Consider the following 57,671-nt stretch of genomic DNA (forward strand, 5'->3'; position numbering starts at 1 on the left):
GGTCAGGGAGTCGGTAGAAATCTACAATACCCGGCGTCCGCATCTGTCGTTAAAATACAAAACGCCCGATGAAGTTCATCAGGCATTTTAAGGCTGAAAAGTGTCAACCTATATCAGGACTAGTCATCTAAACCAGAATATTGCTAGCCGATTAAAGGAAATCAGCCTTGCGGAAGGCTTGCAGCGCATCTTGCTTTTGCTGCTCAGTCATTGGGCGCAGCGGACGACGCGGGTCACCTACATCAATGCCGTGCAGTTTCATCGCAACTTTACCAGCGGCAACGCCACCGTACTGCACCAGCACGCGGATGATAGCGATGACCTTATCCATACAACCAGCAACATCTGCCTGGTCACCACGATTAAAGCTATCAATCAGGCGGTGATACAACGGTGCTGCATAGTTATAGGTGCTGCCTACTGCGCCAACTGCACCACATGCCAGACCCGCAGGTAAAAACTCATCAACACCAAATGGAATATCAAACTGGCCGTTATTCACGCGCACACAGCGTTGATATTCATACATGTCACTGGAGTTAAACTTCATGCCAGTGAGGTTAGGAATACGATCGGCTGCAACCTGTAAAAATTGCTCCATATCGAGATTCACACCCGACATGCCGGAATGGTAATAGTAGAAACCTTTAGATGGTGCGGCGGCCGCATTAATACGGCAGTATTCCACTAGATCTTCAATATTGCCCGGCTTGAAGAAGCAAGGACCAATTACTGAGGTCGCAAAGATATCCAAAGTTTCAGCGTGGCGGCTAAGTTCAACGGAATCCGCGATACTCAGAGCCCCCGTATGCAAAGTAATACTCAGTTTACCCGCACTTGCACTCACCCAACGTTCTGCAATTTTTTTGCGCTCATCGACCGAGCAATGAATGCCCTCACCGGTAGTGCCCAGTACATAGGCACCTTTAACACCTTGCTCAATCAGATGTGTGGCAATTTGGTCAATAACCGGATAATTAACACTTCCATCAGCGGTAAATGGTGTGTGTGGCGCGGCGATTAAGCCAGTTAACTTTTCCATGCAAGCCTCTTTGGAGTTTTACTTCTAATGATTTGTGATTATGAAGTTTAACTCTATATTAAGACGGCAAATGGAGTGATGCAACCATCGTGGCATCGCTAAAATGGCTTAATACGTTGAACTGTGATCAATGCCGCTAATGTGGCATTACTTTGCGATGTTAAGTGCATCCATGGTACGCAACTTACTTTCGCGAGCTTGCTCTGGCGCGGCCTGCACCAGCAAGGTGTAGAGCAAATCCAGCACAAATAGTTGTGCTGTCTTAGTGCCAATCGAATCGCCTTGCAGCATCCCCTGGCGGTTACCGTTGATCAGGCTAAAATCGGCTACTTCAATTAGCGGGGAACCTAAATTATGGGTCAGAGCAACGGTGGTTGCCCCCGCTTGTCTGGCAAGCTTGAGGGCATGGACCGTTTCCGGAGATGTACCGGTGTGGCTGATAGCAATCGCCACATCGCCCGCTTTGAGCAATGTAGCCTGCATATACATAAAGTGATTATTGGTAACGGCATCGACCCGCAAACCAATACGCATCAGCTTATGCTTCATATCTTCCGCAGTAATTCCCGACGAGCCGACACCGAAAATGTACACCGAGTTACTGGTGCGTAATGCGTCGACGACCTGATTGACCTGATTCATATCCAGCAAGTTCAGGGTTTCAGACAACACATTATTAATGGTGCTTTGCAGTTTCAAACCAATGGTGCGCGCATCGTCTGACTCACTAATCTCCCCATCCAACAGCGGGCTGCTGTTATCGGTATCCACTGTAGCCAGTTCAATAGCCAAATCCATTTTAAAGTCTTGAAAACCCTTATAACCCAGGGTGCGACAGAAACGAATGACAGTGGCTTCGCCAGCCTGTGTTTCGCGTGACAACTCAGCGATAGAGAGCTGAGTCACCTGCTGTGGAGAGGTCAAAATATAGTGCGCGATCCGCTGTGAAACACGCGTCAGGCTATTTTGCATCGCACCAAGTGTGTCGAGGATTTTTCCGGGTTTAAGGCGTTGGACTTGAGACTCCATAATTTCCTGCTCTTGAGTGCGTGATGTGGCAAAAAGCCTGCAATTTTGAATGGTTGAGAGCGTAACAAGTCTGTGGCATGAAAAAAAGCGCGATGTAAGCATAGGGGGTATGCGTACATCGCGCCGTCAAAGAAGAACTCATTTACTGCTTAATATTATTATGACGTTAAAACATCTTGTTATAGACAGCGATAATGCACTTTGATGACTACCTTGCTAATAGACTGCGCCGTTTCGCTGATACAACCTGGTTTATGTGGCTCGCCCGGAAGGAATATCGCAAACATTCCGGGTTGCATATGCAAAGTCTGGCAAGGTGCAACCTCATCACAAAGCAGATAATCATCATCTTCGTGATATATATCTGGCTCTATTGCCGCACCAATCGGGCCAAAATCAATGCGCTCCTGACCACTGAGTAACACCTGAATATCAAGATATTCGCGATGCTGCTCGTAACGCTTGCTCTGTGGTTCTGAGGTATCAAAGCTCATAACATTCATAAAGATATCGTCGCCGTCTATTTCATGGCGACCCGCACTTAGTGTTTCCGGATGCTTCGCCAGCGCCTGCTTAAAAATGGCCAGTAACTGAGGGGCAATACCAGTCTGAGCGCTGAGCTCTGAAATTCGTCCTAAAATCATGATGTCACCTTTTACTCACGTGTTTCATCAAGCGTCAGCGCCGGTGCTGAAGCAAATAATGGGGCGAAAATAACGCCGCTGATAACCACACTCAAACAGCCAACCACGCCGTAGAAGAAGAAATTCAAGTCGGTGGCATAGCGGGCAAACAGCACCGCTACAATACTGACCACAATGCCAAGAGTTGCACTACCCGCATTGGCACGTTTGCAGAAAATCCCCAACATAAACAGACCAGTCATAGGGCCACCCATCAGCCCAATTAAGCTGTTAAAGGCATCCCAGATTTCTGATTCATTCGCCATCACCAACCATACCGTCGCAGCGCTACTAAACAGCCCGGCAATAAGGATCACCAGTTTAGCCATACGCATACTGTTTTCTGGGGTTCTTTTTTTGCTGCTCAGTCTTTGATAAATATCGGAGTTAAAGCAACTGGAGATACTGTTCAGGCTACTTGAAATACTGGACTGCGCAGCCGCAAAAATAGCGGCGATAATCAAACCGGCAATACCTGTAGGCATTTCCGTCACCACGAATAGCGGCAAGATCCCCCCGATGTTAAAGCCTGCTGGTAACAGACTTGGGTTTTGTTTGTAGTAAACAAACAGAGCCGAACCGATGGCAAAGAAGAAAATTGGAATAATGGCGATAAGCTTAGCGTTGGTGAGCAGTGTTTTCTTCGTTTCCTCAATGGAGTCCGTCACGATATAGCGCTGGACCACATCCTGACTGGCGGTAAATTGCTGAATATTGGCAAACAGGAAACCAATCATCAGAACTGGCACAGTGCTTTCCGTCCAGCTCCAGCGGAACTGTGACGCCGGGAAGAATTTATCGGCATGTTGTGTCACGGTGAAAATCTCACCGAACCCGCCCTGCACCTTGAAGCAAATCACGATGAAAATAAGCACCGCGCTGCCCGATAACAACAACCCCTGAATAACGTCAGTCCAGATAACCCCTTCAATACCGCCCATCCAGGTATAGATAATGCACATAACACTAATCAGTAGCACCAAAACGATTGGGTCAATGCCAATAAATGGACGCAGAGCCAACACCGTTAAGTAAGTGATAATGGCAATACGGCCTATGTTAAACATCATAAAAGAGAGGCTGGCGAACAAACGGCTACGAACATCGAAACGAGCTTCAAGATATTCGTAGGCAGAAGTTACCTTTAGCTTACGGAAGAATGGAATATAGAAGTAAAAGACCACCGGTAATATGGCAATAACCAGATATTGGCCGAGAATAAACGTCCAGTCAGTGGTGAATGCCTTGGCTGGAATGGACATAAAAGTAATCGAGCTTAGCGTGGTGGCAAATACACTAACACCTGCAGCCCAGCCAGGAATTCGGCCGCCGCCACGGAAATAATCATCAGCCGTTTTCTGCCGCTTTGAAAAATAGACACCGACTAACATCATGGCCAGTAAATAGCCGAAAAGAACAACGTAATTAAAGATGCCGAAAGAATGAGTCATTATGGCACTTTCCTACTTATGGTTTTATTAGGATGAGGTAACTGTCTGAATTTTAAATTTTATAAACGATCAGACTGCGTGATATTCAGACCAGAGGGCAGCCCCCATTAACCCCGCATCATGCTGATAGTGAGCGGAATAAACAGGAACATGGAATGCCGCGGGTAGTGTTGCGAGCTGCTTTTCCACCTGTAGACGGTAACCCGGAGCAAGCCCGACGCTGCCGCCCAGCACGATGCATTCGGTATCCAGCAGAGCTTTAAGATTGGCAATCAGCTGGCAAATCGCCTGTGCTGAACGCGCAAATAGTTGTTGTGCCTGCTCGTTGCCGTCCTGCGCCAAAACAAAGATTTCACGGGCATTTTTGCCCAAAAGATCATGCTGAGCTCCTGCTGCAATACCGCGCCCGGAGGCTATAGCCTCAACACAACCAACGCGCCCGCAACCGCACATTGGGCCATTCGGATCGGCCTGAGTGTGTCCAATATGGCCTGCGAAGGCATGAGGACCCGTTAGCAGTTCGCCATTGATAACGATGCCGCCACCTACTCCAGTGGAAACCGTAATAAACGTAACGTGTTTGAATTGATCTGACAGATGGCAATACTCTGCCCAGGCGGCAGCCTGCGCATCGTTGAGAACCGCGCACGGTAACCCTGTGAGGCGTTCAACGGTTGCCTGCAACGGGAAATGATTCAGGCCACCGAGATTATCTGGATTTAGTGCGGTAAGAATCCCGTTATCAATAATACCTGTAGAGGCAATCGCCACCCGCTGTGCTTTCCCTTCATAGGCTGCTACTAACTGAGCTAAAGCCCGCTCCAGAGCTTGTGGCTCAGCATTTGCCGGAGTGGGAATCTCCGAGCGTAAAGAGATTTCATGCTGCGAGTTGATAAGCGCCGCGGCCAGTTTTGTGCCGCCGATATCAATAGCAAGTGTGTTCATCGTCTTCTCCGGCTTAGCGCTTAACGGCATCGCTGAACCACTGGCAAATATGTTCAATACGAGTGATGGCTGAACCAACAGTAACAGCCCATGCGCCATGATTGATAGCCTGTGATGCCAGCTCAGGAGAGTTATAACGACCTTCAGCAATGACGCGGCAGCCAGCATCGCTTAACTCTGACACCATCCTCAGATCCGGCCCTTCAGGCGTAACTGAAGTAGTGTACCCAGACATCGTTGTGCCAATGAACTCAACGCCTTTGTGTTTGCAGTTGAGGCCTTCTTCTACCGTCGAGCTGTCTGCCATTGCCAGTAATCCATGATGGTGAATACGTGCAATCAGTTCATCAATAGCCACCGGGCGTGGGCGGAATGTTGCGTCGAAGGCAATAATGTCGGCCCCGGCTTTTGCGAGCGCATCAACGTCATGCAAAAACGGAGTGATGCGCACAGCGGAGTCTTCGAGGTCGCGTTTCATAATGCCAATGATTGGAACTGAAATAAGTGGCCGTACCGCTTCCAGATTGGCGATTCCTTCAATACGGATGGCAATAGCTCCCGCAGATACAGCTGCTTGCGCCATTGCTGCCACGATATCTGGCCTGTCCATTGGGCTACCGGGTACGGGCTGGCAGGAGACGATAAGCCCCCCGCAATCACGCACGCTTTGTTCTAATTTTGTTAGTAGTGACATTCTGCTCCGCCTTGCAAATCCAAATGAAGTTTAACTCCAAAAAAGAATAGCGGATGGAGTATTACTATTTCAAGCTGTAAACGGGAAAAATGTGAGGAGGGTCATGTGCAAGGGAAAGGGAGCTATCTGGGATGGAAACCCCAGAGCCATGACTTTTGAACCGGCGAGCTTGATTCTGGAAGTGAAAATCAACTGCCGAGAAAAGCAAAGTGGGTCTCTTTTTTTTCAAAAAGATTAAGGATGTCAGTCGATGTGTAATCAAATCGAAACATTGAATACATAATCCAATTATTTAATAATAACGCATAAATACTTATAAATGTCTCATAAATAATGAATAAAAAGCATCTGTTGTTAGTGGTTTGGGTTGTTTGCGTTGCTGCCATGTTGGGTTCATATTGGGAAAAAGATACTGTAAGCATAAATGAAACAGTTGATTCATATATAAAAAGCATAAGTGAAAAAATAAACGTAAGCATTGTATTATGTGAAATGCTACGAAAACAGATGGAAATTAACTTACAATCCAAAAATAGTAACAATCAAATTTCAATGCCAAAAAATAACAATAGTTCGTCAGAGAATTGGCATTTTAAAATAACACCTCACAATAATATTACTGGAGGGATGATTAGTGGTCTTGGCTCATATGAAAAGTTAGATACGGATACAAAAAATGAAGCGAATGCTGCGGCGTCTCTTAACATTGATGTAGGGGATGGTTATTTTACAAAATTATATTCATGGATTTACTACACCTCAAAAAACTCATTTGTTTATATCGCTCCATATTCATCTAAAAAAGAGGTTAGCACTTATTACTTTAATCCCGGCATGTACACCGATCCATTCTGGAATTTAATTACACCAGAAAACAATCCTGAACGTGAAGTGAAAATCACAACACCCTATATTGATATTGCTGGAAAGGGGCAGATACTAACAGTTACAGCGCCTGTTTATAATAAATATGAATTCAAAGGAGCTATATCACTTGATCTCAACCTAGATTATATAAATAAAATAGTCAAAAGCAATGATAATAATTATCACGTTACGGTATTTGATAAGAATAACAAAATTATAATTTCCAGTGATAATGATATTTCCAATAAATCGATTTCCTCTATCGTTAAAACTAAAGGTGGGATTTATTCTAACTATACGAATAAAGAGATATTAAGCGGCATACTCTATATTGAGCAATATACAACCCTGCAAGAAAAAATCATCAGAGTAATAACTCAAGCTGGATTACCAATAGGTATTATAACATTTATTGTTTTTTTTGTTATGTTCCTCCAATCGTTTTCCCATTACAATTTTCTTTCTAAAAGATATATGCTCCGCGCCATGAAAAAAAATGAGTTCATACCTTTTGCGCAAGCTATAATGGACACAAGAAACAAAAAAATCATTGGTTGTGAAATACTTCTTCGATGGAAACATCCAACAATGGGGCTCATTCCCCCAAATACATTTATTCCGGCGATGGAATCAAGCGGTATCATTGTTAAGGTAACACATCAGTTACTGGAAAATGTGCAAAAAACCTTACAAGACAAAGCACATAAACTGCCAAAAGATTTTCACTTATCAATTAATATCTCTCCTGAACATCTAGAAGATCCGGAGCTAGTTACCAAAAGCAAAACCTTTAAAGAAAGTTGTAATTCAATAACTACCATATTTGAAATAACAGAAAGAAACTTTAATACTGATGCTAAAGTTGCGATAAAGGGCGCTGTGGCGCTTAAGGATCTAAATATTCTTTTTGCACTTGACGATTTTGGAACAGGGTACGCCACTCACCACTACCTTCAAAAATTCCCAGTAAGCTATATTAAAATTGACCGTAGTTTTATTAAAATGATTGGTCTTGATGCTATCTCTCACCATATCGTAGAAAATGTTGTCTCATTATCAAAATCACTGAATTTAAAAGTTATTGCGGAAGGCGTTGAAACTGAGGAGCAGGCAAAATATTTGCATGAGAACAACGTTGATTATCAGCAAGGCTATTTGTATCACCGCCCGGTTCCTTTATCCGATTTTTTGGATACATTGGGGGCATAGGAGGGGTTTTACTTCGATACCGCAAAAGGATCGATTTCCGACAATTCGATATAATTGCCGGAAATCAAAAAATAATTTTCACACAAAATCTTACGAGCTGGTTCTGATATTTTACAGCCTGACCAGAGCTTCCATGCTCAAAGTTCAGCTGATTTATCAATTTATCCTTAGGGGCATTAGACCTCGAGATCCGCCATATCGCCTTTATCCTGCAACCAGTTACGACGATCTTCAGAACGCTTCTTCGCCAGCAACATATCCATGATTGCCATTGTTTTGTCGTTGTCTTCATCGTCAATGGTGAGTTGTACCAGGCGGCGAGTATTTGGATCAAGCGTGGTTTCACGTAACTGCAGTGGGTTCATCTCGCCCAGCCCTTTAAAGCGCTGCACGTTCGGTTTCCCTTTCTTACGCTTAAGTTGCTCAAGCACACCTGCTTTTTCTTCTTCATCCAGCGCGTAGTAAACCTCTTTACCGAGGTCGATACGGTAAAGCGGTGGCATCGCGACATAGACGTGACCACCGCGAACCAGCGAACGGAAGTGGCGCACGAACAATGCGCACAGCAAAGTGGCAATGTGCAAACCGTCGGAGTCCGCATCCGCAAGGATACAAACTTTACCGTAGCGCAATTGGCTCAGGTCTTCGCTGTCTGGGTCGATACCGATCGCGACAGAAATATCATGCACTTCTTGTGATGCCAGCACTTCGTCCGACGAGACTTCCCAGGTGTTTAAGATCTTACCTTTGAGCGGCATGATCGCCTGGTATTCACGGTCACGAGCCTGTTTAGCAGAACCGCCTGCGGAATCCCCTTCCACCAGAAACAATTCAGTACGGCTTAAATCTTGTGCAGAACAGTCAGCCAGTTTGCCAGGCAATGCCGGGCCGCTAGTCAGTTTCTTACGCACCACTTTTTTAGCGGCACGCATACGGCGCTGAGCGCTGGAAATAGCCAGCTCAGCGAGTTGTTCTGCAATCTGAATATTCTGGTTCAGCCACAAGCTGAATGCGTCTTTCACAACACCGGAAACAAATGCCGCACACTGGCGTGATGACAGGCGTTCTTTGGTTTGCCCTGCGAACTGAGGGTCCTGCATTTTAACGGAGAGCACGTAGGCGCAACGTTCCCAAATATCCTCAGCAGATAGCTTTACGCCGCGTGGCAGAATGTTGCGGTATTCGCAAAACTCGCGCATCGCATCAAGCAGCCCCTGGCGCAAACCGTTGACGTGAGTACCGCCCTGCATGGTTGGGATCAGGTTGACGTAGCTTTCCGTCAGCAGTTCGCCACCTTCCGGGAGCCATAACAGCGCCCAGTCTACTTGCTCGACATCACCGGCAAAGTTGCCGACAAATGGCTTTTCCGGAAGCGTCGGCAGGCCGTTTACCGCTTCGCACAGATAGTCTTGCAGACCATCCTGATAACACCAGCGCTGCTCGGTGTTGTTCACTTTATCGGTGAAGGTGATTTCCACGCCCGGACAGAGTACCGCTTTGGCTTTCAGCAAATGGCTTAAACGAGAAACGGAGAAACGTGGGCTGTCGAAGAACGAAGCATCTGGCCAGAAGTGAACGCTGGTGCCGGTATTGCGTTTGCCGCAGGTGCCGACCACCGCCAGTTCCTGGACTTTATCGCCGTTTTCAAACGCGATGCTGTAAACCTGCGCATCACGACGCACAGTGACTTCAACACGTTTTGACAAGGCGTTAACGACAGAAATGCCCACGCCGTGCAGACCGCCAGAGAACTGGTAGTTTTTGTTGGAGAATTTACCGCCCGCATGCAGGCGACAAAGGATAAGCTCGACCGCCGGAACGCCCTCTTCCGGGTGGATATCTACCGGCATGCCGCGCCCGTCATCAATAACTTCTAATGACTGATCGGCATGGAGAATAACATCAACACGCTTCGCATGGCCTGCCAGCGCTTCATCCACGCTGTTATCAATGACTTCCTGGCCCAAATGGTTTGGACGGGTGGTGTCGGTGTACATCCCGGGGCGGCGGCGAACAGGCTCAAGCCCGGTGAGTACCTCAATGGCATCGGCGTTATAACTGGATTGCGTCATGGTTTATTCGTTCAGATAGCGAAACAGGAATCCGACATCAGGCCTTAGTGCAGGCCAAGAAAGTCGACGATCTGTGTGAAATAATCTTCGAAGCCTACAAAGGCGTGATTGCCACCGGATTCTACCGTCTGGCGACAGGGGGTGTAGTACGCAACCGCCTGGCGATAATCAAGCACTTCGTCACCCGTTTGTTGCAACAACCAGATGAGATCTGGCGAATCTAACGGGTCAACTTGCATGACTTTAAGATCGTAAATATGGCGAGACTCTAGCACATATTGCTGCCCAGTGTAGGGGTTCTCGTTGGTGCCGAGATAATCCACCAGCAGCTCAAAAGGCCGGACTGCCGGGTTTACCACTACCGCTGGGAGCGTAAAACATTGCGACAACCAAGTGGCGTAATAGCCGCCCAAAGACGAGCCAACTACACCTAACGGTTCGCCACCATGCTCCAGCACCAACGACTCCAGCAACTCTGCCGCATCGGCAGGATAAGGTGGGAGTTCCGGTACAATCATATTGATATGAGGATGGTTCTGCGCAAGCCACGCTTTCAAACTCGTGGCCTTGGCTGAACGCGGCGAACTGTTGAAGCCGTGTAAGTAAAGTAGCGTTGACATCAATACCCTTCTGACGCGGTATCAGGGTTAAATACCGCACCCTTTAGGCGGCAAACCTCCGTGGTCACCTCACCGTTTGGATGAAGTTCCAGCCAACGCCAACCCGGCTCGATGGTATCGAGTGTGAAGTTGGAGCAATGAGGTTTGAATTGCACGCAAGTCGAAGGTGTTGCCAGCATACGTCGACCATTCCAGTCGAGATCTAACTCCTGATGAATATGCCCACACACCAGAGTTTTCACTTTTGGGAATTTTTGCAGCACGTTATCAAGCTCAGCGGCATTGCGCAGGCTATGTTGGTCCAGCCAGCTACAGCCCGCAGGGACTGGATGATGATGCAACAGCAATAGAGTATGGCGTTCAGGCGCACCAGCGAGCTTACGCTCCAGCCAGTCGAGTTGATAGTCGCTCAATTCACCATGTGGAACACCAAATACCTGGCTGTCCAGCAACAAAATCTGCCAGCTATCGCCTAAGAAAACTTGTTTAGCCGGGGAAATTCCGGCTTCCAGCAACGAGCTGAACATCGCCGGTTGGAAATCGTGATTACCAGGGAGCCAAACGCAGGGCGCAGGAATCCCCGCGATGCCTTCAACAAAGTGTTGGTAGGCTTGCGCACTGTGATCCTGGGCCAAATCCCCAGTTGCAACGATAAGGTCGTAATGACGCTGCTCAGCGAGGATGGCGTCAATAACAGCCTGATAACTCATCCAGGTATTGATACCAAGCAGCGTTTCGTTCTTTCCAGAGAACAGGTGGGTATCTGTAATTTGCAAGATCCTGATCTGGCCCCCACCGGCCACAGGAAGATTTAACAGGCTTTCCAAATGGTGTCCTTAGGTTTCACCCTCACTAACAAACCGGAACCGCCATCGCTCCATGCGCCAAACAATAACGCAGCCAATCGGCTAGAAACTGGTTAATTTGATGCTTTTCGTCGCGTTGATGCAACTTTTTATTAGGATAATCATAACGCGCTTTGAAGCGAAAGATCTGCTGACTTGAACACACTTCCGCGACCATCGCGTCATGATATAGCCTCACCGACATCGATGGTAGGCTCCAATAGCTCACAGCTGGGGCCGTTTGTTCGATTTGCACAAGAGTTGTATAACGTGTCGACTCAATAATAGTGAGCCGATATTGGGCGCTACTGACCTGGTAAGTGACTTTTTCACCTACCTCATCATTACGAGGAAGCAGACGTCGTAGTTGTGCGAAATTGGTTTCGCACAGGCGCATCATTTCCGGGAAGTCAGGTGTGTAGCGCTTCATGTTTAGTTGTTCCACTCGGCTCTTAATTTCTCATGATGCAATTGCAGCCAAAGCAGTGCGATGACTGAAGCTGCGTTATCGATTTTCCCTTCTTCTACTAACTGATAAGCCTGTTCCCGGCTCACGACATGAACACGAATATCTTCGTTTTCATCTGCCAGACCATGTATACCCTGCGCGTTCGAAGCATCCACTTCCCCCACCAGGATAGATAAACGTTCGCTGGTCCCACCCGGGCTTGCAAGGTAGTTGATAACAGGTTTTGTTCGACCCACTACCAGACCCGCTTCTTCGATTGCTTCACGGCGCGCAACGTCTTCGACGCTTTCACCTTCTTCAATCATTCCTGCAACCAGTTCGAGCAGCCATGGGCTCTCACTTGTGTCATAGGCAGCAATCCGAATCTGCTCTATCAATACAACTTCGTCTCGCACAGGGTCATAGGGTAGCAGTACTGCTGCGTGCCCGCGTTCTAAAATTTCACGCCGAACTTCACCACTCATTTCGCCATTAAACAGGCGATGGCGAAAGCGATAAAGATCTAGCGAAAAAAAACCGCTATAAAGCGTTTCCCGTGCAATAATTTCAACATCGTTTTTACCTAACGTGACAAGTTGATCTTTTTGCTTAGTCATATTGGTTTCCTGATATTTTTATGGTCATGAAATGTGCGAATTCAAGTTGGTATGACTGCCGTTTCATTTCCTATGTGGTAGATTGATGAAAATTAAGGGCAGATGGCACATTACGCCAAGCTTCCCAGCTGGCAGACTCTGCTAGAATCGGCGATCATTTTCGGCTCTTGTCAGCGCTAACAAACAATTTCTGCTTCACAACAAGGAATGCAAATGAAGAAACTGCTCCCAATTCTTATCGGTCTGAGCCTAACGGGTTTCAGTGCCATGAGCCAGGCAGAAAACCTGATGCAGGTTTATCAGCAGGCACGTTTAAGCAACCCGGACTTGCGTAAATCCGCTGCTGACCGTGATGCCGCATTCGAAAAAATCAACGAAGCACGTAGTCCATTACTGCCACAGCTAGGCCTTGGTGCTGATTATGAATACAGCAATGGCTTCCGTGATTCGAATGGCATCGACTCCAATACGACCAGTGCCTCTTTGCAATTAACGCAAACTATTTTTGATATGTCGAAATGGCGTGCGCTAACCCTGCAAGAAAAATCTGCTGGTATTCAGGACGTCACTTATCAGACAGATCAGCAAACGCTGATCCTGAATACAGCGACCGCCTATTTCAATGTGTTGAGTGCCATTGACGCCCTCTCCTACACAGAAGCACAGAAACAGGCTATTTATCGCCAGTTAGATCAAACTACTCAGCGCTTTAACGTAGGCCTGGTAGCCATCACAGACGTTCAGAACGCCCGTGCACAATACGATAACGTATTAGCGAACGAAGTGACTGCACGGAATAATCTGGATAACGCGGTAGAAACGCTGCGCCAGGTCACCGGTAACTACTATCCTTCTCTGGCTTCGCTGAATGTTGATGGCTTCAAAACCAACAAGCCTGACGCGGTGAATAACCTGCTGAAAGAAGCAGAAAAGCGTAACCTGGCATTGTTACAGGCACGTCTGTCTCAGGACCTGGCGCGCGAGCAAATTCGTTACGCTGAAACTGGCCATATGCCAACTGTGGGCTTAACCGCTTCGACAGGTGTTTCTGATACTGACTACAGCGGCTCTAAAACCACCAGCCAGGCGTACGATGATAAGGGTGTTGGTCAGAATAAAATCGGTCTGAATTTCTCTTTGCCATTGTATAGCGGCGGTTCTGTAACTTCTCAGGTGAAACAAGCGCAATACAACTTTGTAGGCGCAAGTGAGCAACTGGAAAGTGCACATCGTAGCGTAGTGCAAACAGTTCGTTCTTCCTTTAACAACGTTAACGCCTCTATCAGTACCATCAACGCTTATAAACAAGCGGTTGTCTCTGCCCAAAGCTCTTTAGATGCAATGGAAGCAGGATACTCCGTAGGTACACGTACCATCGTTGATGTGTTGGATGCGACGACTACGCTGTATAACGCAAAACAACAGCTCTCTAGTGCTCGTTATAACTACCTGATCAACCAACTGAATATTAAATCAGCTCTGGGTACGCTTAACGAACAAGATCTGATTGCGTTGAACGGCACATTAGGCAAACCAGTACCAACTACTGCCGAAAGCGTCGCGCCAGAAACGCCAGACCAGAATGCTCGCGCAGATGGTTACTCCGCTGATACAGCCGCAACCACTGAGACGGCAACACCAGCAAAAGCCACTCCGGTCACTGCAACAAACAAAAAATCAGCTAACCCATTCGGTAACTGATCATGTATTTCGGGGGCATGACAACATGCCCCCGTCACAACTTACGCACGTGAACGTAAGGCAAAGTAAAGATCTCCCTCCAAACAGCCGTCATCGCTTTAATTTCAACCATTCATCCCCTATTCTAAACGCAATATTAGCTTCATTCCTTTGGGCTCAGGACAGAACAATGAAACGGACAAAAATCATAAATCACGCATCGTTCCGCAAAAGCTGGAACGCTCGCCATTTAACGCCGGTCGCACTGGCCGTTACCGCTGTGTTTATGCTTGCCGGTTGCGAACAAAATGACGAAACAGTTTCCATGTATCAAAACGCGGATGACTGCTCGCAGGCCAACCCTGGTAAAAGTGCTGAATGTACTACTGCCTTTAACAACGCGCTGAAAGAAGCAGAACGTACCGCACCGAAATACGCTTCGCGCGAAGAATGTATTGCTGAGTTTGGTGAAGGCCAATGTCAGCAAGCCCCTGCACAAGCCAGTATGGCTGGTGAACAAGCTCAGGCTCAGCCACAACAAAGTGGCAGCTTCTGGATGCCGCTGATGGCAGGCTACATGATGGGTCGCCTGATGGGCGGCGGTGCGGGTTTCGCGCAGCAACCGTTGTTTAGCTCTAAAAATCCAGCAAGCCCGGCTTACGGTAAATATGCCGATGCCACCGGCAAAAGCTATGGTGCAGCCACACCTGGCCGTACCGCGACAGTTCCAAAAACTGCCATGGCACCAAAACCTGCAACCACCAGTACAGTGACTCGTGGCGGTTTCGGTGACTCAGTTGCCAAACAATCAACTATGCAGCGCAGTAACAGCGCAACAGGTTCTTCTCGCTCCATGGGTGGCTAAGAAATTATGGAAAGAATTGCGATTACTGAGCGCCCGGATTGGCGCGAGAAAGCCACTGAATACGGTTTTAACTTTCACACCATGTATGGCGAGCCGTACTGGTGTGAAGACGCATATTACAAGCTAACGCTCGCTCAAGTTGAACGCCTGGAAGAAGTCACCGCTGAACTGCACCAGATGTGCCTGAAAGTTGTCGAAAAAGTGGTGAGCAGTGATGAGCTGCTGGCCAAATTCCGCATCCCGAAACACACCTGGGAATTTGTGCGCCAGTCCTGGCGTTCGCAGCAACCGTCTCTCTACTCCCGTCTGGATATCGCGTGGGATGGCGTGGGTGAACCTAAGCTCCTGGAAAATAACGCCGATACCCCAACTTCGTTATACGAAGCGGCATTCTTCCAGTGGATCTGGCTTGAAGACCAAGTTCAGGCAGGGAATCTGCCAGAAGGAAGCGATCAGTTCAACAGCCTGCAAGAGAAGCTGATTGAACGTTTTGCTGAATTAAAACAGCAGCACGGCTTCAATCTGGTGCATTTCGCCTGCTGCCAGGACACCACAGAAGATCGCGGCACGGTTCAGTATTTGCAAGATTGTGCAGCCGAAGCAGAAGTGGCGAGCGAATTCGTCTACATGGAAGATATCGGTCTGGGCGAGAGAGGCCAGTTCACCGATTTGCAGGATCAGGTTATCAGTAACCTGTTCAAGCTCTATCCGTGGGAATTCATGCTGCGTGAAGTGTTCTCCACCAAACTTGAAGATGCTGGCGTTCGCTGGCTGGAGCCTGCCTGGAAGAGCATTATCTCCAATAAAGCATTGCTGCCGATGCTGTGGGAAATGTTCCCGGATCATCCAAACTTGCTGCCTGCTTATTTCGCCGAAGATAACTATCCGGCGATGGATAAATACGTGGTGAAGCCAATCTTCTCCCGGGAAGGTGCAAATGTGAAGATCATCGAAAACGGCGAAGAAATTGCCCGTGTCGATGGTCCTTACGGTGAAGAAGGCATGATCGTGCAGGAATTCTATCAGTTGCCTAAATTTGGCGACAGTTATGTGCTGATCGGTAGCTGGCTCATCAACGATCAACCTGCAGGAATTGGGATTCGTGAAGATCGCGAGCTGATCACTCAGGATCTTTCGCGCTTCTATCCGCATGTGTTTGTAGAGTAAATATTAAAATACTCGAAACTAGCATCATATTCTTACCCTAAATAATTCAGCTTGCAGGTAGACGGCAAGAGAACAAATCCCCAGGAGCTTACATGAGTAAGTGACTGGGGTGAGTGAGCTCAGCCAACACCTCTGCAAGTTGAAGTATGACGGGTAAGTTAGCCAATCTGCACAGAAAGCATACTCAACGATCCCATCTCAATACCGTCTGTCGGCAGTGTAACTGGCTCTTTACCATCCCATGCCCCGAGAACATATAACAGTGGCAGGTAGTGATCCGCTGTTGGGTTAGATAACGATCCACCTTCATGTTCCAGGTAGTTAACCAATGGGTGCTCGGCTACCGGCCCAAGCCAGGTGAGATTGTCTTTAACGTATTGGTTAAATGATTCTGCCCACGGATATGGCGTGTTTTCACCGTGCCAGCGCGCAGTTCTCAGGTTATGAACCACGTTACCACTGGCAATGAGCATGATGCCCTGATCGCGCAATGTCGCCAGCTTGCGGCCTATTTCAAAATGCCAGTCCGCCGGTTTCGTGCTGTCGATACTGAGCTGCACCATTGGAATATCAGCATTCGGGTACATTTTAATAAGTACACCCCAGGAGCCGTGGTCAAACCCCCAGGCTTCTTTGTCTTGCATCACCGGAACGGGGGCCATCAAATCGACCAACTGTTGTGCCAGCTCAGGGGAACCCGGTGCCGGATAATGAGTATCGTACAAGGCCTGCGGGAAACCACCAAAATCATGGATAGTTTTTGGCGCTTCCATTGCAGTCACACCCGTGCCTTTAGTGAACCAGTGCGCAGATATCACCACAATAGCTTTTGGGCGCGGTAACGTCTCTCCCAAATGACGCCAGGCTTGGGTATATTGGTTATCTTCCAGCACGTTCATTGGGCTACCGTGTCCGAGGAAGAGCGCAGGCATTCGTTGAGTTGTCATGGTGGTGTCCTTTAATCGGGTCATTCAGTTTATGAAAACTACAGTACGCGCTTTTACGCTATGAAGAACTCAGATAAGAATGATGAAGATCTTCAGGAAATTTGAATGTAAGCGATGTGTAAAGCTTCTCAACTGGCTCTCGATTTTTATCACATCGCCCATTAATATGAATGAGAATCATTATCAAAAGGAGTGATACATGTCAGTACCCTTGATCCTGACCCTATTAGCAGGGGGAGCCACTTTCATTGGTGCTTTTCTTGGCGTGCTCGGCCAGAAGCCATCAAACCGTGTGCTGGCATTTTCCCTCGGCTTTGCAGCGGGCATTATGCTGCTTATCTCTTTAATGGAGATGCTGCCTGCCGCACTCCATACCGAGGGGATGTCGCCGGTACTGGGTTATGGCATGTTTATGCTGGGTTTGCTGGGCTACTTCGCACTCGATCGCGCCCTACCCCATGCACATCCGCAAGATTTGATGGACAGCAAGCCACAGCCGCGTAATTTACGCCGCACCGCATTGCTGCTGACGCTGGGTATTAGCTTGCACAACTTCCCTGAAGGGGTAGCAACGTTTGTAACTGCCAGTAGTAACCTGGAATTAGGGATGGGGATTGCGCTCGCAGTAGCATTGCACAATATTCCTGAAGGTTTGGCCGTGGCGGGCCCGGTCTACGCGGCTACGGGTTCAAAACGCAAAGCCATCTTCTGGGCAGGGATTTCGGGACTTGCGGAAATTCTCGGTGGTGTACTCGCCTGGCTGATTTTAGGCCCGATGATTTCGCCAGTTTTAATGGCTGCCATTATGGCCGCCGTAGCAGGCATTATGGTGGCATTGTCAGTTGATGAACTAATGCCACTCGCTAAAGAAATCGATCCACATAACAATCCAAGTTACGGTGTGCTTTGCGGTATGGCGGTGATGGGGTTTAGCCTGACACTGCTGCAAAGCAACGGAATCGGCTAAAAAAGAAGCCCGGTGTAATAACCGGGCTTTTTGCTTTTTAGCTCGCTAGTTAGCTTGCTTTGCGTTCGTGAGACTGGCGGTATTCCACCAGGTCTTCAATCGTTACAACAGCCATATTGTGCTGGCGAGCAAAGGTGATGCACTCAGGTGCACGCGCCATGGTGCCATCATCGTTGGTCAGTTCACACAAAACACCAGCCGGTTTAAAACCAGCAAGCGTTACCAAATCAATGGTTGCTTCAGTGTGACCACCACGAGTTAACACGCCACCAGGCTGAGCACGCAGCGGGAACACATGGCCCGGGCGGTTCAGGTCGCTTGGTTTTGCGCCATCAGCAATCGCGGCACGCACAGTCGTAATACGGTCTGCAGCAGAAACACCGGTAGTTACACCACTTGCAGCTTCGATAGTCACAGTAAACCCGGTGCCATAAGCACTGGTGTTGTTCTCAACCATCATTGGCAATTCGAGTTGTTTACGGCGTTCTTCAGTCAGGCACAGGCAAACAATACCGCTGCCGTGGCGAATGGTCAGAGCCATTTGCTCAACGGTCATGGTTTCCGCAGGGAAAATCATGTCACCTTCGTTCTCGCGATCTTCATCGTCAAGAACCATAACCCCGCGGCCTTCACGTAGTGCTTCAAGAGCGTGTTCTACGCGCTGTGTAGGGGTGCCAAATGCAGAAAGGAGCGTCTGATTCATGGTAAAAAAACCTCATTAAAATTATGGTTACCAGAATCAGGGCAGTCTTAGGAGCTATAAAAATAACGTGAGCAGGCTTAAAAGCTTGAGCTTAGTCGTTACTCTCTCCCATCCGGACTATAACCGTCGGCTCCGGAATTACACCGGATCTGCTAACCTCCAGATTGCTCTGGAGCGCTCGCGGGCTTTCAGCGTTCGCTGATTTACCGCCGGTGGGGAGTTACACCCCGCCCTGAGAATAAGCAGACTTACTATAACGCCGATGATTTTCTCTGGCAACGGCAAACCTTATAACATTTCGGGTTTCTAACCTGCCATGCAGGCATTACAATTAAGGCAGACAATCCCGTAAGATTATGGAAGCCGCTATGATTGACCCGAAAAAAATTGAACAGATCGCACGCCAGGTCCACGAGTCAATGCCGAAAGGGATTCGTGAATTCGGGGATGATGTCGAGAAAAAAGTTCGCCAGGTTTTGCAGTCGCAGTTAACTCGTCTGGATTTGGTGAGCCGTGAAGAGTTTGATGTGCAGACTCAGGTGTTGCTGCGTACCCGTGAAAAACTGGCTTTACTGGAACAGCGTTTAACCGAGCTTGAGAATCGTAGCGTTCAGACTGCACCAGAAGTGACGCCGCCAACCGAACCGCAGATGTAAAAAACGCCCCGTCAGGGGCGTCTTTGCAATGTGCGTCTGGCTTATGCCTCGTGGCTTTGAATCTTCTTAATGATATTTGTCGTCGAGCAACCATCTTCAAAATTCAGCACCATCACTTCACCACCGTTGGCCCAGACCTCTTTACTCCCGGCAATATCATCCGGTTTGTAATCGCCACCTTTGACCAGCAGGTCAGGCAAGATCTCGCCAATCAAGCGTTGCGGAGTATCTTCTTCAAACAGTACCACCCAATCTACCGCTTCCAGTGCTGCTAACACGATCATGCGCTGATCCTGCGGGTTTACCGGGCGGGTTTCACCTTTCAGGCGTTTGGTTGAAGCATCACTGTTTGCCGCAACAATCAGGCGGTCGCCAAGTTTGCGTGCATTCGCCAGATACGAAACATGGCCTGCATGGAGAATGTCGAATACGCCATTAGTCATCACGACTTTCTCACCACGCTTACGTGCGTTAGCCACAGCCACTTTCAGCTCTGCTTCGGTCATAACGCCAAAGCCTGAGTCAGCACGCCCACGCACAGCGTTTTCCAGCTCAATTGGCGAAACGGTAGAAGTACCCAGTTTGCCAACAACTACACCTGCTGCCGCATTGGCAAAGTAGCATGCTTCTTCCAGCGAATTACCCGCAGCAAGCGTTGCCGCCAGCACACCAATTACCGTATCACCCGCACCGGTCACATCGTAAACTTCCTGTGCCTGAGTCGGCAAATGGAACGGCTCGATGCCAGGCTGAAGCAGTGTCATACCGTGTTCGGAACGAGTAATCAGCAAAGCGGAAAGATCGTATTCAGCGATTAGCTTCATACCTCGTTCCACCAGCTCTTCGTCGTTCTTACACTTGCCAACAACCGCTTCAAATTCAGAGAGATTTGGCGTCAACAACGTAGCACCGCGATAGCGATTAAAGTCTGTTCCTTTCGGATCAATCAGCACTGGCACATTGGCCGCACGCGCAAGGCTAATCATATGCTCAACGCTTGTCAGCGCGCCTTTTGCGTAGTCAGAAAGCACCAGCGCGCCAATGTGTGGCAAAGCCTGGCTAATACGCTCGTGCAAAGGTTCCGGGTCAACGCCTTCAAAGCCTTCTTCGAAATCGAGGCGAATCAGCTGTTGGTTGCGGGAAAGTACACGCAGTTTGGTGATTGTCGGATGAGTCGGGACCGAAACGAAATCGCACTTAACGTTCACACCGGCCAGCGTCTGGCTGAGTGCCCGCGCGGCATCGTCGATGCCCGTCAAACCCACCAGCCGAGAATTGGCACCCAACGAAGCAATATTCATTGCCACGTTAGCCGCGCCGCCAGGGCGTTCTTCAATATTCTCGACTTTCACCACTGGCACCGGAGCTTCCGGGGAGATGCGGCTCGTAGGGCCATACCAGTAGCGATCCAGCATCACATCACCAACTACCATGACGCCTGCACGGCTGTATTCGGGCAGCGTTACTTTCATTCCTGACTCTCCAGAGAGGGATAAAATTTTGTCGCGGATAATATCACAATTAATCTTATGCGCGTGTTTGCGGCTCACTCAGCCATTTGTGCCAGCTTGTTAATACCTGCTCGCGCTCTTGAGTGAATGTATCCATTGCCACGTTTCCAGGCAGCTCTTGCAATGCCAGGTGATGAAGTTCATCGCGCAACGTGACATAAGCATGCGTCAGCGCTTTCGCTTCGTCATCACTCATGATGTCGTTTTGCGCCATTAATTCCAGAATGCGCACATTGTCAGACCAACGCGTCAATTTTGGAGCCTGCGCCGCATAACGTAAAACCAGATATTGAGTGATAAATTCGATATCGGTAATACCACCTTCATCGGCTTTAATATCAAAGCGTTCACGGGTTTTCCCTCCCAGATGCGCACGCATTTTTTCGCGCATTTCACGCACTTCGTTCTGGAGTTTTTGACCTTCACGCGGCACACATAAAATCTTGCGGCGAATTGCATCGAATTCCTGCTTAAGCAGCGGATCGCCATAGACAATACGTGCGCGCACCAGGGCCTGATGCTCCCAGGTCCAGGCTTCATTTTGCTGATAATCAGCGAAGGCTTCGGCGGTAGTCACCAGCATGCCAGCGGCACCCGACGGGCGCAAACGCGCGTCGACTTCATACAAAATGCCCGATGAGGTTCGTGTGCTAAACAGGTGCATAACGCGTTGCGCGAGGCGTAAATAGAACTGGCGACCGTCAATTTCACGCTCACCATCAGTCATCACATCCGACGGGCAATCGTGCAGGAAAACAAGATCCAAATCGGAACTGTAGCCGAGTTCCCAGCCACCGAGTTTGCCATAACCGACCACCGCAAACCCGCGCCCTTCACGGTTCTGTAAGTGTTTTGGCTGGCCGTATCGCAAGACCATTTGCGCCCAGGCTTGCTGGACGACCGCATCGATCATCGCTTCGGCAAGCCAGGTCAGATGATCACTGACTTTCATCACCGGCAACGTGCCCGTAATGTCAGCCGCCGCCACACGTAACAGTTGCGCCTGTTTAAACTGACGCAACGCTTCCAATTGCTGTTCTTCGTCGTCATCAGGAACGCGCAGCAAATACTGGCGCAGTTCATCACGATAGGCGTCGGTGGCGGTCGGTTGGTAAAGCGTATTCGGGTCTAGCAATTCATCCAGCAGCAGCGGATAACGTGCCAGTTGACTGGCAATCATTGGCGACGCAGCACATAGCGTGATCAGGTGCTTAAGCGCTCCCGGATACTCTGTAAGCAGCTCAAGATAGGTGGTACGAGTGACAATGCCGAGCAACAGCGGGGTTAAGCGCGACAACGGCAACGGCGCATCGCTGCGGGAACAAGCCTCGCACAGCAAGCGTGGCATCAGTTGATCCAGCACCTGACGGCCACGCGGCCCGATAGTGCGCTTGTCAGTATCCTGGCGGAAATCACTTACCAGACGTAGTACTTCGCCACGCGCTTGCGGCGTTAAATGCTCCAACACTGGCGTATTCGCATCAGCGTCCAATGCGTCCTGCCACAGCTCACGCCACGCTTCAGAGAGTTTATCCTCGCCCGGTTCCGGTTCATCATCGCCAATCAGCTCGTTAAATACCTGGCGCACGGCACTCATATGCTGTTGCAGCGTTTCTTGCAGTTCATCCCAGGTTTGCGCGTTCATGCCCCATGCAAGGCGAGCGCGGTTCAGCTCATCCCCAGGCAGCGTCTGAGTTTGTTCGTCATTGATGCTTTGCAGCAGGTTTTCCAGGCGGCGAAGATATAAATAGGCCTCATTCAGTTTGACGGCATCGCCTTCTGGCAGCAGGTGCAAATGTTGAATAGCTTTAAGGGTCGGCAGCAACGAACGTGACTGCAAAGAGGGCTCGCGGCCGCCACGAATCAGCTGGAATACCTGAACGATAAACTCGGTTTCGCGAATGCCGCCCGCGCCAAGTTTAATGTTATCGGTCAACCCACGGCGGCGGACTTCACGGGCGATCATCCCTTTCATATTGCGCAAGGATTGGATCACACTGAAATCGATATAACGGCGAAAGACAAAAGGCCGCAACATGTTGCGCAGCTCCTGACTCCACACATCGTCGTTATCGCCCATGATACGAGCTTTAACCATCGCGTAGCGTTCCCAGTCGCGGCCTTGTTCCTGGTAATAGTCTTCTAATGCGGCATAGCTCACCACCAACGGGCCGCTGTCCCCGAACGGGCGCAGGCGCATATCGACGCGATAAACAAAGCCGTCTTGTGTCGGTTGGTCGAGGATTTTAATCAGGCGCTGGCCGAGGCGTGTGAAGAACTGGGCGTTGTCCAGTTCACGGCGCCCACCCTGGGTAGAACCGTTTTCCGGCCAGGCAAAAATCAGGTCGATATCGGAGGAGAAGTTCAGCTCACCGCCACCAAGTTTGCCCATACCAAGAATCATCAGCGGTTGTGCGACACCCGCCTGGTTACACGGCGTGCCCCACTCACGGCAGCATGCTGCATAAAGCCAGTCACGGGCGGCGATAATCAGCGTTTCTGCCAACGCACTCAGTTGCTGGAGAGAGCTTTCAGTCGGCATCTGCTGCAATGCCTGCGACCAGGCAATTCTCACCATCATACGGCGGCGAAACAGGCGCAGCGCGGTCATTAACGCGGACTCACTATCGACCCCCTGCAACTCTTGCTGCAGCCAGGCCGCATAGTGCTGCCATTCGTCGGCAAGCGGCGCTGAGTGCTGTAATTCCTCAAGCCATGCAGGATGCGCCGCCATGCTGTCACAAACAAAATCACTAAACGCCAGCACAGCCTGAGCCTCAGGGCTTAGCGTCTGGCGGTCAATCTCTTGTGGCAGACGCGCCAGCGCCGCCTGCAAATGCTGCTGTAATAGTGGCGCTTGCGACATCATGGTCGTATCCCTTGTTAACAGTATCCCCTAAATAATTCGAGTTGCAGGTAGGCGGCAAGGGAACGAATCCCCAGGAACTTACAAGAGTAAGTGACTGGGTGAGTTCCTGCGGCCAACAACCCTGCGACTCAAAGTATGACGGGGATTATTTTCCGCTATGCAGCCAGAATGGGGCCTGCGCAATAGCTTCATTACGATAATGTTCGATTTCTACTTGTTGGCGCGTCGCAATGGCATGACGCAGCCCTTGCCAGTTGTCCAACCACGGTTGCGTTTTCGCATCTTCATAAACGCCTGCCAGCAGACGGATAGAGCCAGTTTCACGCGCCAGACGCGGCAGTTGATCAGCATAGCTGTCACCTAACGGGCGCTGGAAAGTTTCTTTAAGTTCTGCGGCGTGGCGCGAAAGATGGGTATCCGCAAAACGCTTAAACGAACCTGCCAGTTTGACGTTAGCTTTTTCGTCGGTGAATTTCTGCCATTGACGCCCTACCAGCCACTCGGTCAGCGCCCGTTTGGCCTGGCTACTTTCGGCGCTGAAAGCCAGCTCCTGCGCTTTTAGGTTAGAGGCCAGCATGGTTTCGTAAGTTGCGACCAGTTCACGAACTTGCGTACTCGCCTTGCGTGGAATAATGCCGCCGAACAGCGCCAGTGCGTAGCGCACAAGGCCAACCGCTTCCAGAACCTGTGCTTTCGCTTTGCCGTTGCCACGCAACCACAGCTCTTCGTGGTATTGCCAGTGGCTAAGCGCCAGTTCCAGTGAACCTTCCAGCCCTTGTTCAACCGTCGCTTTCGGGGGAACGCGTAATACCGTTAATGGCTTAATTTCTCTTTCCATATTTCCCTGCACCAGATGGTATCCGCGCGCGGCTTTGCTCAGGCTACCCTGGCGTAAACCCGGTTGAGCGACCAGTTGCTTTGCAAAAGCTAAAACGTCTGCCGTTTCGCCTTCGAGTAATTCCAGCTCCAGCTCGCACAATGGCTCGGCCAGTTCACCCGCTTTCACTTCACCGAGATCCAGCGCCAGTTCGATACGGCTTTTGCCGTGCGTTACCACCCATTTTTCACGGGCAAAATCAGTGCTAAAAAGTGGGTTTAACTGGGATTGCAAATCGTCCGGGGAAAGGCCTTCAGGCCAGACTTCTTTTGGCAGCAGCGACAGGTCAAGCTCAGCCTTGCTAAGCTCAACATTATATTCCGGGCGCTGGTGCAGCCCACCAGTGACACGGCCTGCGATTTTCATCGTCATTTCATAGCGGCCATTATCGCCACGGATGCGTAAACCCATATCATGACGGCGCAACTGGTTGTCGGCAGTTTCATAATAGATGTTGAGCAGTTGGCGGGGTTCACTATGCTGGCTTTCCAGCGAATTTAATGTGTTACGAAGAGAATCCAGTTCAGTTGGATTAACAATAAATTTGAGTTCGATTTCCTGAGTCATCGTCTTTTTACTTTTAGTTGGGTCACATCGAGCTAAAGCCCGGCGAACTTAGTATCTTAATAGCTGTCAGTAGATAATATTTTTCGCCAAATTACCATGAGTGGCGCGCATTTTGACGTGCCATAAGCTGTGAGCAATTGGTCAAATTCACACCAGGATGATTCTCATTCAGGTTTACGGATTGCGCCGTCAGACTGATGCCACTACTATCGTTCCACTATTTATGACAATAACGACGAAATCATGCACAAATTCCGCCTAATTTGCCTTACTTTGCTCTCCCTTAGCGTTTCCGTAGTGGCTCATGCCGATGAAAAACGTTATGTATCTGACGAATTGAACACCTGGGTGCGTAGTGGTCCTGGGGATAATTACCGCTTGCTTGGCACCGTAAATGCGGGCGAAGAAGTGACCTTGCTGCAAAGCAATGAAGAAACTAAATATGGCCAGGTGCGCGACAGTAATGGCCGTACCTCCTGGATCCCACTGGCGCAACTGAGCACCAATCCAAGCCTGCGTACGCGTGTGCCGGACCTGGAAAACCAGGTTAAGACGCTGACTGACAAGCTCACAAATATCGATACCACCTGGAATCAGCGCACGGCTGAAATGCAGCAGAAAGTCGCGCAGAGCGACAGCGTAATTACCGGTCTTAAAGAAGAAAATCAACAACTTAAAAACCAACTAATCGTCGCAAAGAAGAAAGTCGATGCTGCGAATGTTCAGTTGGATGACAAGCAACGTGCCATCATCATGCAGTGGTTTATGTATGGCGGCGGTGTCGCTGGTTTCGGTCTTCTGCTCGGCCTGTTGCTGCCTCACATGATCCCAAGCCGCAAGAAGAAAGATCGCTGGATGAACTAATCTGCAACCCTGTATCCTACACTTACGTATTATCGTAATTGGATGCAGGGGCATTAAAGCGTGAAGATTTATCTGGTCGGTGGTGCAGTACGTGATGGGTTGTTGAGATTACCGGTCAAAGATAAAGATTGGGTGGTTGTTGGTGCAACACCACAAGAGATGCTTGATGCTGGGTACCAGCAGGTAGGGAAAGATTTCCCGGTATTTCTGCACCCTAAATCACGTGAAGAATATGCACTCGCGCGTACTGAGCGTAAATCAGGCCAGGGATATACAGGTTTTACCTGTTATGCCGCGCCTGATGTCACGCTTGAGCAAGATTTGCTGCGCCGTGATTTAACCATCAACGCGATTGCCCAGGACGAACACGGCGAATTTATCGACCCTTACAACGGGCGTGCCGATATCGAAAAGCGCCTTCTGCGTCATGTGTCGCCAGCTTTCAATGAAGACCCGCTACGCGTTTTACGCGTTGCGCGCTTTGCTGCACGTTATGCTCACCTCAATTTCCAGATTGCCCCGGAAACTCAGGCTCTAATGTCTGCGATGGCGGCGAACGGCGAGCTTGAGCACCTCACACCGGAACGCGTCTGGAAAGAGACTGAAAACGCCCTCACCAGCCGTAACCCACAAGTTTATTTCGATGTGCTGCGCAAATGCGGTGCGCTGAAAGTCCTGTTCCCGGAAATCGACGCGCTGTTCGGTGTGCCTGCTCCTGAAAAGTGGCATCCGGAAATCGACACCGGCATTCACGTACTGATGACGCTGTCGATTGCCGCTCAGCTCAGCCCGGACGTTGACGTACGCTTTGCCACGCTGTGCCACGATCTCGGTAAAGGGCTCACGCCAAAAGAGTTCTGGCCGCGTCACCATGGGCATGGCCCGGCAGGGGTAAAACTTGTCGAACGGCTATGCCAGCGCATGCGTGTGCCGAATGAAATTCGGGACCTCGCCAAACTGGTTGCCGAATATCACGATCTGATTCATACGATTTCAATCCTGCAACCCAAAACCATCATCAAATTATTCGATGCCATCGACGCATGGCGCAAACCACAGCGCGTCGAACAGGTGGCGTTAACCAGTGAAGCCGATGCTCGTGGGCGCACCGGTTTTGAAGCCAGTGATTACCCTCAAGGCAGGTTGCTGCGTGCCGCATGGGTTGCGGCGCAAAGCGTCACCAATAAAGAAGTGATTGATGATGGTTTCAGCGGCCCGGCGATTCGTGATGAATTAACTCGCCGCCGTATTGCCGCCGTGGAAGCATGGAAAAAAGAAGCGGGGTTGGCCACGCCTTTACCATCCGTTAGCTGATAGAAATCTGCCACAAACGAAGACGCCAAACAAAAAGCCACTCAATATGAGTGGCTTTTTTATTAGTGAGTGGAGAAATTTAGAAGAATACGAAATAAACCACTGCTGCGACCGCAAAGCGATAAATTGCGAACGGGATAAAGGAGATGCGTTTAATAACTTGCAGGAAGGTTTTAATCGCAATCAGCGCAACGATGAATGCCGTGATAAAACCAACGGCAAACATTGGCAGGTCAGCCATGGTTAAGAAACCGATGCTCTTATACACATCCAGCACCGTGGCACCCATCATCATTGGCACCGCCAGCAGGAAGGAGAACTCAGATGCTGCATAACGGCTAACGCCCATTAACATCCCACCAGAAATTGTCGCACCAGAGCGTGAAAAACCAGGCCATAACGCTAAGCACTGGAAGCAACCAATTGCAAACGCCTGGCGATAGGTGATGTCATCTACGCCTTCAGCACGCGGCTCTTTAGGTTTGAACACTTCAGCCACAATCAGCAATACGCCGCCGACCACTAATGCGTACATGACGTTTATAGGGTTAAAGAGAGATTTAATGGCATCGTGGAAGACCAGCCCCAGAACCACAGCAGGCACCATACCCAGCAAAATATGGATCAGCGACAAACGCCCTGTTCCAGTGCCTTCATGCGGTTGGCGGCCAAAATGAATGCCAATCAAACCAAACAGGCGGCGCCAGAACATCACCACAACAGCTAAGATCGAACCAAGCTGGATTACCACTTCAAATGTTTTCGCGGTATCACCTTCAAATCCCAGAAGATGACCAACAATAATCATATGGCCGGTGGACGAGACGGGTAAAAACTCCGTTAACCCCTCAACGACACCAAGAATCGCGGCAATAACCAACGAGTGCAGATCGCTCATTAAAAAAATCCTCTAACCCCAAAAACAAACGTTAAAAAAGCGGCATCTGCCGCAAAAGATCACAGTTAAGACCAAGCTACCTACTTTTGGTTTAACTATGATGAACTTATTTACTGAGTTTAAGATTAACGCCACGCTCAATCACCACGCCAACATTAGCGGCCTGTGCAACAGCACCTGGCTTGCTAACTTTTAAACGCACCCACGGTGAGTTAAAGCGGCTTAACAAAAGCTGTGCAACCTCTTCAGCAACACGTTCCACCAATGCAAAACGGCCGCCAGATACGTGGCTGATTACCGCTTCGCTGACATCTGCATAGCTTAAACAATGAGTTACATCATCACTGCTGGCGGCCAGGCTATTATCCCATGCCATCTCGATATCAAATACCAGCTTCTGGGAGATGGTTTGTTCCCAGTCATAAACACCAATAGTGGTGATTACAGTAAGTTGCTCTATAAATACAATATCCATCACGCCCTGCCCGGTTTTTAGTCACGCCAGATACCACTTCCGGCGAAATATGCGTATTATCCACAGATGCAGAGAATACAACGACACTTTCAAAATGGAACAGCGTTATGAGTGCAATCGCGCCTGGCATGATCCTGCTTGCGTATCTTTGCGGCTCAATTTCTAGCGCCATCCTGGTCTGCCGAATCGCCGGTCTCCCTGACCCGCGAGAGAATGGTTCCGGCAACCCAGGTGCGACCAATGTTTTGCGAATTGGCGGTAAAGGTGCAGCCGTAGCGGTACTCATTTTTGATGTTCTCAAAGGAATGTTACCCGTCTGGGCGGCTTACGCGCTGGGTGTGACACCTTTCTGGCTTGGGCTTATCGCAATCGCCGCCTGTCTTGGCCATATCTGGCCGGTTTTCTTTAATTTCCACGGTGGTAAAGGCGTTGCAACAGCTTTTGGTGCCATTGCCCCTATCGGCTGGGACTTAACCGGCGTGATGGCAGGGACCTGGCTGCTGAGCGTTTTACTCAGCGGTTATTCCTCACTAGGTGCCATCATTAGCGCGCTGATTGCCCCGTTCTATGTCTGGTGGTTCAAACCGCAGTTCACCTTCCCGGTCGCCATGCTCTCCTGCCTGATTTTAATGCGCCACCACGACAATATTCAGCGTTTATGGCGCGGGCAAGAAACCAAAATCTGGAAGAAACTGCGCAGAAGTAAAGACAAAAAAAAGGAGTGATTGCTCACTCCTTCTCGACTAATTCTGCAAAGTTTTTACGCCGCTGGTAACTCAGCCAATGGCCAGCGTGGGCGGACTGTCACGCTTAATTCGCCAACCGTTCCTGCTTTCAAACGAATCATACCTGCGTAGGCAATCATCGCACCGTTATCGGTACAAAACTCAGGACGAGCGTAGAAGACTTCGCCACGGCGTTTAGTCATCATTTCTGCCATGCGCGCACGCAGTGTACGGTTGGCACTCACGCCACCAGCCATCACCAGACGTTTAAAGCCTGTTTGATCCAACGCTCGTTTGCACTTGATTGCCAGGGTATCAACAACCGCATCTTCAAAGGCACGAGCGATATCGGCACGCGTTTGCGGATCTGCTTCGTTGCCGCGAATAGTGTTCGCAGCAAAGGTTTTCAGACCAGAGAAACTGAAATCAAGACCAGGGCGATCGGTCATCGGGCGTGGGAAAGTAAACCGCCCTTCAGTACCCTCAGAAGCCATTTTTGACAACATTGGGCCACCAGGATAATCCAGACCCAATAGTTTGGCCGTCTTATCAAAGGCTTCACCTGCGGCGTCGTCAATTGACTCACCCAGAAGTTCGTATTGGCCAATACCCGTCACACTAATCAGCTGCGTATGGCCGCCGGAAACCAGCAGTGCCACAAACGGGAACTCTGGCGGATTATCTTCCAGCATCGGGGCTAATAAATGCCCTTCCATATGATGCACCGGCACAGCGGGTACATCCCAGGCAAACGCCAGAGAACGGCCAATTGTTGCGCCTACAAGCAGTGCTCCTACAAGCCCTGGTCCGGCGGTATAGGCAACACCATCAATATCTTTTGCTGTTAATCCAGCCTCTTTAAGAGCGGCCTGAATCAATGGCACGGTTTTACGTACATGGTCACGGGAAGCAAGCTCCGGCACCACGCCGCCGTAGTCAGCATGCAATTTCACCTGACTATACAATTGATTGGCTAATAAACCCTTTTCATCGTCGTAAATGGCGATGCCGGTTTCATCACAGGATGTTTCTATACCCAGTACACGCATGGCGTTCTCTACCTCAAAGTCTTGCGGCGAAGTTTAAGCCCATGAGCGCTTATTGTAAAACTTTGCTCACATACTGGGCGTAGGTGGTGTATAATCCGCACCCCTGGAAGATTCCGGCCTTAAAAGCCAGGTTTCTGGTTGTCCGGTGCTTTACAAAGCAGCAGTAGTTGCAGTAAAATTCCGCACCATTTTGAAATAGCTGACGCCTCAGTCAGCGGCAAACCGAATTTATCAAAGGTGAGAGTTAATGCCGGTAATTAAAGTACGTGAAAACGAGCCATTCGACGTAGCACTGCGTCGCTTCAAGCGTTCTTGTGAGAAAGCAGGTGTTCTGGCGGAAGTTCGTCGTCGTGAGTTCTATGAAAAACCAACGACTGAACGTAAACGCGCTAAAGCTTCTGCTGTGAAACGTCACGCTAAGAAACTGGCTCGCGAAAACGCACGCCGCACTCGTCTGTACTAGTATCCTGGAGGTTTACACCTCCGGAACAGACTTGTAGTAGTTGTAAAGGCCGTGCTTCCGAAAGGAATGCGCGGCTTATTTTCGTTTATGAACTGACATACTTCCTGCTCTTTCGCACTGCTGCAATATCGCATGTCTGAAGGAAAGCGAGTACCAAACGGGGCCTATGGCTGGACGAATTCCACGTGTTTTCATCAATGACTTGCTGGCTCGCACCGACATCATCGATCTGATCGATGCGCGTGTTAAGCTCAAAAAGCAGGGCAAGAACTATCATGCGTGCTGTCCGTTCCATAACGAAAAAACCCCCTCTTTCACCGTAAACGGTGAAAAACAGTTTTACCATTGCTTCGGCTGTGGGGCACACGGCAACGCTATCGATTTTTTAATGAACTATGACAAGCTTGAGTTTGTCGAAAGCGTTGAAGAATTATCAGCGATGCACAATCTTGAAGTGCCTTACGAAGTCGGTAGCGGACCAAGCCAGATTGAGCGTCATCAACGGCAAAGTCTTTATCAATTGATGGATGGCTTGAACGCCTTCTATCAGCAATCCCTGGCTCAACAATCGGCTGAATCTGCACGCCAGTATCTGGAACGGCGTGGTTTAAGTAACGAAGTTATTCAACACTTTGCCATTGGCTATGCTCCTCCCGGCTGGGATAACGTATTAAAGCGTTTTGGTGGCAATAGCGAAAACCGTCAAGCTCTGACGGATGCAGGCATGTTGGTAACTAACGATCAGGGACGCAGTTACGACCGTTTCCGCGAAAGGGTGATGTTCCCCATCCGCGACAAACGGGGCCGGGTAATTGGTTTTGGTGGACGAGTGCTTGGCGATGGCCAGCCTAAATACCTTAACTCCCCGGAGACCGATATTTTCCATAAAGGCCGCCAGCTCTATGGCCTGTATGAAGCACAGCAAAGCCAGCCTGAACCAGCTCGTTTATTGGTCGTGGAAGGCTACATGGATGTGGTGGCATTGGCGCAATACGGCATATCGTACGCCGTTGCTTCATTGGGCACCTCAACCACCGCTGACCATATCCAGTTGTTGTTCCGGGTGACGGATACCGTTGTCTGTTGTTATGACGGGGATCGCGCAGGGCGTGACGCTGCATGGCGTGCTCTGGAAACTGCGCTACCTTATATGACGGATGGACGTCAGTTGCGCTTTATGTTCCTACCTGACGGTGAAGATCCCGACACGCTGGTGCGTAAAGAAGGAAAAGAAGCATTTGAAGCGCGCATGGAACATGCTCAACCGCTTTCGACGTTTCTTTTTAACAGCCTGATGCCTCAGGTTGATATGAGTTCACCTGATGGCCGTGCGCGACTGAGTACTCTTGCTTTACCCCTGATTAGTCAGGTACCTGGTGAAACACTACGCATTTATTTGCGTCAGGAACTGGGAAACAAACTGGGCATTCTGGACGATAACCAGCTTGAAAAGCTGATGCCAAAGCTTGCGGAAAGCAGCACCCCGCGCCCGGCTCCACAGCTAAAACGCACAACCATGCGTATACTGATAGGACTGTTGGTGCAGAATCCGGAGTTGGCACCGAGTGTGCCACCGCTTAGCGGTCTGGAGCAGGCGAAGTTGCCAGGATTAAAACTCTTTATTGACCTGGTGAACACCTGTCTGGCACAACCTGGTTTAACCACCGGGCAGCTTTTAGAGCTATATCGCGGCACAAATGAAGCAGTCACCCTTGAAAAACTCTCTTCATGGGACGATATAGCAGATAAGGACATTGCAGAAAAAACGTTCAACGATGCACTCGAACATATGTTTGATTCGGTGCTGGAGTTGAGGTTTGAAGAATTGATGGCACGTTCCAGAACCACTGGGCTAACGCCTGCGGAGCGTGAGGAAGTCCGCGTGATAACAGAATCACGCGCGAAAAAGTAAATTTTATCGGCTTAAGTGCCGAACATTAATCGGGTCAAACCCGAACGCCGCAAGGATGGGCAGCGGCAATAAAATAAGTCAGCCCTCGTTACGTTATTGTTGGCGGTTTCGCCGACCGACACCAACCCTAATACTGAAGTGTGGATACCGTCTTATGGAGCAAAACCCGCAGTCACAGCTTAAACTTCTTGTTACCAAGGGCAAGGAGCAAGGCTATCTGACCTATGCCGAGGTCAATGACCATCTGCCGGAAGATATCGTCGACTCTGATCAGATCGAAGACATCATCCAAATGATCAATGACATGGGCATTCAGGTGATGGAAGAAGCACCTGACGCCGATGACCTGTTGCTTGCTGAAAACTCAAACAACACAGACGAAGATGCGGAAGAAGCTGCCGCTCAAGTACTGTCCAGCGTAGAATCCGAAATCGGGCGTACTACTGACCCGGTTCGCATGTACATGCGTGAAATGGGTACCGTTGAGCTGTTAACCCGTGAGGGTGAAATCGATATCGCTAAGCGTATCGAAGACGGTATCAACCAGGTGCAGTGCTCCGTTGCCGAATATCCGGAAGCGATCACTTATCTGCTTGAGCAATACGACCGCGTTGAAGCAGAAGAAGCTCGTCTGTCTGATTTGATCACTGGTTTTGTTGACCCGAATGCTGAAGAAGATCTTGCCCCTACCGCCACTCACATTGGTTCTGAGCTAACTACCGAAGAAAGCAGTGACAGTGACGATGAGGAAGATGAAGACGACGATGCGGACGATGACAACAGCATCGACCCTGAACTCGCGCGTGAGAAATTCGGTGAGCTGCGTACGCAGTACGAAAAAGCTCGCGACACGATTAAAGCAAAGGGCCGCGCTCACGCGGATTCTGCCGCTGAGATTCAGCAACTGTCTGAAGTCTTCAAACAGTTCCGCCTGGTACCGAAGCAGTTCGACTACCTGGTAAACAGCATGCGCGTCATGATGGACCGCGTTCGTACTCAAGAACGTCTCATCATGAGATTGTGTGTTGAACAGTGCAAAATGCCGAAGAAAAACTTCATCACACTGTTCACTGGCAACGAAACCAGCGAAACCTGGTTCAACGCAGCCATCGCAATGAACAAGCCATGGTCTGAGAAACTGCATGACGTTTCTGATGACGTGCATCGTAGCTTGCAGAAACTGCAACAAATTGAAGAAGAAACCGGCCTGACCATCGAGCAGGTTAAAGATATCAACCGTCGTATGTCCATCGGTGAAGCGAAAGCTCGTCGTGCGAAGAAAGAGATGGTTGAAGCAAACTTACGTCTGGTTATTTCTATCGCTAAGAAATACACCAACCGTGGTCTGCAATTCCTCGACTTGATTCAGGAAGGCAACATTGGCCTGATGAAAGCGGTTGATAAGTTTGAATATCGTCGTGGTTATAAGTTCTCTACTTATGCAACATGGTGGATTCGTCAGGCTATCACGCGTTCTATCGCTGACCAGGCGCGTACCATCCGTATTCCTGTGCATATGATTGAGACAATCAACAAACTCAACCGTATTTCGCGCCAAATGCTGCAAGAGATGGGCCGTGAGCCGACGCCGGAAGAATTAGCTGAACGTATGCTGATGCCGGAAGACAAAATCCGTAAAGTGCTGAAAATCGCTAAAGAGCCTATCTCCATGGAAACGCCAATCGGCGACGATGAAGATTCGCATCTGGGTGATTTCATCGAGGATACTACCCTCGAGCTGCCACTGGACTCTGCAACGTCTGAGAGCCTGCGTAACGCAACTCACGACGTTCTTGCGGGCCTGACAGCGCGTGAAGCTAAAGTTCTGCGTATGCGTTTCGGTATCGATATGAATACCGACCACACGCTGGAAGAAGTGGGTAAACAGTTCGACGTTACCCGCGAACGTATCCGTCAGATTGAAGCGAAGGCACTGCGTAAACTGCGTCACCCAAGCCGTTCTGAAGTACTACGTAGCTTCCTGGACGATTAATCTTATCGCCCTTCTAAAGAGCCCTCTTCGTGAGGGCTTTTTTATGCCCGTAAGAATGTCATTCCAGCCAGTGTTCGTGCCCGTGTTGCCCGATGAAATACCAGAAGTGAAAAGTATAAGAGTTTGATTAGGCTTTGATTATAAAAGCAGCAGATGTCACGCAATCACTGGATTGATGCTGCAAGTTACATTATAATCCTGCGCCACGGCCCCTTAGCTCAGTGGTTAGAGCAGGCGACTCATAATCGCTTGGTCGCTGGTTCAAGTCCAGCAGGGGCCACCAAACATATCAAGGACTTGGATAAGAAATTATCCAGGTCCTTTTTGTTTTGTGACTTTCTGGGTGACGTAATGGGTGACGTAACGTCGTAGTGCCTGCTGCGAAAAATGGTGGTGAAGATGAGCTTTACAATTAACTTCCAGTTACACAGATAGAAGACTTCTTCTTTTCAGCAACCAGTCCCCCTCTCATCGATATTTTCGTTCGCAATATGCAATTAAGCTGGAACCGCCCGTTTCCTTGATAAAACACCTTACAACTCGACTAGCGAGCGTGACAAAATGCAACCTTATGCAATTTACCTGGTGAGATGTTAATGGGATTACTCGACAGAATTCAAGACAAAGCAGCCGAATCAGCCAGACTGCAACAAGGGTTCATTAGCTTAAAAAACATCTTGGTTTATCTGAAGAATATGAAGCCGCAAGCTAGCTACAGCGCCATTGCTGAGAGCCTGGAAGCTGAATACTTAAGCCTTACCGAAAAGCCCAGACTGTATTCTTTTACTAATGGGGACCTGAAGCTGGTAGAACCAAACGACAGTGCTCTTGAACTGACCACAACTAAGAATGTGCGCTGGGAACCCATTGATCAAAACATGTATGACACTCTCCATCAAGTTTTGAATAGGGTCGAGGATGATCGGCTTGATGCGGAAGAGCTGGAGGAATATGGCTTTCTGAACGAAGAGATTTCAGCAGTATTTAGCATTCAGTTTCCTGCAGTCCAGTGTTCTGAAATTGACTACCACAAAGCGCTTGCAGAAAAAGACGCACGGATACATGAACTCGAAGAAAAATTAAAACAGCATACCTCATAAAAATGCTGATCGTCATGCAACAAAACGAGAAGACATTCTATCGGCCGAAATTAGCCTGCTTAATCATCCTGAATTCTATGTTCCTCAAGGTGATATGACTAAAGCTGAATGGGAACTGCAATGTAAATTAATAAAAGAGCACCTGCCAACAGCGCGCAATCTTACAGATCTTCTGACATCGAAATGTGGATTATTCTGGCCGGATGTTGATAGTCCCCCACTCGGTGATGATGCAATTTATCGTCTTAACCTGACTGCAATTAAACGCGTCGATAACGCAAAGTAGTCTACGTAGAGTACTCAAGTAGCCTGCAAGACTACCTAATGAAAATATGTTTTTATCACCCCGTTGCATAACTAATTACACGGGGTCACCTCATTGAAAAACAAACCGACCATGGCTGAAAAAGTCATCGCCATTCATCAGCCGCAGTGCCTGATTCGCATTGCGGCAATGATGCAAATTATGGGTTGTAGCCGTACGAGAACTTACGCCAATCTTCGCCTCGTGGGCGGACAAAGCCTGAAGATTATTCACTGGGCATGGCACCGCCTCCGCTACCAGCAGAGTGGAAGCTCTCTTATCGATTACATTAAGAAGAACAAGCTGAATCAGAGGACCGCCGCAAAGCAGCTAAGACGCAAGCAGATGAGTGCACACTGGAGTCGACACTTTGATAACTACTATCAGAATTATTGGCCTGAAGGCTGGACAGTGGCTGATTACTGCCGCAAAGAGGGCTTGGTGCAAAGTTCTGCCAGGCGCTATCTGGTGGACTTCCCTTTCATTGGCCTTATCAATCCATTTGTACTGAAGCCCTGGTTATAAATTACTACCCTAAAAAGCTGACCATAACCCAAACAATACATGATGAAAATTATATAAAAACCAAGAAGAAGCAATAAGTTAACTACAAATCCACTATATCAGCCATGAATAGATTAAAGATAAAATCAATCACATCAACAAGTTAAAATTGTGATCAAATTTTTGATCACAATTCACTGATACCCATTTTGGGTTTCATATAGTTTCTTCGGATAGCCTTCCGTAGCGATAAAAATGTTTGATCAGATTTATGCGTAAAATATCTGATCACTTTTCTGATCAAAAAAGGATTAAATTTCAATCACGACTGTGGTAACTCCAGCCCGATCTTAGCTATTTGCTCTAATACAAAGGCTACACCTTTTAACCGAAGTTAGTGTAGTGATAGTCCTTGCTTCTGCTTCCAGTTCCGCTAAATCTTTAGCACAGACCTTAAAATAATCACCTCCAGTAAAAGGCTCTGGTTGAGAGTAGTTGTTATCGTTATTTATTGAATTGCAGATTGCAGCATGCAAACAGGTATATATTTCAGTGCTTGCATTATTCTTCCCTTCACTCTTTTTAGGAAGACTCAGTACATAACCGTTCGGGTTAGCTTTGAGCCAGGCTCGATATTGCTGCTCACTCTCCGGGTTTTCCTTACTATGGAAACGCACAATAGTGCTGGCGCTGGAGCTGTCTTCCATCACCGAAAGATACTTCATCGCAGCAAGCAAGTACGATGCATTAAATGTCACGTCTTGATAATCTTTAGGTGACTGGCTATTCGTTTCTTCGTAATGTTCAATAAAGGCAGCCATGCTTTTCTTATCGAGCCGTCTTAGACTGTTACTGGCGTTTTTAACATAGAGATTTCCCTGCTCTGCATAGAGAGTGAAAGGCTGCTTTCTACCAAGGGTAACCAACTCAGCTGGTTGTGAAAAACGTTCAAGCATGAAGTGATAAAAGTCTTTATATGGCATATAACTTCCTGTACCCACAAAATAGTATGCGGAGAATTATCTGATCCAGTCTGAGAATTAGTTTATTAAATCATATTGATATAAATGGTTAGCATTGTCTGCATTACCTCTGTGGACATCCATTTCGGGAAAACAGGTAAATTCTGACTGCCATTCCCCCTCAACCAATTTCCCCTGTTCAAGGTCAAACGGAACACACCACAGGGCCAGTTGCCTATCAAACTGAAACACAGGTAAAGGCGTATTGAAATACTGATGACAAGGATAGACCAGCATCATATTGCCTTGTCCTTGCAAATATTTTTGCCCGTACGCATACATCTGATAAAGATCAGCCTGGTTTATTTCATATTTTCGCTTATTGTCGCCGTGTCTTGTATCCAGCAATTTCCATTTTGCATCAAGTACTAATCTTTGCTGGTTATCTGCAATCAAAAAGTCAGGTTTAAGCATAAACCAAAGCTCTTCAGCACTGGAGCCAATTGGAGTATGTGCCAGTAAGTGACAGCTTTTTGCCTGTGTCGTGAGCTTAAAGCCAGATTGTAATGAAAGAGAAAAACAACGCCCGACCCACGACTCATACAACCGTTCCATAGGGAATAACAGGGAAATGCCTTGATGGATCCCTTTCTGGAAATCAGGATTTAACTTTTCGAGAATCAGCAGGCACCAGGGTTTTATTACGCGATAATTATAAAGATACTTACCGTCCCCCCACTGAGCCATGTCAGCCACTGCAGAGCCACTTAGCGGTGTAATCTCAGCCATCTGATGGCTAAGAGTATTTGCCTGCCGCCAGCTATCATTGTCTTTCGTCATTTTTAGAACGATATCAAGAGCAGTACGCAGAAGACGGTTTTCTATTCGCTGCGGAGAAAACTCAGCATAACGCACATGGAACCGAGTCCCTCTTCCCGGAGACTGTCTCAACTGCCGGTTAACATCCAGTTGCCCACGGATGAATGCACTGTCGTCATCTTCAATCTGAAGGTAGTCAAAGCGCAGCCCCTTACGCATCAACTCTAGTAAATGTCGAAGAAACTCACCAAAAATCCATTCATGTAAGGGCTGATTACTTCGCTGTAACGCGGCCTGGCTAGCTTCGCGCGGACTCATAGTAATAGACGACGCAAGCATCCTGCGAAGAAGCAGGCGAAGCGGCTCAGGGCGCACTACCGCTTCAAGCTGTGTCTTCGGCAAAATTTCAAACGATTCACCGTTGGGCGCTTGCAGATAACCCACGTAACTCCCCAACCGAAGAAAATGCTTACCTTCCCGATGAAGAAGTTGAGAACTTCCGGTCCATTGCTCTTGTAACGTTTCAAGCCAGGCAAAAGTTTGCGCAGAGACAATCCCCAGATCCATACTAGAGGGCTGCGATTGGTCGCAGGTTAGTAAGGCATACTCTCGAACCTGAAACGTCATTACAGGATTCCCTGATAAGCCGCTGGTGATGTGAAAGCATGAGGATTGATACGAAAACGTCTGTCAGACAAGCTGCTAGCAATATCCGCTGGGAATAGCTCTGCCAGACCTGGCAGTTGTGCTGACTGTTGCAGTAAAATAAATCGACTCTCTTTTGATTTTGACGAGTCGTTCAACACCCAGCCAATACGCTCATAGTCATCAAAGAAATACTCCCGTAATAACGGTAATAGTTTCTCGCTGAAAATCACTGACAGGCATTTTTCACGCTCAGCAGCACTCTCAATATTTTTTAGCGGCATAAAATAGGCGTGGCCGATCATATGCTCACTATCTAAAAGTGCTTCAATGCGCTGATTAATGCGGTTTAATAATGTTGAGACATCGATACCAAACGCAGTGATTCCCGCAAGTAAATCTGGCTGAGATTGCATTTCGATAAAACTAAAGCGTCGTCTTAATGCCAAATCCATCTGAATAAGTGACTTGTCGGCCGTGTTCATTGTGCCAATGACATAAACATTCTGAGGTACTGAGAACAGGCTTTTAGAATACGGCAGCATCAAAGCTCTCGCGTCTTCGGCATCCTGGCGTTTATCAGGCTCAAGCAAAGTGATTAGCTCACCAAAAATACGAGCAATATTCCCACGGTTAATCTCATCAATAATCAAAATATGCGGCTGCGCACGATGATCATTTGATTCAACAGGTGCCAGAAGTTGCGTTAACTTCTCTCTGTCAATAGTCGTGTCTTTCAGCTCATAAAGAGTTTTTTGTGAAAGTGCTTTAAAGAACAAATGCTCTTTAGGCAAACTTGGAGCGTAGGTGCGCAACCATTTCACCGGGCGCATTTGATGAAAACCATCGCGTTCATCATTGGGTAAATATTGGTAGTCGGCAGTGATTTCAGCGATTGCGCGGAATTTATGATTACCATCAGAGACAACAACCAGGTCACCATTGCGCATAATATTTTTAAAGGTATTAACGGCAGTACCCATATATTCGCTTGTAGCTTCTGATGAGCCATTCTCAGCTGTAATCTGCGACTTAATAGTTTCAAGCGTAGAGGATGCGCTGAAGTTAATATCCTCACCCCACCCTAATAAAATATAGTTATTTGCGAGGCATTCCTCATAAATATCATCCTCGCCTTCCATGGTATTGCCGAGTGACATTTTCCAGACCCGCCTCCCATTCAGGGAGATGGGCAGCGTTGAGCTTCCCTGCACTTTAACCTTCGCATTCAGGCAAAGCTGTTTAAAAATTCCATCCACTACTTCGTAACGCAGGTTTCCGCTGGTTTCATCCGTCGTGGCACGAATCCCTTCGATAAAGTCTTCGTAGGAAAAACTTTGATGGAAAGTGGTAAACATAATCCGCTGTTTTTCAACCAAGGTCTGGTAACGAGCTTTCACCACATCCCGCAATGCTTGCCCTTGATGTGCCTGAACTGCATTCTGATACCATTCACCGTCCGCGATTTTCACCGCCAGTTCTGTAGTGGCATAAGTCTTACCTGTTCCAGGTGGCCCAAATAAGATTTGATTGAGGGGATACACGTTGAGCATTTCCTTATTTTTTTCCACACGTGGTCTTAACTCAGGCAATGCTCCACCAATGAGTAATTCCACCAGCAGTTTCAGCGCATCAACAGACTCAATATCAGCATCGTACCCGTATTGCGATGAGCTGCCATCTTTCGGGAATCGGCGATAGCTAGTACTTTTGGTCTTTTCCCAGTGGCAAAATAAGCCGGGAATGCTGTCTATCTCTTCACGCAGACTGATAGTATCCGGTGCAAGTACCAGCGGGCTTTTGCTAATGACACCCTCAGCCTTACGTTTTACATATAGATACTTGCCATTACCCAGCGCGTGCTCTGAGGCGTAGCTCGGTTCATATTTCCCAGCTTCTAATGTAAATCCCAGAACATTAAGTGCCTGATAAATCTCCAGTGAATTAAGCATGATTCACACCACTCCTTGATGGCTAAAGAGCTCTACGCCCCTTTCAACATATCAAACACCACCCGAGCAACATTTTTTACCCCAACGAGCACCGCAGATACTGCAGGGCTGATACCTTACAAACTCGGTTCTCTGTTGCTCCGTTAGCGTCTTTCTATGGTAGGGATTAGTATCATTGAATTTTTTCAAAAGCTCACCAGGGACAAGATCCCAATTCTCTTTGTCAGGCGTAACATTCGCTCTGACCAGCAAGCCATAAGGGAGTTTTTTTTCTCCCTTTAACTTAAACCGTTTTTTTTTTGAATCTGGCAAAACTGTCGTCGTCGCGAGGCCAAATTCGAGATCATAAAACTCTGTCGAACGCTGGAGTTGCCTGTCACCACCTACGCCAGAAACATGAACAATCAGATTTTCATCAATGCTAATTTCCAGCTCAATTCTTTCTTCAAGGGGAGGAAAATCAGGGTTGATCGGGATGACCAGTTCACCATAGTTGGTTCGCGGATCTGCGGCGGCTGTTTTACCTACCATTTGTGGTCGTTTAAAAGACGCAAGTGCATTCCCGTCCCGCGGGTCCGTACAATACATAGATTGTGGATATCTAATGGAATTTCCACGAGTGGGAAGTAATGTCCCCTCAGGAATGATAGTCAGCACCGAATTACGAGCTTCAAGTAGCTCAAAAGGCTTTGATAATGTCAGTTTCAATTCATCTGCAGCTATCCATGCGGCCCCCTCAGAAATAATACGATCGCCCTTCTTTGATATTTCAAGCGAAGCGATACCAAACAACTCATTCAACTGCCGTTTGATAAGGGGCATATTGACCATACCGCCAGTAGCGAGGCACAGCGCAATCGTCTGCCTGTCAATATCGGCCTGGTCATCCGCTAACAATGCATCTATCTCATTAATCCCCTGGCGGATTATGCGTTGGGAAATGGCCTCAAGCTCACCACGCGTTAACTTGATTTCAATTTCCGCTTCTTCACCTTCACCAATATAGTAGTCAGGTACAAAAATAAATGTCTCTTCACGAGTTGAAAGCGTAATTTTTGCACGTTCACAGGCGCCCTGTAATGTCGCTAACATACCGGGATTGCGCTCAAACCGGCTCTCTTCATCCCAACCATGCTGGTCAGCATGCCTCTGTTCAACATACTTCAGAATCGCGTCATCAAGATAATCGCCACCCACGGTGTTGTTACCACGGTTAAGGATTTGCAGTATATTGCCATTAACAACCTTGCATAAGGTTAGATCAAGCGTACCGCCGCCCCAATCAAATACCAGCAACAACTTCCCTTCAAATCTCCGTAATGTTCCTTTGGGGTCTTCTTGATCTCTAAAATAGCCATACAGAGCCGCAAGAGGCTCATGCACAAAACTTTCGACATAGACACCGGCATTAAGTAAAGCCTCACGAAGTACCTGCCGTTCACGCCCCCCCATCGCAACGGGGATGGTCACAACCGCATTCGTCAGATCAGCACTTTCTTCGTCATCCTCATCACGAGCATGATCTACAAGATATCGAATATACTCGGTGACCACTTCAGCGGGGCTCAGTAAGCGACCTTCGACATTAATATCAGAACAACCCAACAGCTTCTTAGGTCCACGAACGGTGTTTCCTAAAACACCAATGCCATGCTGATCGAGTTTATCTTTTGCCGCTTTACCGCAAATGATTTTATCGCTCTCATAACGAACGACTGAAGGATGTGGCCGTCCTAAGTCATCAAAAGATTTAATTTTTCCGGCACGCGTCACAACAGAGATCAGGCTGTTTGTGGTGCCAAAATCGATACCTATTTTTTGAACCATGTTAACTCTCTCTCAATGCTTTCAAGAACCAGGTCAATCTGATGTGCCGCGATTTCCACTTTTGGTTTTTCTCTCTGCAATGCATTCAGAGACAATCTAAGTGGTTCCATAACCTCTTCATTTAGCAGATTAAAAGCACGAGACTTCGCCTTGCTGACATCATCTTTCAGGTGCACGCGCAGAGCTTTATCATCAAGAACTTGCTCTTCTGACTGGGTTTTAACTTGGTTAAGACTGGCTTTTAGCTGCTCAATTTCCTGCTGCAACGCAGATACTTGCTGTGTCAGTTGAACCTTTTCAGCTTCGGCTTTATTAAGATTTCTTTCGAGCTGTTCATTAATGCTCTCAGCACCTTGCTGTTTATCACGAGCGCTACTCAATAATTCGTCGTAAAAACTAAGCGTGTCTGCGATACCGCTTCTCGACTCGCTTACTTGAGAAGCGAGAAAGCCACATATTTTCTTCTCATTAACCAAGCCATCGCCACGTTCTACGATGCATTTTTTGAATGCCTCAATACCTATTTTTACATCGCATTTGCCTGTTTCTACGGCCCACAAATAACAGATAGTCAGCAAATTTTCGCATTGCTGGCGAAGATGCTCCGGAGTTAGTGAGCGAAGCGAAGAAGATGATGTGTCTGAGCCCTCTTTCTGCTTAAGCTGCTCCTTAATCGACGTAATTCTTGCTTCATAGCGTTCGCTAAAACTACGGGTTAAGTGCGCCAGAATCCCCGGATTACTTAAACTCAGAGGTTCAGCCTCTGACAGAAAGAGATTTGAGTACCCCAGGTGTTTGCCCACCCAATGCTCGCTTAATGCCTTTACGGCAAAATCGAGTACTACCTTGCTAACCTCATGATTCCCTTGAGTGAGAATCACTATTTGTGACAGTTTGTTGAACTCAGGATCTGACATCCCGACAGATGCAACCAGCTTCTCGAGTACCTCGTTAGGTATTCTTCCCGGCTGCTGTATGCGCTTTAAATCAGACTGCAATGCCTGAGTTAGTGCACTTGCACGCACCTTGCCGTCCTTATTTGTCACAGGAATAAACAGCTGGTTTAAAATACTCTCTAGTGATTTTATTTTTTCAGCATCATTCGCTTTGCTACTGCTCACAGCTACATCTGACGACGCGTTGTCTGAAAAACGTTCTGACTTGTCGAATTCGGCATGGGTTTCGGCAATCACTGATTCAGTTTCAGTGGCAGCTGGAATAACTGGGCGGTCCGCATGATCCCTGTCTCGTTTCAAGGATAAGATCCCTGTCTTTTTTATTTTATTTTCAGTCATCTGAAGCCTCTGATTCTGGAACTGTAACGTTAAATACTTCACTATATTTCAATTTTGAGCCGTAATTGCGCCACGCTTTAAGATCACCTACCTCTGTCGCCTTGAGATAACGAAGGTAATTCAGTTTTTGGCGATCCTGGTTCACCAGTTTCGAGATATTTATCTGGCTGATAGCCAGTTCGAGACTTTCCAGTGTATAGCGCGAAAAATGGGCAACATAATCATTCAGGATACAGCTGGTAATATGGTCGGTCGGCAATCTTAAAAACTCGTTTTGTTGGGCTGCATTGGCAGAAATTCTATCCCCACGGAAAAGCATCAACGCGTCGTCCAGACGAGAAATTGACGAACGCCCTTGGAAATCTGAAAAATCATTAAATGAGAATTTAATTAGCTGAGACAGCGAATACGCTAATGCCGTGGGATATTGCATGAGCAACTGATGTGAGCGATTAAAACACTTTGCAAAGTCTTCAGTGGTTAACCGTTCAGCGCGCTGATCCTTCGCCATCACGCCATGTAAATAACGAACCAGGCCATCTTTGTACCAGGTGACTTCATTACAATGTTCCGTTTGGCTTATGAAGACGGCTATCGTATCGCCATCGAAATCATCCCGGCCAAACAGGCGCAAAAAACTCTGATCGACCTGCTCAAGCTGAGAGGTTGAAGCCACCAGCAAATCAATCTTAATGCGCTTAGGGCGTATCCCCCGGCGCGATAGCTTGATATCAAAAAAGCCTTTCTTCGCTGAACTGAGTTGTTTCAATAACTCGTCCGGATGTCCGAGGACGACCCCATTCAGTTCAATCTCATCCACAAAATTCAATACGATATCTTCGGAACCAACCGATCGGGTAAGCCTGAAGTTATCGCCCGTCACCTCGCGCCCATCTATCGTCAGCGTAGGGTTGGCGACAGGGTGAATGCGCTCGTGTTGATTAAGCTCTGATAATGAAGAAAACTCCATAGGACACTCACGGCAGCGAAATTTTTGCGTCCCCCCATTTTCTTGCGATGAAAAACCTCGTTCATGAAAGAGGTCAATTGCAGTTTCCTGGATCCAACCAACAGTGGGCATATCTGCTCCTGAAAACGAATTCTATTTACTCATGTGGTAGAAAGTGAACAGTGGAGACGCATTTTATTAACTTTCCAACTTTCCCTACCCGTCAGCAAAAAAACTACGCCCCTTTCAACATATCAAACACAACCCGCGCAAACCCTTTTGCCAGTTCTGGGTTAGACAGGTACTGCATCATCATCTCTTGCTGGGCGTCGTTGCTGTCCATTACCGCGTCATCAATCGCTTTAGGGAAATCCCCCAGCATGGCTTGTTCGCGGGTATTGTTGGCAATCTGAGTCATCACCGCCTGGTTTTCTGATAACTTGTCGCGCACGGTAAAGGCATAATTGATCATGTCTTTGTCGCTAAGGTTATCTGTAATAAACAGGTCGTTCAGGCGCGCCAAAATATTCGACAGGAACTCTTCTTTCTTATCCTTCGGCTTGGCTGTACCAATGTCATTGCCCGGCTCGATTTTGTACTCTTCTGCATCTTCCTGAAGCTTGAGATGCTGCTCGTGGAGTTTTGATAAGCGGTAATGGCTCATCTCCACGTTGCTTAAATCAATCTCGTCTTCTTCAATGCGCTGCTCATGCAGTAACGGACGCAGATGGCGGGCAAACAGGCTGAGCTTTTCCAGTTCCTTGTCATCGTACTCAACGATTTGCGACATAAACTCATAAAAGCGTACAAAACTGCCGAGATCTTTCTTGAAGATATCCAGCTTGTCTTTCTCTTGTTTGCAATCTTTGAAGCTGTTTTCAGCGTTGGTGATCAGCACGGTATCGTTGGTTTTTTTTGTGCGTTCAAAGATTTCTTTTGCCAGCTTATAAGCCTCAACAGCGGAGGTATAACGCTTCTTCCATCGCTCAACGGCAGGTTTGCAGATATTGCTAATCGCGGCGTTTGATTTGTTTTTGGTGAAGAAGGCGTCACAGAATTGCTCGACTTCATTCCACTGGAAGATACCGCTGGTACGGAGTTTCTGGAACAACTCGAAGACCTTTTGCGGATCGCTGACATCAGTCAGTTCAGCTGTTTGGTAGTAAGGCTGGAATGCACCCAGAACTTCCTCGGGCTCGTTCCAGAAATCAAGTACGAAGGTGCCCGACTGCGCTTTACCCGGATAGGTGCGGTTCAGACGAGATAACGTCTGTACGCACTCCACGCCACCCAGTTTTTTATCCACATACATGGCACACAACTTCGGTTGGTCAAAACCGGTCTGGAACTTATTCGCCACCAGCATTACCTGATAATCATCGCTATCGAAGGCTTTGCGCATATCCCGGCCTTTCAGCCCTGGGTTCATATTGGTTTCGGTAAACTTCTGGTTCAGCAGTGCGAGGCTATTGTGGTCACTCTCCACAAATTCCACTTCACCAGAAAACGCGACCATGGCGTTAATCTTCTGGTAGTTGTTCTCCGCAATGTATTTATCAAATGCCAGTTTGTAGCGCACCGCCGCTTTGCGTGAACTGGTGACAACCATCGCTTTGGCCTGCCCGCCCAGTAAATGCATCACATGTTTTCGGTAGTGCTCAACAATCACTTTTACTTTTTGCGAGACGTTGTGTTCGTGCAGCACGACCCACTGGTTCAGTTTGATTTTGGCTTTCTTGCTGTCCACTTCCCGGTCAGGATCGTCCAGTTTTTGCAGCAGCTTATACGCCACCTTGTAGTTGGTGTAGTTCTTCAGCACATCAAGAATAAAGCCTTCTTCGATGGCCTGACGCATGGAGTAAACGTGGAAGGCTTCCGGCTTATTGGTCTTTGATGCGGGTTCCAGAGGATTAGGACGGCGGCCAAATAGCTCCAGCGTTTTGGCCTTTGGCGTGGCGGTAAACGCATAGTAGTTAAGATTACTGCTGTTTTTACGCGCCGCGATGGTGGCATCGAGGATATCTTCCGAAGACAACTCCACTTCCTCATCCGCTTCGTCTTTCATCAGCACTTCTTTGAGCTGACGCGCCGTTGAACCGCTTTGCGATGAGTGCGCTTCATCAGCAATTACCGCATATTTACGCTGCTTTAGGCTGGCACTTTTTTCAATCGCCTTCATTACATGCGGGAAGGTCTGGATGGTAACGATGATAATCGGCTGTGAATTTTCCAGTGCACTGGCGAGCTTTTCTGATTTTGAGCCATCGCCCTCTTTATTGTTGATGCGCCCGACCACGCCATCGGCGTGTTCAAACTGGTAAATGGTGTCCTGGAGCTGGTCGTCCAGCACGGTGCGGTCTGTGACCACAATAACCGAGTGGAACTGCTTCTCGCCCTTCTCATCGTATAGTCGGGAAAGCTGGTGAGCAGTCCAGGCGATAGAGTTAGATTTCCCGGAACCGGCACTGTGCTGAATCAGATATTTATGGCCAGTGCCTTCATCTGCGGCAGCGCTAATCAGTTTATTCACCACATCCCACTGATGGTAACGCGGGAAGATCAGGCTCTCTTTTTTAACCTTCAGCCCGTTCCAGTCCTCTTTCTCTTCGATTTGCAGGTGCACAAAACTGGCGAGGATTTTCAGCAGGTTGTCGGGCAGCAGGACTTCATTCCACAGGTAGCTGGTGGCGTATTCGTTTTCATTTTCGGGGATTTCATTCCCCGCCCCGCCTTCCTGGGTGCCTTTGTTAAACGGCAGAAAGAAGGTGTCATCACCCGCCAGTTTGGTGGCCATGAACACTTCATACTGGCTGACGGCAAAGTGCACCAGTGCGCCACGTTTGAAGGTGAGCAAAGGCTCGGCTTTGTTGGTTACCGGGTCTTTCGGCAAACGTGTTTTTTTATATTGTTTAATCGCGTTATGTACCGCTTGCTTGAACTCAGATTTCAGCTCAAGTGTGGCAATCGGCAGGCCGTTGATAAACAGCACCAGATCAATACGCCACTTCTTGGCTACTGAGACAGTTTCATCAAGTGCCGCTTTGGTGGCATACGGGCTATAAACCAGTTCAGGCACCACACGGCAGATATTCTGTTCATAACGCGCCAGGGTTTCCGGGTTGAGATTGTGCTCGGGCTTAAACTGGCACAGCGAAAAGCGCGCATTGTGGCTTTTGATGCCGTGGCGCAATACGCCCAGCGTACCGTAAGTGCGCGACAGCTGATCAGTGGCGTTGTTATCGGCTTTTTTAAGTTGGCCCACCAGCAAGTCGAGGAAATGGCGCTCGGTATCGGTGGGGTAAATCTTCGAGAATTTCTCCCACTCCAGCGGCTGAGTGTTTTGCACAAAGGCAATGGCATCCTGCGAGTACAAAGCACGTTCGCGGTCATAGCTTTCTGGTTTGCCACGACTCCAGCCTTTCTCTTCCATTTGAGCAATCATTTCATCCTGGAAAATGAGCTCTTTGGTGGTATCCATACTCATGCGGTAGCTTCCTCTGATGCCTCGATATCGCTGGTGTCTGGTGCAACCCAGTTACGCACGTCGATTTTGCCGGTGACGGCGGCGGAGATAAGGGCGGTGCGGCGTTCTTGCAGCAGTAAAAGCGAGTGTTCCGCATTACTGATTAATTTTGAATATTGAGATTTAATGTTCCCAACAATATCATCAATCTGTTTTTGCTCTGCATATGGCGGAATTACAATCGGTATGTTGTATACTTGCTCTACTCTTAAGTGACTTACCGTACTACCCGCAGCCTCACTATCAATATATCTTTTAAGGCAATCTGAAGTTAAATAGTCAAATAAAAATTTAGTGTATTCAGTGTCATGACAAATAAAGTTCATCATTCGCTGCCCCATACAAAGCTTTGTATTCTCAGGAACTATACAGACCTCTCCAGCTGGTGCTTCACGGGTAAAAAGTATTGAACCAACAGGTGGAACACCTCTATCCGTCCAAATTTTATAATCTCTTTCATTTGTATAAAGTGCACCATCCAGTATCAAAGACTGTTTTTTTACATTAGTAGTTCGTACAACCAAATATTCACCATCATCAAAATACTCAGGTGTCCTATTTTTACAGTCTATAATACTTGCAATATGTTTTAATTTTTTAACATCCCAATGCTCCGGTACGTCCCCCAACCACTCAACACCAGAATCTTTCATCGGCACATCAGGGTTTAGCCCTTTAGTGACGGCATGGCTAATCACTGCCTGACGTTTTTCTTTTAGCAGTTCAATCAGTTGCTGCTGCTTTTCGATCAGGTTATCGATTTTTGCGGTTTCGTGATCGAGGAAAGATACTATTTTATTCTGTACAGTTAACTCAGGATAGGTTAAATGGAGATTTTCAATTACACCCATTCCAATATTAGGCTGTGTTCCTTGACTCCAAGAAAGTTGTACGCTGGTTTGAAAAAAATCAGCTAGCATAGAGTAATAAACATACCGAGGAGCAATTATTTCTTTATTACATCGTATAAGTGCCAAAGGGGACCAAATGTTGAATATTTCATCTGTCTCAACAATAGCTACTGCCCCGGTAGTATTCCCTGACTTCACCATAAAAATATCATCACGCTGTGGTAAACACTTCAAGCTATATTTTTCGTGAAGATTAAATGATATGTAAGCTCTCTTCCTTGAAAAATCCAACTTATTAAGCTTAATTGCTTCCGCAGAAAGAAATGGAACCCCATCATCTATAAAATTTGGTGTTTCATGTGGCCCATCAGTTATTTTGGCAGAAACCACAAATTTCAATGCAACTCTAGTCCATTCCAAGGGAATGATATCTATCCATTGGCTATTTGCTGATTGGTATTCCGGATACGCCTTATATTTAGCCATTAGGAATGTACCTCCTGCAGCAGCTTCATAATCTCGGCGCTTACGGCATCCAGATCGGCATCAATCTCTTCTAATGGGCGTGGTGGCTGGTAAACATAGAAGTGACGGTTAAACGGAATCTCATAACCGACAATACCCACTTCATTGTCTTTGGCATCGCGCTTATCGGCATTAATCCAGGCATCGGCCACGTGCGGCAGGACTTCGGCTTTAAAGTAGTTTTCAATCAGATCGCTGGTGGCAATAGCAGGGTTTAACGGCACGTTTTCGTTATCACGCAAATCACCATCCTGCTCGAATTCCACCACCTTGCCTTTGTATTCAAATGCACCGTACAGCGGCTGGACAGCTTCTTTCAGTACCTTTTTCACTACCGGTTCAGCGGCAGGGTTTTTAGTGGTGATGGCGTCGATAAACTGTTTGTTCTCTTTGGTATCGAGCTTAACACCTGCAGTTTTAATCGCACTTTTGAGTGTCAACTGGAACTCATTAAAGTCATTACTCACCAGCTCTTTGCCACCAGCCTTAGCACCCAACGCCGTCTGGATTTGCTGCGCCTTATTCATCAATGCACGTTGAGCCAGCCAAAGTTTGCTGTCCAGCAGGTCTTTAATCTGCTTCTCTTTCAGCTCGGCAAATTCAGCTTTGATAATCGCACGGGCTTCTACTTCGATATCGGCAAAGTCACCGTAGTTGTCGTCTTGCCACTGTGCGGCGAACTCTTCATATAAACGTTCCATCGGTGCATTCAGTGGTTTGGTGGCAAAGCGCAGGGTGGCAATCGCTTCCTCAGTCACCTGTGCAGACAAACGTAACGGGCGCTCAATGGTCAGGCGGCGGTAACCAAAATCAGTGCTGTTAAAGATTTTGCTGGCGAAGGTTTTCGGTGCTTCGGTTTTGGCAGTTGCAGATTGGCGGCCCCGGTTAGATTTTTGCTCAGGCGCTTTATCCAGGCCTAATTCTTCAAGAGAAGTCGCCTCCACCACTCCAAACTCACCAAAAGTACGGGTGATAAGCTTGATGTCTTCCTCGCCCATCAGATTACGCTTGGAACCTAAAGACTTACGCATCTTGCCGCACAGGTTGGTGCCATCAATGAGCTGGACTTTGCCCTTGCGCTCCGGGGCTTTCTTATTCGACAGAATCCAGACGTAGGTCGCAATGCCGGTGTTGTAGAACATATCCGTTGGCAGCGCGACGATGCCTTCCAGCAAATCGGCTTCCAGAATATAACGGCGTATTTCACTCTCACCGCTACCCGCCCCGCCGGTAAACAGTGGTGAACCGTTGAGGATAATCCCGATACGCCCGCCATTACTCACCGAGCCATCCACTTTATCGCTATCGCGCATTTTGCTAATCAGGTGCATCAGGAACAGCAGCGAGCCATCAGATACACGCGGCAGGCCAGGACCAAAACGCCCGTTAAAACCTTTTTGCAGATGCTCGTCGTTAATCTCGCCTTCAATCTTTTTCCAGTCCACGCCAAACGGCGGGTTAGAAAGCATGTAGTCGAACTGGTCTTGCGGTAACTGGTCATTAGAAAGCGTGTTGCCTAGCTTGATGCGGCTGACATCCTGGCCTTTGATCAGCATATCGGCTTTACAGATGGCGTAAGATTCCGGGTTCAGCTCCTGGCCAAATGCGCGCATCACCGCTTTTGGGTTCAGTTCGTGCACGTATTCCATACCAGAAGAGAGGAAACCGCCAGTACCGGCTGTCGGGTCGTAAATAGTGCGGATGATGCCGTCTTTCGACAACGCTTCATCATCTTCCATAAACACCAGCGAAGTGGTTAAGCGCACGATATCGCGTGGGGTAAAGTGCTCCCCGGCAGTCTCGTTTGAGCTCTCCGCAAAACGACGAATCAGCTCTTCAAACACCAGGCCCATTTCATGATTGGAAATGGCTTTCGGGCTCAGGTCAGTGGTGGCGAATTTCTTAACGATTTTATACAGCAGGTTTGCATCATCCAGCAGGCCAACAAACTCGCTGAATTTGAAATGCTCAAAGATTTCACGCGCATCCTTTGAGAAAGACTGCACGTAGTTCTCGAGGTTGGCCTTGATATCGTTCTGCCCCATCTTGCCCAAATCCATCGGGGAATTATTGAAGAACGACAGGCCTTTGGTAGCACGTAACAGGAACTTCTCTCGGCCTTCTTCCGGCAACGGGCTGGCCTTCAGCTTCTCCGCTTCCGCAACCACAGCATCTTTGGTTGGTGCTAACACGCACTCAAGACGGCGTAACAGCGTAAAAGGCAGAATCACGCGCCCGTACTGGGACTGCTTAAAGTCACCACGAAGCAGATCGGCGACCGACCAGATAAACGCAGCCGTTTGAGAAAAGTTAGTGTTAATCATGAGTGATACCAAAGAGTGTGAAGAATGGACGTGATTATACATAAGCCATTTTGCATCGCACTGCATTGATGCGCATCGTTTTGAAACTAGGTTTTCAGATAGATCACTTTGCTTAAAGGTAACAAAAATGCTGCTTTCTTTAAGTTGTTATTGCGCAAACATGACAGACTTAGAAATAAGAAGTTACTTCAAATTATTCAATACATTTTCGACATGTGAAACTAATTAATTATTGATTTCATGCATGTTTTCAACATGTACCTGATGATTTAATAAACGTAAATTAACTCGATATTGCTCATACGAAACGGTAGAGAGCACATTCTCGATTTGGCCAACTCTCATGAAAAGATTAGTTATTTCTGTAGTTATTACCGCCGCGACGTTTTTTTCTAATGCCGTCAATGCTGATTATGGTACTGAAGCGGCAACGTCCTGGGGACAAAACTTTTCAACGCAACACGGTAATATTACTTACATGTACAACCGTCATCGTAAAGACCCCATGCAAGAACTAGCGGATGAGTTAAATCAAGCATGGCAGTACGGTGCGATACACAAGGGCGCAGAGTTTGATACAAACAAAATTCGTGATGTTGCACTTGGTAGAATCCAATCACTACAAATTTCACAAATTGTAGGTAATGAAGGTGTTATTGAGCTGGTGGATGTTTGGGTTGAAGCACTGCAAGCCGGTAGTGAAGGTGTCAACACCGTATCAATAACCCCCAATCCATCTATTCCTGATTCTGATTCTGATATAAATGGGAAAAAATATACTTGCCAAAAAGTACTCTGGAAAAATAATGAAGGCAGCAAAGGAGATATCGCAGGCAACGAAAATTATGATTATAGCATCCTGGACAAGGGTGACTCATTCCAATGGAATTTTATACATGGAATGAGAGGTGATTCCACAGGTTCAACATCAGGAAATGAAACCACCCATAAAGCAGTGCCAGATGCTAAGTTAGTGAAGAAGGCGACCGAAGCAGATGGCTCAGCCATTTATGAACTGAAGTTAAATAATGTTCAGGAATATGATGGAATACATACTGTCGTATACGCTCGCCGGGACAAACCAAATAATACTCATGAGTACTATGTAACAGATTTGACTGAAAAAACATCACTAACATTTTTAAACTGCAAATAATAAAACCAAGAAATAGCTTAAGTTATTAAAAATGCAAATAAAACCAAATGCAAGCATTAGAGGTTGTTATATATTATGAAGTTACAACTAATACAAAACCAACTTAAAACATATAATTTAAATAAATCCTTTAAAGAAAGATGGTTAGATAGCATCAAAATGGAGTTTATTAGCATCGAACCTATACAGATTACTTATCTAGATAATAATGATATTGATGATTTATTGAGAGAGGGAAAGTATGCAGAGGTTGCATGTTCCTTGTTATCGCAGGGTGAGATTAATGAGTTATCCCCTCTTCATTATGCAATCACAACTGGCAATACACTTTTATTAATTGCTTTGCTAGCTAATGGCCTTGAAGTTGGTAACAAAAGTAATTCAGATGATGCACATCTTGCTTTCGCAATTGCATATAATAATACAGAAATTTTTAACCTCTTGCTTTTGGTTGATGACATTAATACCAACGACGTTTATTTCTTAGAGAATGAACTATCCGATATTGCATCTTACTTTGGCGAGTATAATTACGGGGACTATTTTTCGGCATTAACTTGGCTCCAGAGACCAGAATATCATCATATTCATGAATTCTTGGAGATAGATTGGGACTTACGCTGGGGGGAAAATAATAATCCATTAATTTTTTACGCATATCTTAATGATGATTTTAAAATGATGGACCGACTAGTATCTTTAGGTGCATCCATGAATCCCTATATTGACTACAATAATTATACTTCATTACTCGAATTTGCAGTTGAATCATGGAGTAAAAATAAACCTGCTACCTATAAAGGCCTGGAGTGGTTTGCAAAGTACTGTTCTTTTCTAAGTGAAGATTATGATGACCATAACAATATTCTAACTGCACTAATATTAGATGAATGCCCTGCGCAATGCCAATCGCTTGGTTTAAAGGGATTGGATCTAATTGAAGACACAATAAATGAATATAAAGATGAAATTGAATCTCTACAATCTAAACTTTACGACCAAAATATCCCAACAACGCCATATGAGCATATATGGTCGCATTATAACATTACTACATCATTGTTTATGGACTTGGCTGGAAATGAAAGAGTAATATTTAACGATCAAGTTAGAGATTTTTTAGTTTCATCAACTAACCCTGAAGTTATTGAATTTGGAATTCTAAGCCAAAATAGTAATTTCCCTGATAAAATATCCATCCAAATTGAAGCGTTAAATAAAATATTGGGGGGCCTTTATTGGATTGACAAACCACTAGAAATAATTCACCTATATAATCTAAGTGACTTCCAAAAAATATACTGGTTTACTCACTGTCCTGTGGAAATCTTAGTTATTATAAACATGTTCGCCAATAGCAAAGGAATTAATATATTCAAAGCAATAAAAGGTGCAAGTATTACAACTGATACTGATTATGAACGCATGCTTAACTTCTATTACGACTACAGAGATAACCTCTGCTATTTTCTTTCCTCCGAATTATACAACCATCTATCTACTTATTTAAAAATCCACAACGAATTAACATATGGTAAAATGATACCTGCCAATGAAAACATCGAGGATAATACGATCCATCGCAACCACCACCCTTCAAATAAAGCAGATGATATTTTCTTTGATGGTAAATATGTAAATATAAATATGAGCATTGGTGATGAGGAGATAAGGGATAAAATACATTATTCAAATTGGATTTTAGGTATTCAAAAAACAAGGCTGTTTAAAATTTGCCCGGATTGCAAAGAATTATTTTCTCGACCATCAATGGCATATGATGATGTTTGTATTGAATGCATTAATAAATAACACTTGTATACTGAGTGTCTTGACACTACCTATGACATTATTTATCAATGAATTAATTATGTCAGGTCTGACCTATACGAATTTTAGAGATCGTTGACAGACAACATGGCAGTGCTTAAGATGAAATGAGCACTGTCTAATAAATTACACCAAATTTATTTTCAGCACAGGACTGACAACAAGATTTTCCATGCATCCATCCATTAATATGGTATAGATTACAATACTCACACTTCCTAATATACGTCTTCCGTTTCAATAATTTTTTGATCTGTATAGTGATATCCTTTTCTGAAGAACCCTCTGTCAATTCTGCGAAAATGGTCTCATTTGAGTGTGGATAATGCCCCTCCCAATGAACCTCCGTTACTTTGATATAAATTGGTTGTCCCTCAACAACTTCAACAGCTATAACATCGGTCAGATTATCTGGAATACCGTACACTCACTCATCTCCAAGAAAAAATTACATTGAACTGAAATAACATGAAAAATAAAATAATTCCATACAAGATCACTCAAGCACAAATCTATCGCTCCGTAGCCAGTTCAACAGCTATTGAAACCGGCAAACCTGTGCAAGAAATCGAGCTACAGCTTAAACGTAACCGAAAACTAGCGCAGACCGTCGGTCTCGCGAGTAAATCCAATGACCCGATTTAACTAACCCTTTATCTCTGCCCAAACAAATTAACAACATTGTTTTCTTGCTGTTGCTGGTGGTTATTCACTCGCGACTCCCAGATCTCAAGAGCCTTACGCTTCTCAGCCAGGTAATCATAACGGTCATAGTGCTTAGAACTTACATCCTGAAGAGCATGGTTCTGAATACGGTCACGCAGGTCTTTAGCGATACCCGCTTCTCCCATCAGGGTCTTACAGGTCCGGCGAATATCACGAGCAATAAAAGATGGGTTCAGTGCAAAGTGTTCCCGATAATAGATAATGGCTTGCGCGAAGCTGTCCGTGCGTAGATGCTGTTCAGGTTTGATACGCTGTGGGAAGATGTAAGGACTCTGGCTTAAATTCTCAGCTTTCAATTTTTCAAGTATCTCAATGGCTGAGTCGGCCAAAGGTATAAGGTGGTCTCTTTTGTTTTTCGATACATCCGCAATTATCAGTAACGTCTTCTCTTCCCAGTTAATCGCATCCCAACGGCTGGAAACCAGTTCATGCGGCCGCTGCCCACCTGTGAAGATACATAAGTTAAGTAAGTGGCTGATCAAGGGGCCTACTTTAGGTGCTTTCGGAAAATCCCCCATTAATTGCTGCAACTCATCTAATTTCAGCCAGTTGGTACCCGCTTTTTCCGCTGCTGACTGCTTAGGAATGACACTGACCGGGTTCATCAAAAGACCAAACATCACATTTTGCTGGTGGTTTGCCGGGTCGTTGTCAGCTTTCAACCCATAATTGAATGCAGCCATCAGATAAGAGCGAACTCGGTTTGCTTCAACTGATGCACCACGTTTGATAATGGTCGCCAGAATTTGTTTGATATGAGCAGGGGTGACTTCGCGCGCTTTGGTGGCTTTGGGTATAAATGGATAGGTTTCTTTTTCCAGCCTGTACAGAACCTGTTGCCAAGTGCGTTTACCGTCTTCACGCATTTTGGTGGTGTAACCCAAAATGAGTTGCTCAATACTGCCTTTGAGTTGGTCTTCACGCTGTTGTTGCTCAGCAGTAAAAAGTTGCTCCGCGATTTCAGCTTTAGGAGCTTTTCCTTCTTTAAGAAGACCCGCATGCTCTTTGCATTGCTGCCTTGCCTGCGCGAGTGTCAACTCAGGGAAACGACCCAGTAGAATGAACTGCCGTTTACTCTGCCAAAAATAGCGATAGTAAAAGACTCGCTGGCCCGATGGTTCGACTTTCACCCCTAAACGCCCAGCCCCACGCTCACCACTTTTGTCCCAGACGTAGTAAGCAGTTGTTTTCGGCTTTAAGCCACTAATCATCGAGACAGTTAAATTATCAGACATAGCGTTTTTCTGTTCTTCCTTCGTTACGTCACCCAGTTGATTCCGGGTGATGTAGTGGGTGACGTAAGGATGATACTGAAGGAAAAAAGACAGAACAACATGAAACAACAATCACAAAAC

Annotated in this window: 46 protein-coding genes, 1 tRNA gene, 1 pseudogene and 1 riboswitch; of the genes and pseudogenes, 19 read left to right on the plus strand and 29 right to left on the minus strand. The window is 47.3% G+C overall.

The window, feature by feature from the left end; all coding sequences use genetic code 11:
* Window positions 1–91, plus strand: a 91-nt coding sequence (locus tag GC128_RS21275; protein ID WP_151993624.1) for an integrase core domain-containing protein, incomplete at its 5' end; no start/stop codon positions are given.
* A gap of 60 nt (window positions 92–151) precedes the next feature.
* Here GC128_RS21275 and GC128_RS21280 read toward each other — a convergent pair.
* The 6 genes from GC128_RS21280 to GC128_RS21305 all read right to left on the minus strand — a co-directional run bounded on the left by GC128_RS21280 (window position 152) and on the right by GC128_RS21305 (window position 5,844).
* The gene (locus GC128_RS21280; RefSeq protein ID WP_151995972.1) at window positions 152–1,042 is read right to left on the minus strand and encodes a dihydrodipicolinate synthase family protein; all 891 of its coding nucleotides are present in this window, start codon (window positions 1,040–1,042) and stop codon (window positions 152–154) included.
* 147 nt (window positions 1,043–1,189) lie between these two features.
* Window positions 1,190–2,071: a MurR/RpiR family transcriptional regulator gene (locus GC128_RS21285; protein ID WP_151995973.1), complete on the minus strand. Its 882-nt coding sequence runs from the start codon at window positions 2,069–2,071 to the stop codon at window positions 1,190–1,192.
* Window positions 2,072–2,250: 179 nt separating this feature from the next.
* The gene (nanQ, locus tag GC128_RS21290) at window positions 2,251–2,715 is read right to left on the minus strand and encodes an N-acetylneuraminate anomerase (RefSeq protein ID WP_151995974.1); all 465 of its coding nucleotides are present in this window, start codon (window positions 2,713–2,715) and stop codon (window positions 2,251–2,253) included.
* 11 nt (window positions 2,716–2,726) lie between these two features.
* Window positions 2,727–4,208: a sodium:solute symporter gene (locus GC128_RS21295; protein WP_151995975.1), complete on the minus strand. Its 1,482-nt coding sequence runs from the start codon at window positions 4,206–4,208 to the stop codon at window positions 2,727–2,729.
* 66 nt (window positions 4,209–4,274) lie between these two features.
* A complete protein-coding gene (nanK, locus tag GC128_RS21300) occupies window positions 4,275–5,150 on the minus strand; it encodes an N-acetylmannosamine kinase (protein ID WP_151995976.1) in 876 nt (291 codons plus the stop codon).
* A 13-nt stretch (window positions 5,151–5,163) separates the two neighbouring features.
* Window positions 5,164–5,844, minus strand: coding sequence for an N-acetylmannosamine-6-phosphate 2-epimerase (locus GC128_RS21305; RefSeq protein ID WP_151995977.1), 681 nt, complete (start codon window positions 5,842–5,844; stop codon window positions 5,164–5,166).
* 333 nt (window positions 5,845–6,177) lie between these two features.
* On the opposite strand from GC128_RS21305, the gene GC128_RS21310 reads away from it, so the two are divergent.
* Window positions 6,178–7,920, plus strand: a complete 1,743-nt coding sequence (locus GC128_RS21310; RefSeq protein ID WP_151995978.1) for an EAL domain-containing protein — start codon at window positions 6,178–6,180, stop codon at window positions 7,918–7,920.
* 176 nt (window positions 7,921–8,096) lie between these two features.
* Here GC128_RS21310 and parE read toward each other — a convergent pair whose 3' ends face one another.
* The 5 genes from parE to nudF are packed head-to-tail and all read right to left on the minus strand — an operon-like array spanning window position 8,097 to window position 12,522.
* On the minus strand, window positions 8,097–9,992 hold the full coding sequence (parE, locus tag GC128_RS21315; protein WP_151995979.1) for a DNA topoisomerase IV subunit B: 1,896 nt from the start codon (window positions 9,990–9,992) through the stop codon (window positions 8,097–8,099).
* Window positions 9,993–10,036: 44 nt separating this feature from the next.
* Window positions 10,037–10,612 carry an esterase YqiA gene (gene yqiA, locus GC128_RS21320; RefSeq protein WP_034461016.1) on the minus strand — a complete coding sequence of 192 codons (576 nt, stop codon included), beginning with the start codon at window positions 10,610–10,612 and terminating at the stop codon, window positions 10,037–10,039.
* Entirely contained in the window at window positions 10,612–11,439 is an 828-nt protein-coding gene (gene cpdA / locus GC128_RS21325) for a 3',5'-cyclic-AMP phosphodiesterase (protein ID WP_151995980.1), read from the minus strand. Before cpdA ends, yqiA begins: the two co-directional genes overlap by 1 nt.
* 25 nt (window positions 11,440–11,464) lie before the next feature.
* Complete coding sequence (locus GC128_RS21330) at window positions 11,465–11,887, minus strand: DUF1249 family protein (RefSeq protein ID WP_151995981.1); 423 nt, start codon at window positions 11,885–11,887, stop codon at window positions 11,465–11,467.
* Between the two features lie 2 nt (window positions 11,888–11,889).
* Window positions 11,890–12,522, minus strand: coding sequence for an ADP-ribose diphosphatase (nudF, locus tag GC128_RS21335; RefSeq protein WP_151995982.1), 633 nt, complete (start codon window positions 12,520–12,522; stop codon window positions 11,890–11,892).
* A 207-nt stretch (window positions 12,523–12,729) separates the two neighbouring features.
* On the opposite strand from nudF, the gene tolC reads away from it, so the two are divergent.
* The 3 genes from tolC (at window position 12,730) to GC128_RS21350 (ending at window position 16,234) form a co-directional block, all read left to right on the plus strand.
* The gene (tolC, locus tag GC128_RS21340) at window positions 12,730–14,223 is read left to right on the plus strand and encodes an outer membrane channel protein TolC (protein ID WP_151995983.1); all 1,494 of its coding nucleotides are present in this window, start codon (window positions 12,730–12,732) and stop codon (window positions 14,221–14,223) included.
* A gap of 169 nt (window positions 14,224–14,392) precedes the next feature.
* On the plus strand, window positions 14,393–15,067 hold the full coding sequence (locus GC128_RS21345) for a DUF1190 family protein (protein ID WP_064516077.1): 675 nt from the start codon (window positions 14,393–14,395) through the stop codon (window positions 15,065–15,067).
* Window positions 15,068–15,073: 6 nt separating this feature from the next.
* Window positions 15,074–16,234: a glutathionylspermidine synthase family protein gene (locus GC128_RS21350; RefSeq protein WP_151995984.1), complete on the plus strand. Its 1,161-nt coding sequence runs from the start codon at window positions 15,074–15,076 to the stop codon at window positions 16,232–16,234.
* Window positions 16,235–16,392: 158 nt separating this feature from the next.
* On the opposite strand, the gene ygiD is transcribed toward GC128_RS21350, so the two are convergent.
* Entirely contained in the window at window positions 16,393–17,181 is a 789-nt protein-coding gene (gene ygiD / locus GC128_RS21355) for a 4,5-DOPA-extradiol-dioxygenase (protein WP_151995985.1), read from the minus strand.
* 199 nt (window positions 17,182–17,380) lie between these two features.
* On the opposite strand from ygiD, the gene zupT reads away from it, so the two are divergent.
* Window positions 17,381–18,148 carry a zinc transporter ZupT gene (gene zupT / locus GC128_RS21360; RefSeq protein WP_064516072.1) on the plus strand — a complete coding sequence of 256 codons (768 nt, stop codon included), beginning with the start codon at window positions 17,381–17,383 and terminating at the stop codon, window positions 18,146–18,148.
* Between the two features lie 49 nt (window positions 18,149–18,197).
* On the opposite strand, the gene ribB is transcribed toward zupT, so the two are convergent.
* Window positions 18,198–18,851 (minus strand): 3,4-dihydroxy-2-butanone-4-phosphate synthase, encoded by a 654-nt coding sequence (gene ribB, locus GC128_RS21365; RefSeq protein ID WP_151995986.1) that lies wholly within the window; start codon window positions 18,849–18,851, stop codon window positions 18,198–18,200.
* Window positions 18,852–18,947: 96 nt separating this feature from the next.
* A riboswitch (FMN riboswitch) is annotated at window positions 18,948–19,095 on the minus strand.
* 124 nt (window positions 19,096–19,219) lie between these two features.
* Here ribB and ubiK point away from each other — a divergent pair.
* Complete coding sequence (ubiK, locus tag GC128_RS21370) at window positions 19,220–19,507, plus strand: ubiquinone biosynthesis accessory factor UbiK (protein WP_151995987.1); 288 nt, start codon at window positions 19,220–19,222, stop codon at window positions 19,505–19,507.
* 41 nt (window positions 19,508–19,548) lie between these two features.
* Here ubiK and hldE read toward each other — a convergent pair whose 3' ends face one another.
* The 3 genes from hldE to GC128_RS21385 all read right to left on the minus strand — a co-directional run bounded on the left by hldE (window position 19,549) and on the right by GC128_RS21385 (window position 25,331).
* Complete coding sequence (gene hldE / locus GC128_RS21375) at window positions 19,549–20,979, minus strand: bifunctional D-glycero-beta-D-manno-heptose-7-phosphate kinase/D-glycero-beta-D-manno-heptose 1-phosphate adenylyltransferase HldE (RefSeq protein ID WP_151995988.1); 1,431 nt, start codon at window positions 20,977–20,979, stop codon at window positions 19,549–19,551.
* 55 nt (window positions 20,980–21,034) lie between these two features.
* A complete protein-coding gene (glnE, locus tag GC128_RS21380; protein WP_193216294.1) occupies window positions 21,035–23,887 on the minus strand; it encodes a bifunctional [glutamate--ammonia ligase]-adenylyl-L-tyrosine phosphorylase/[glutamate--ammonia-ligase] adenylyltransferase in 2,853 nt (950 codons plus the stop codon).
* 145 nt (window positions 23,888–24,032) lie between these two features.
* Window positions 24,033–25,331: a CYTH domain-containing protein gene (locus tag GC128_RS21385; protein WP_151995989.1), complete on the minus strand. Its 1,299-nt coding sequence runs from the start codon at window positions 25,329–25,331 to the stop codon at window positions 24,033–24,035.
* Between the two features lie 243 nt (window positions 25,332–25,574).
* Between GC128_RS21385 and GC128_RS21390 the strand changes: the two genes are divergently transcribed.
* Together GC128_RS21390 and GC128_RS21395 are read left to right on the plus strand one after the other, a co-directional pair.
* Window positions 25,575–26,195, plus strand: coding sequence for a TIGR04211 family SH3 domain-containing protein (locus GC128_RS21390; protein WP_064516062.1), 621 nt, complete (start codon window positions 25,575–25,577; stop codon window positions 26,193–26,195).
* 60 nt (window positions 26,196–26,255) lie between these two features.
* Window positions 26,256–27,509, plus strand: a complete 1,254-nt coding sequence (locus GC128_RS21395; RefSeq protein WP_151995990.1) for a multifunctional CCA addition/repair protein — start codon at window positions 26,256–26,258, stop codon at window positions 27,507–27,509.
* Between the two features lie 79 nt (window positions 27,510–27,588).
* On the opposite strand, the pseudogene bacA reads toward GC128_RS21395, so the two are convergent.
* Together bacA and folB are read right to left on the minus strand one after the other, a co-directional pair.
* Window positions 27,589–28,460: pseudogene (gene bacA / locus GC128_RS21400) on the minus strand (undecaprenyl-diphosphate phosphatase); the annotation flags it as partial.
* Between the two features lie 53 nt (window positions 28,461–28,513).
* Window positions 28,514–28,882 (minus strand): bifunctional dihydroneopterin aldolase/7,8-dihydroneopterin epimerase, encoded by a 369-nt coding sequence (gene folB, locus GC128_RS21405; RefSeq protein WP_151995992.1) that lies wholly within the window; start codon window positions 28,880–28,882, stop codon window positions 28,514–28,516.
* Window positions 28,883–28,989: 107 nt separating this feature from the next.
* Between folB and plsY the strand changes: the two genes are divergently transcribed.
* The gene (gene plsY, locus GC128_RS21410) at window positions 28,990–29,607 is read left to right on the plus strand and encodes a glycerol-3-phosphate 1-O-acyltransferase PlsY (RefSeq protein ID WP_151995993.1); all 618 of its coding nucleotides are present in this window, start codon (window positions 28,990–28,992) and stop codon (window positions 29,605–29,607) included.
* Window positions 29,608–29,642: 35 nt separating this feature from the next.
* Here the strand turns inward: plsY and tsaD are convergent, their stop codons facing one another.
* On the minus strand, window positions 29,643–30,656 hold the full coding sequence (gene tsaD / locus GC128_RS21415) for a tRNA (adenosine(37)-N6)-threonylcarbamoyltransferase complex transferase subunit TsaD (protein WP_151995994.1): 1,014 nt from the start codon (window positions 30,654–30,656) through the stop codon (window positions 29,643–29,645).
* Between the two features lie 247 nt (window positions 30,657–30,903).
* Here tsaD and rpsU point away from each other — a divergent pair, with 247 nt between their 5' ends.
* From rpsU to GC128_RS21445, 6 genes are all read left to right on the plus strand, one after another.
* Window positions 30,904–31,119, plus strand: a complete 216-nt coding sequence (gene rpsU, locus GC128_RS21420) for a 30S ribosomal protein S21 (protein WP_001144069.1) — start codon at window positions 30,904–30,906, stop codon at window positions 31,117–31,119.
* 166 nt (window positions 31,120–31,285) lie between these two features.
* Window positions 31,286–33,031 carry a DNA primase gene (dnaG, locus tag GC128_RS21425; protein WP_151995995.1) on the plus strand — a complete coding sequence of 582 codons (1,746 nt, stop codon included), beginning with the start codon at window positions 31,286–31,288 and terminating at the stop codon, window positions 33,029–33,031.
* A gap of 154 nt (window positions 33,032–33,185) precedes the next feature.
* Window positions 33,186–35,024, plus strand: coding sequence for an RNA polymerase sigma factor RpoD (gene rpoD / locus GC128_RS21430; RefSeq protein ID WP_151995996.1), 1,839 nt, complete (start codon window positions 33,186–33,188; stop codon window positions 35,022–35,024).
* A gap of 207 nt (window positions 35,025–35,231) precedes the next feature.
* Window positions 35,232–35,307: transfer RNA gene (locus GC128_RS21435), tRNA-Ile, on the plus strand.
* A 313-nt stretch (window positions 35,308–35,620) separates the two neighbouring features.
* The gene (locus GC128_RS21440) at window positions 35,621–36,124 is read left to right on the plus strand and encodes a hypothetical protein (protein WP_151995997.1); all 504 of its coding nucleotides are present in this window, start codon (window positions 35,621–35,623) and stop codon (window positions 36,122–36,124) included.
* A gap of 379 nt (window positions 36,125–36,503) precedes the next feature.
* A complete protein-coding gene (locus tag GC128_RS21445; RefSeq protein WP_151995998.1) occupies window positions 36,504–36,953 on the plus strand; it encodes a hypothetical protein in 450 nt (149 codons plus the stop codon).
* Between the two features lie 329 nt (window positions 36,954–37,282).
* Here GC128_RS21445 and GC128_RS21450 read toward each other — a convergent pair whose 3' ends face one another.
* The 9 genes from GC128_RS21450 to GC128_RS21490 form a co-directional block, all read right to left on the minus strand.
* The gene (locus GC128_RS21450) at window positions 37,283–37,915 is read right to left on the minus strand and encodes a hypothetical protein (protein ID WP_151995999.1); all 633 of its coding nucleotides are present in this window, start codon (window positions 37,913–37,915) and stop codon (window positions 37,283–37,285) included.
* A 57-nt stretch (window positions 37,916–37,972) separates the two neighbouring features.
* On the minus strand, window positions 37,973–39,340 hold the full coding sequence (locus GC128_RS21455) for an McrC family protein (RefSeq protein ID WP_151996000.1): 1,368 nt from the start codon (window positions 39,338–39,340) through the stop codon (window positions 37,973–37,975).
* Window positions 39,340–41,310, minus strand: a complete 1,971-nt coding sequence (locus tag GC128_RS21460) for an AAA family ATPase (RefSeq protein WP_151996001.1) — start codon at window positions 41,308–41,310, stop codon at window positions 39,340–39,342. The genes GC128_RS21455 and GC128_RS21460 overlap by 1 nt, the downstream gene beginning before the upstream one ends.
* A 51-nt stretch (window positions 41,311–41,361) precedes the next feature.
* Window positions 41,362–43,137, minus strand: coding sequence for an Hsp70 family protein (locus GC128_RS21465; protein ID WP_151996002.1), 1,776 nt, complete (start codon window positions 43,135–43,137; stop codon window positions 41,362–41,364).
* Complete coding sequence (locus tag GC128_RS21470) at window positions 43,122–44,432, minus strand: hypothetical protein (RefSeq protein ID WP_151996003.1); 1,311 nt, start codon at window positions 44,430–44,432, stop codon at window positions 43,122–43,124. The genes GC128_RS21465 and GC128_RS21470 overlap by 16 nt, the downstream gene beginning before the upstream one ends.
* On the minus strand, window positions 44,425–45,513 hold the full coding sequence (locus GC128_RS21475; protein ID WP_151996004.1) for a C2H2-type zinc finger protein: 1,089 nt from the start codon (window positions 45,511–45,513) through the stop codon (window positions 44,425–44,427). Before GC128_RS21475 ends, GC128_RS21470 begins: the two co-directional genes overlap by 8 nt.
* 103 nt (window positions 45,514–45,616) lie before the next feature.
* Window positions 45,617–48,865: a type I restriction endonuclease subunit R gene (locus tag GC128_RS21480; protein ID WP_151996005.1), complete on the minus strand. Its 3,249-nt coding sequence runs from the start codon at window positions 48,863–48,865 to the stop codon at window positions 45,617–45,619.
* Window positions 48,862–50,241 carry a restriction endonuclease subunit S gene (locus GC128_RS21485; protein ID WP_151996006.1) on the minus strand — a complete coding sequence of 460 codons (1,380 nt, stop codon included), beginning with the start codon at window positions 50,239–50,241 and terminating at the stop codon, window positions 48,862–48,864. Before GC128_RS21485 ends, GC128_RS21480 begins: the two co-directional genes overlap by 4 nt.
* Window positions 50,241–52,604, minus strand: coding sequence for a type I restriction-modification system subunit M (locus GC128_RS21490; protein WP_151996007.1), 2,364 nt, complete (start codon window positions 52,602–52,604; stop codon window positions 50,241–50,243). Before GC128_RS21490 ends, GC128_RS21485 begins: the two co-directional genes overlap by 1 nt.
* A 343-nt stretch (window positions 52,605–52,947) precedes the next feature.
* On the opposite strand from GC128_RS21490, the gene GC128_RS21495 reads away from it, so the two are divergent.
* The 3 genes from GC128_RS21495 to GC128_RS23005 all read left to right on the plus strand — a co-directional run bounded on the left by GC128_RS21495 (window position 52,948) and on the right by GC128_RS23005 (window position 56,235).
* Window positions 52,948–53,760, plus strand: a complete 813-nt coding sequence (locus GC128_RS21495; RefSeq protein WP_151996008.1) for a hypothetical protein — start codon at window positions 52,948–52,950, stop codon at window positions 53,758–53,760.
* Window positions 53,761–53,835: 75 nt separating this feature from the next.
* Complete coding sequence (locus GC128_RS21500; protein ID WP_151996009.1) at window positions 53,836–55,572, plus strand: hypothetical protein; 1,737 nt, start codon at window positions 53,836–53,838, stop codon at window positions 55,570–55,572.
* A 486-nt stretch (window positions 55,573–56,058) separates the two neighbouring features.
* On the plus strand, window positions 56,059–56,235 hold the full coding sequence (locus GC128_RS23005; protein ID WP_193216295.1) for a hypothetical protein: 177 nt from the start codon (window positions 56,059–56,061) through the stop codon (window positions 56,233–56,235).
* Between the two features lie 8 nt (window positions 56,236–56,243).
* On the opposite strand, the gene GC128_RS21505 is transcribed toward GC128_RS23005, so the two are convergent.
* Entirely contained in the window at window positions 56,244–57,551 is a 1,308-nt protein-coding gene (locus GC128_RS21505) for a tyrosine-type recombinase/integrase (protein WP_151996010.1), read from the minus strand.
* Window positions 57,552–57,671 lie beyond the last annotated feature (120 nt).

It is taken from the genome of Buttiauxella massiliensis (assembly GCF_902500225.1).
Classification (GTDB): Bacteria; Pseudomonadota; Gammaproteobacteria; order Enterobacterales; family Enterobacteriaceae; genus Buttiauxella; species Buttiauxella massiliensis.

What these genes read in the sequence shown, in the direction of transcription:
- folB (WP_151995992.1), bottom strand. Translation starts at nt 28,882, where the DNA reads ATGGATATTGTATTTATAGAGCAACTTACTGTAATCACCACTATTGGT.
- GC128_RS21450 (WP_151995999.1), bottom strand. Translation starts at nt 37,915, where the DNA reads ATGCCATATAAAGACTTTTATCACTTCATGCTTGAACGTTTTTCACAA.
- nanQ (WP_151995974.1), bottom strand. Translation starts at nt 2,715, where the DNA reads ATGATTTTAGGACGAATTTCAGAGCTCAGCGCTCAGACTGGTATTGCC.
- nudF (WP_151995982.1), bottom strand. Translation starts at nt 12,522, where the DNA reads ATGACTAAGCAAAAAGATCAACTTGTCACGTTAGGTAAAAACGATGTT.
- GC128_RS21350 (WP_151995984.1), top strand. Translation starts at nt 15,074, where the DNA reads ATGGAAAGAATTGCGATTACTGAGCGCCCGGATTGGCGCGAGAAAGCC.
- yqiA (WP_034461016.1), bottom strand. Translation starts at nt 10,612, where the DNA reads ATGTCAACGCTACTTTACTTACACGGCTTCAACAGTTCGCCGCGTTCA.
- hldE (WP_151995988.1), bottom strand. Translation starts at nt 20,979, where the DNA reads ATGAAAGTAACGCTGCCCGAATACAGCCGTGCAGGCGTCATGGTAGTT.
- nanK (WP_151995976.1), bottom strand. Translation starts at nt 5,150, where the DNA reads ATGAACACACTTGCTATTGATATCGGCGGCACAAAACTGGCCGCGGCG.
- GC128_RS21280 (WP_151995972.1), bottom strand. Translation starts at nt 1,042, where the DNA reads ATGGAAAAGTTAACTGGCTTAATCGCCGCGCCACACACACCATTTACC.
- rpsU (WP_001144069.1), top strand. Translation starts at nt 30,904, where the DNA reads ATGCCGGTAATTAAAGTACGTGAAAACGAGCCATTCGACGTAGCACTG.
- GC128_RS21390 (WP_064516062.1), top strand. Translation starts at nt 25,575, where the DNA reads ATGCACAAATTCCGCCTAATTTGCCTTACTTTGCTCTCCCTTAGCGTT.
- GC128_RS21470 (WP_151996003.1), bottom strand. Translation starts at nt 44,432, where the DNA reads ATGACTGAAAATAAAATAAAAAAGACAGGGATCTTATCCTTGAAACGA.
- plsY (WP_151995993.1), top strand. Translation starts at nt 28,990, where the DNA reads ATGAGTGCAATCGCGCCTGGCATGATCCTGCTTGCGTATCTTTGCGGC.
- GC128_RS21495 (WP_151996008.1), top strand. Translation starts at nt 52,948, where the DNA reads ATGAAAAGATTAGTTATTTCTGTAGTTATTACCGCCGCGACGTTTTTT.
- tsaD (WP_151995994.1), bottom strand. Translation starts at nt 30,656, where the DNA reads ATGCGTGTACTGGGTATAGAAACATCCTGTGATGAAACCGGCATCGCC.
- GC128_RS23005 (WP_193216295.1), top strand. Translation starts at nt 56,059, where the DNA reads ATGAAAAATAAAATAATTCCATACAAGATCACTCAAGCACAAATCTAT.
- zupT (WP_064516072.1), top strand. Translation starts at nt 17,381, where the DNA reads ATGTCAGTACCCTTGATCCTGACCCTATTAGCAGGGGGAGCCACTTTC.
- GC128_RS21465 (WP_151996002.1), bottom strand. Translation starts at nt 43,137, where the DNA reads ATGGTTCAAAAAATAGGTATCGATTTTGGCACCACAAACAGCCTGATC.
- GC128_RS21345 (WP_064516077.1), top strand. Translation starts at nt 14,393, where the DNA reads ATGAAACGGACAAAAATCATAAATCACGCATCGTTCCGCAAAAGCTGG.
- ribB (WP_151995986.1), bottom strand. Translation starts at nt 18,851, where the DNA reads ATGAATCAGACGCTCCTTTCTGCATTTGGCACCCCTACACAGCGCGTA.
- GC128_RS21480 (WP_151996005.1), bottom strand. Translation starts at nt 48,865, where the DNA reads ATGAGTATGGATACCACCAAAGAGCTCATTTTCCAGGATGAAATGATT.
- GC128_RS21460 (WP_151996001.1), bottom strand. Translation starts at nt 41,310, where the DNA reads ATGCTTAATTCACTGGAGATTTATCAGGCACTTAATGTTCTGGGATTT.
- GC128_RS21385 (WP_151995989.1), bottom strand. Translation starts at nt 25,331, where the DNA reads ATGACTCAGGAAATCGAACTCAAATTTATTGTTAATCCAACTGAACTG.
- rpoD (WP_151995996.1), top strand. Translation starts at nt 33,186, where the DNA reads ATGGAGCAAAACCCGCAGTCACAGCTTAAACTTCTTGTTACCAAGGGC.
- tolC (WP_151995983.1), top strand. Translation starts at nt 12,730, where the DNA reads ATGCAAATGAAGAAACTGCTCCCAATTCTTATCGGTCTGAGCCTAACG.
- ubiK (WP_151995987.1), top strand. Translation starts at nt 19,220, where the DNA reads ATGATTGACCCGAAAAAAATTGAACAGATCGCACGCCAGGTCCACGAG.
- parE (WP_151995979.1), bottom strand. Translation starts at nt 9,992, where the DNA reads ATGACGCAATCCAGTTATAACGCCGATGCCATTGAGGTACTCACCGGG.
- GC128_RS21440 (WP_151995997.1), top strand. Translation starts at nt 35,621, where the DNA reads ATGGGATTACTCGACAGAATTCAAGACAAAGCAGCCGAATCAGCCAGA.
- GC128_RS21475 (WP_151996004.1), bottom strand. Translation starts at nt 45,513, where the DNA reads ATGCCCACTGTTGGTTGGATCCAGGAAACTGCAATTGACCTCTTTCAT.
- GC128_RS21500 (WP_151996009.1), top strand. Translation starts at nt 53,836, where the DNA reads ATGAAGTTACAACTAATACAAAACCAACTTAAAACATATAATTTAAAT.
- dnaG (WP_151995995.1), top strand. Translation starts at nt 31,286, where the DNA reads ATGGCTGGACGAATTCCACGTGTTTTCATCAATGACTTGCTGGCTCGC.
- GC128_RS21305 (WP_151995977.1), bottom strand. Translation starts at nt 5,844, where the DNA reads ATGTCACTACTAACAAAATTAGAACAAAGCGTGCGTGATTGCGGGGGG.
- ygiD (WP_151995985.1), bottom strand. Translation starts at nt 17,181, where the DNA reads ATGACAACTCAACGAATGCCTGCGCTCTTCCTCGGACACGGTAGCCCA.
- GC128_RS21505 (WP_151996010.1), bottom strand. Translation starts at nt 57,551, where the DNA reads ATGTCTGATAATTTAACTGTCTCGATGATTAGTGGCTTAAAGCCGAAA.
- GC128_RS21455 (WP_151996000.1), bottom strand. Translation starts at nt 39,340, where the DNA reads ATGACGTTTCAGGTTCGAGAGTATGCCTTACTAACCTGCGACCAATCG.
- GC128_RS21490 (WP_151996007.1), bottom strand. Translation starts at nt 52,604, where the DNA reads ATGATTAACACTAACTTTTCTCAAACGGCTGCGTTTATCTGGTCGGTC.
- GC128_RS21285 (WP_151995973.1), bottom strand. Translation starts at nt 2,071, where the DNA reads ATGGAGTCTCAAGTCCAACGCCTTAAACCCGGAAAAATCCTCGACACA.
- GC128_RS21330 (WP_151995981.1), bottom strand. Translation starts at nt 11,887, where the DNA reads ATGAAGCGCTACACACCTGACTTCCCGGAAATGATGCGCCTGTGCGAA.
- GC128_RS21310 (WP_151995978.1), top strand. Translation starts at nt 6,178, where the DNA reads ATGAATAAAAAGCATCTGTTGTTAGTGGTTTGGGTTGTTTGCGTTGCT.
- GC128_RS21485 (WP_151996006.1), bottom strand. Translation starts at nt 50,241, where the DNA reads ATGGCTAAATATAAGGCGTATCCGGAATACCAATCAGCAAATAGCCAA.
- glnE (WP_193216294.1), bottom strand. Translation starts at nt 23,887, where the DNA reads ATGATGTCGCAAGCGCCACTATTACAGCAGCATTTGCAGGCGGCGCTG.